General features: G+C 56.6%; 45 protein-coding genes and 1 tRNA gene (2 of these 46 cut by a window edge). 24 read left to right on the forward strand and 22 right to left on the reverse strand.

Going from position 1 to position 57671, the window contains the following annotated elements:
- The 3 genes in view from O146_RS0101185 to O146_RS10645 are tightly spaced (at most 60 nt apart) and all read right to left on the reverse strand, a layout consistent with a single transcriptional unit that may run on beyond the window.
- Window positions 1-457, reverse strand: partial view of an alpha/beta fold hydrolase gene (locus tag O146_RS0101185; RefSeq protein WP_027017455.1) — the 5' end (the start) only. 509 nt of this gene lie to the left of the window's left edge; only the first 457 of its 966 coding nucleotides appear in the window; the start codon lies at window positions 455-457; the stop codon falls past the left edge of the window.
- A 60-nt stretch (window positions 458-517) separates the two neighbouring features.
- Window positions 518-1021: a phage holin family protein gene (locus O146_RS0101190; protein WP_021353547.1), complete on the reverse strand. Its 504-nt coding sequence runs from the start codon at window positions 1019-1021 to the stop codon at window positions 518-520.
- The gene (locus O146_RS10645; protein ID WP_021353548.1) at window positions 1018-2001 is read right to left on the reverse strand and encodes an HAD family hydrolase; all 984 of its coding nucleotides are present in this window, start codon (window positions 1999-2001) and stop codon (window positions 1018-1020) included. The genes O146_RS0101190 and O146_RS10645 overlap by 4 nt, the downstream gene beginning before the upstream one ends.
- Before the next feature lie 270 nt (window positions 2002-2271).
- Between O146_RS10645 and O146_RS0101200 the strand changes: the two genes are divergently transcribed.
- The 7 genes from O146_RS0101200 (at window position 2272) to O146_RS0101230 (ending at window position 7237) form a co-directional block, all read left to right on the forward strand.
- A complete protein-coding gene (locus tag O146_RS0101200; RefSeq protein ID WP_027017456.1) occupies window positions 2272-3486 on the forward strand; it encodes a CpaE-like family protein in 1215 nt (404 codons plus the stop codon).
- 97 nt (window positions 3487-3583) lie between these two features.
- Window positions 3584-4798 carry a TadA family conjugal transfer-associated ATPase gene (locus O146_RS10650; RefSeq protein ID WP_081820528.1) on the forward strand — a complete coding sequence of 405 codons (1215 nt, stop codon included), beginning with the start codon at window positions 3584-3586 and terminating at the stop codon, window positions 4796-4798.
- Window positions 4795-5595: a type II secretion system F family protein gene (locus O146_RS10655; protein ID WP_023018852.1), complete on the forward strand. Its 801-nt coding sequence runs from the start codon at window positions 4795-4797 to the stop codon at window positions 5593-5595. The genes O146_RS10650 and O146_RS10655 overlap by 4 nt, the downstream gene beginning before the upstream one ends.
- 140 nt (window positions 5596-5735) lie before the next feature.
- Window positions 5736-6176 carry a type II secretion system F family protein gene (locus O146_RS0101215; RefSeq protein ID WP_021353552.1) on the forward strand — a complete coding sequence of 147 codons (441 nt, stop codon included), beginning with the start codon at window positions 5736-5738 and terminating at the stop codon, window positions 6174-6176.
- A gap of 197 nt (window positions 6177-6373) precedes the next feature.
- Window positions 6374-6535 (forward strand): DUF4244 domain-containing protein, encoded by a 162-nt coding sequence (locus O146_RS12320; RefSeq protein WP_024272867.1) that lies wholly within the window; start codon window positions 6374-6376, stop codon window positions 6533-6535.
- Complete coding sequence (locus tag O146_RS0101225) at window positions 6510-6866, forward strand: hypothetical protein (RefSeq protein ID WP_244266782.1); 357 nt, start codon at window positions 6510-6512, stop codon at window positions 6864-6866. The genes O146_RS12320 and O146_RS0101225 overlap by 26 nt, the downstream gene beginning before the upstream one ends.
- Entirely contained in the window at window positions 6863-7237 is a 375-nt protein-coding gene (locus O146_RS0101230; protein ID WP_021353555.1) for an Rv3654c family TadE-like protein, read from the forward strand. The genes O146_RS0101225 and O146_RS0101230 overlap by 4 nt, the downstream gene beginning before the upstream one ends.
- A gap of 33 nt (window positions 7238-7270) precedes the next feature.
- On the opposite strand, the gene O146_RS0101235 is transcribed toward O146_RS0101230, so the two are convergent.
- On the reverse strand, window positions 7271-9655 hold the full coding sequence (locus O146_RS0101235) for a DEAD/DEAH box helicase (RefSeq protein ID WP_027017460.1): 2385 nt from the start codon (window positions 9653-9655) through the stop codon (window positions 7271-7273).
- A 186-nt stretch (window positions 9656-9841) separates the two neighbouring features.
- Here O146_RS0101235 and cspE point away from each other — a divergent pair, with 186 nt between their 5' ends.
- Entirely contained in the window at window positions 9842-10045 is a 204-nt protein-coding gene (gene cspE, locus O146_RS0101240) for a transcription antiterminator/RNA stability regulator CspE (RefSeq protein WP_021352804.1), read from the forward strand.
- A gap of 226 nt (window positions 10046-10271) precedes the next feature.
- Window positions 10272-13256 carry a type I DNA topoisomerase gene (topA, locus tag O146_RS0101245; protein WP_027017461.1) on the forward strand — a complete coding sequence of 995 codons (2985 nt, stop codon included), beginning with the start codon at window positions 10272-10274 and terminating at the stop codon, window positions 13254-13256.
- Between the two features lie 3 nt (window positions 13257-13259).
- On the opposite strand, the gene O146_RS0101250 is transcribed toward topA, so the two are convergent.
- The gene (locus O146_RS0101250) at window positions 13260-14609 is read right to left on the reverse strand and encodes a DUF418 domain-containing protein (RefSeq protein WP_051619183.1); all 1350 of its coding nucleotides are present in this window, start codon (window positions 14607-14609) and stop codon (window positions 13260-13262) included.
- 100 nt (window positions 14610-14709) lie between these two features.
- Window positions 14710-16236 (reverse strand): adenylate/guanylate cyclase domain-containing protein, encoded by a 1527-nt coding sequence (locus O146_RS0101255; RefSeq protein ID WP_027017463.1) that lies wholly within the window; start codon window positions 16234-16236, stop codon window positions 14710-14712.
- 43 nt (window positions 16237-16279) lie between these two features.
- On the opposite strand from O146_RS0101255, the gene O146_RS0101260 reads away from it, so the two are divergent.
- Window positions 16280-17659: a DNA polymerase III subunit delta' gene (locus O146_RS0101260; protein WP_244266783.1), complete on the forward strand. Its 1380-nt coding sequence runs from the start codon at window positions 16280-16282 to the stop codon at window positions 17657-17659.
- A gap of 141 nt (window positions 17660-17800) precedes the next feature.
- A tRNA-Thr gene (locus O146_RS0101265) sits at window positions 17801-17876 on the forward strand.
- A gap of 799 nt (window positions 17877-18675) precedes the next feature.
- Here the strand turns inward: O146_RS0101265 and O146_RS12050 are convergent.
- The 3 genes from O146_RS12050 to O146_RS0101285 form a co-directional block, all read right to left on the reverse strand.
- Window positions 18676-19266 carry an ATP-binding protein gene (locus O146_RS12050; RefSeq protein ID WP_027017466.1) on the reverse strand — a complete coding sequence of 197 codons (591 nt, stop codon included), beginning with the start codon at window positions 19264-19266 and terminating at the stop codon, window positions 18676-18678.
- Window positions 19267-19370: 104 nt separating this feature from the next.
- Complete coding sequence (locus O146_RS12540) at window positions 19371-19637, reverse strand: hypothetical protein (protein ID WP_126849742.1); 267 nt, start codon at window positions 19635-19637, stop codon at window positions 19371-19373.
- Window positions 19638-20305: 668 nt separating this feature from the next.
- Window positions 20306-21949: an AMP-binding protein gene (locus tag O146_RS0101285; protein ID WP_051619184.1), complete on the reverse strand. Its 1644-nt coding sequence runs from the start codon at window positions 21947-21949 to the stop codon at window positions 20306-20308.
- Between the two features lie 264 nt (window positions 21950-22213).
- On the opposite strand from O146_RS0101285, the gene O146_RS0101290 reads away from it, so the two are divergent.
- Both O146_RS0101290 and O146_RS0101295 read left to right on the forward strand, forming a co-directional pair.
- On the forward strand, window positions 22214-23365 hold the full coding sequence (locus O146_RS0101290) for an S-(hydroxymethyl)mycothiol dehydrogenase (RefSeq protein WP_238632386.1): 1152 nt from the start codon (window positions 22214-22216) through the stop codon (window positions 23363-23365).
- Between the two features lie 5 nt (window positions 23366-23370).
- On the forward strand, window positions 23371-23988 hold the full coding sequence (locus O146_RS0101295; RefSeq protein ID WP_027017470.1) for an MBL fold metallo-hydrolase: 618 nt from the start codon (window positions 23371-23373) through the stop codon (window positions 23986-23988).
- 114 nt (window positions 23989-24102) lie between these two features.
- Here O146_RS0101295 and O146_RS0101300 read toward each other — a convergent pair whose 3' ends face one another.
- The 6 genes from O146_RS0101300 to O146_RS0101325 form a co-directional block, all read right to left on the reverse strand.
- On the reverse strand, window positions 24103-24963 hold the full coding sequence (locus tag O146_RS0101300) for a cytochrome c biogenesis CcdA family protein (protein WP_027017471.1): 861 nt from the start codon (window positions 24961-24963) through the stop codon (window positions 24103-24105).
- Between the two features lie 17 nt (window positions 24964-24980).
- Entirely contained in the window at window positions 24981-25922 is a 942-nt protein-coding gene (locus O146_RS10665) for a DsbA family protein (protein WP_035000464.1), read from the reverse strand.
- A 51-nt stretch (window positions 25923-25973) separates the two neighbouring features.
- A complete protein-coding gene (rfbA, locus tag O146_RS0101310; protein ID WP_027017472.1) occupies window positions 25974-26840 on the reverse strand; it encodes a glucose-1-phosphate thymidylyltransferase RfbA in 867 nt (288 codons plus the stop codon).
- A gap of 6 nt (window positions 26841-26846) precedes the next feature.
- Window positions 26847-28211 (reverse strand): dTDP-4-dehydrorhamnose reductase, encoded by a 1365-nt coding sequence (gene rfbD, locus O146_RS0101315; protein ID WP_027017473.1) that lies wholly within the window; start codon window positions 28209-28211, stop codon window positions 26847-26849.
- A gap of 15 nt (window positions 28212-28226) precedes the next feature.
- Window positions 28227-29213 carry a dTDP-glucose 4,6-dehydratase gene (gene rfbB, locus O146_RS0101320; RefSeq protein WP_023018869.1) on the reverse strand — a complete coding sequence of 329 codons (987 nt, stop codon included), beginning with the start codon at window positions 29211-29213 and terminating at the stop codon, window positions 28227-28229.
- Between the two features lie 201 nt (window positions 29214-29414).
- Window positions 29415-30539 carry an alpha/beta hydrolase gene (locus tag O146_RS0101325; RefSeq protein ID WP_021352819.1) on the reverse strand — a complete coding sequence of 375 codons (1125 nt, stop codon included), beginning with the start codon at window positions 30537-30539 and terminating at the stop codon, window positions 29415-29417.
- An 808-nt stretch (window positions 30540-31347) separates the two neighbouring features.
- On the opposite strand from O146_RS0101325, the gene lpdA reads away from it, so the two are divergent.
- From lpdA to O146_RS12060, 9 genes are all read left to right on the forward strand, one after another.
- A complete protein-coding gene (gene lpdA / locus O146_RS0101335; RefSeq protein WP_021352821.1) occupies window positions 31348-32775 on the forward strand; it encodes a dihydrolipoyl dehydrogenase in 1428 nt (475 codons plus the stop codon).
- A gap of 354 nt (window positions 32776-33129) precedes the next feature.
- Entirely contained in the window at window positions 33130-33885 is a 756-nt protein-coding gene (locus O146_RS0101340; protein ID WP_021352822.1) for a succinate dehydrogenase cytochrome b subunit, read from the forward strand.
- A 66-nt stretch (window positions 33886-33951) separates the two neighbouring features.
- Window positions 33952-35961, forward strand: a complete 2010-nt coding sequence (locus tag O146_RS0101345; protein ID WP_021352823.1) for a fumarate reductase/succinate dehydrogenase flavoprotein subunit — start codon at window positions 33952-33954, stop codon at window positions 35959-35961.
- Entirely contained in the window at window positions 35961-36710 is a 750-nt protein-coding gene (locus tag O146_RS0101350) for a succinate dehydrogenase/fumarate reductase iron-sulfur subunit (RefSeq protein ID WP_021352824.1), read from the forward strand. Before O146_RS0101345 ends, O146_RS0101350 begins: the two co-directional genes overlap by 1 nt.
- A 138-nt stretch (window positions 36711-36848) precedes the next feature.
- Window positions 36849-37217: a hypothetical protein gene (locus tag O146_RS0101355; RefSeq protein ID WP_021352825.1), complete on the forward strand. Its 369-nt coding sequence runs from the start codon at window positions 36849-36851 to the stop codon at window positions 37215-37217.
- 120 nt (window positions 37218-37337) lie between these two features.
- Entirely contained in the window at window positions 37338-38726 is a 1389-nt protein-coding gene (locus tag O146_RS0101360) for a DUF445 domain-containing protein (RefSeq protein WP_244266784.1), read from the forward strand.
- A gap of 94 nt (window positions 38727-38820) precedes the next feature.
- Window positions 38821-39258 (forward strand): hypothetical protein, encoded by a 438-nt coding sequence (locus tag O146_RS0101365; protein WP_027017475.1) that lies wholly within the window; start codon window positions 38821-38823, stop codon window positions 39256-39258.
- Window positions 39259-39371: 113 nt separating this feature from the next.
- Window positions 39372-39761, forward strand: coding sequence for a DUF2516 family protein (locus tag O146_RS0101370; RefSeq protein WP_023018872.1), 390 nt, complete (start codon window positions 39372-39374; stop codon window positions 39759-39761).
- A 46-nt stretch (window positions 39762-39807) separates the two neighbouring features.
- Complete coding sequence (locus O146_RS12060; protein ID WP_051619185.1) at window positions 39808-40683, forward strand: hypothetical protein; 876 nt, start codon at window positions 39808-39810, stop codon at window positions 40681-40683.
- A gap of 31 nt (window positions 40684-40714) precedes the next feature.
- On the opposite strand, the gene O146_RS10675 is transcribed toward O146_RS12060, so the two are convergent.
- Entirely contained in the window at window positions 40715-41605 is an 891-nt protein-coding gene (locus tag O146_RS10675) for an LmeA family phospholipid-binding protein (RefSeq protein ID WP_051619186.1), read from the reverse strand.
- Window positions 41606-41634: 29 nt separating this feature from the next.
- Window positions 41635-42126, reverse strand: coding sequence for a DUF2505 domain-containing protein (locus O146_RS0101385; protein ID WP_024272748.1), 492 nt, complete (start codon window positions 42124-42126; stop codon window positions 41635-41637).
- 26 nt (window positions 42127-42152) lie between these two features.
- Between O146_RS0101385 and O146_RS0101390 the strand changes: the two genes are divergently transcribed.
- Window positions 42153-43415: a UDP-N-acetylmuramate dehydrogenase gene (locus tag O146_RS0101390; RefSeq protein WP_027017477.1), complete on the forward strand. Its 1263-nt coding sequence runs from the start codon at window positions 42153-42155 to the stop codon at window positions 43413-43415.
- Between the two features lie 34 nt (window positions 43416-43449).
- On the opposite strand, the gene O146_RS0101395 is transcribed toward O146_RS0101390, so the two are convergent.
- Entirely contained in the window at window positions 43450-43965 is a 516-nt protein-coding gene (locus O146_RS0101395; protein WP_027017478.1) for a hypothetical protein, read from the reverse strand.
- Window positions 43966-44010: 45 nt separating this feature from the next.
- On the reverse strand, window positions 44011-45249 hold the full coding sequence (locus tag O146_RS0101400; protein WP_027017479.1) for an alpha/beta hydrolase: 1239 nt from the start codon (window positions 45247-45249) through the stop codon (window positions 44011-44013).
- Between the two features lie 181 nt (window positions 45250-45430).
- Here O146_RS0101400 and O146_RS0101405 point away from each other — a divergent pair, with 181 nt between their 5' ends.
- Window positions 45431-45886 (forward strand): hypothetical protein, encoded by a 456-nt coding sequence (locus O146_RS0101405; protein WP_027017480.1) that lies wholly within the window; start codon window positions 45431-45433, stop codon window positions 45884-45886.
- 2 nt (window positions 45887-45888) lie between these two features.
- Here the strand turns inward: O146_RS0101405 and O146_RS0101410 are convergent, their stop codons facing one another.
- From O146_RS0101410 to O146_RS10680, 3 genes are all read right to left on the reverse strand, one after another.
- The gene (locus O146_RS0101410) at window positions 45889-46854 is read right to left on the reverse strand and encodes a polysaccharide deacetylase family protein (protein WP_051619187.1); all 966 of its coding nucleotides are present in this window, start codon (window positions 46852-46854) and stop codon (window positions 45889-45891) included.
- A 218-nt stretch (window positions 46855-47072) separates the two neighbouring features.
- Window positions 47073-56393 (reverse strand): type I polyketide synthase, encoded by a 9321-nt coding sequence (locus O146_RS0101415; protein WP_027017482.1) that lies wholly within the window; start codon window positions 56391-56393, stop codon window positions 47073-47075.
- A 249-nt stretch (window positions 56394-56642) separates the two neighbouring features.
- Window positions 56643-57671 carry the 3' portion of a long-chain-fatty-acid--CoA ligase gene (locus O146_RS10680; RefSeq protein WP_051619188.1) on the reverse strand. It continues 759 nt past the right edge of the window, so 1029 of the gene's 1788 nt are visible here — the last part of the coding sequence; its start codon lies off the right edge, out of view; it ends in the stop codon at window positions 56643-56645.

Genomic DNA, 57671 nt, shown 5'->3' on the forward strand with positions numbered 1-57671 from the left:
CGGTTTTTCGAAGATCGACCGGGTGCGGGCTGGCGATGGCGATGAGACCACGGACCTGGTCTGGATATTTGCTAGCAAGCGCCCAGCTTAGAGCACCGCCAACGTCGTAGCCTATGAGATAAGCGGAATCGTATCCCAGAGCCGAAATGATGCCAGAAATTTGCCCGGAATCGCTGCGAATATCTTGGCCTGCGGAAACCGGTGGATGGTCCGACATGCCGTAGCCACGTAAATCCACAGCGACGACGTGGAAGCCGGCGTCGGCAAGTTCTGCGATGATGTGGCGGTATTCAAACCAACCACTAAAGGCCCCGTGTAACAACATAATCAGCGGATCAGTAGTGGAACCAGCGCTGACGGTGTGCAAACGGAGGCCATGAGTATGAACGTGTCCGTGCTGGAATGGACCGTCTAATTCAACGATGGACGGCGAAAGCTTAGCGGAACGTTTGGGCATGCCCACACTGTACCCCAGGCACCTAAGCCTGGGGTGGTGGCATAGCTGGGGTTTATGAGATTAGGTGTACATTCCCGATGGGCCTTCCAGCGATTTGCTGGCCGAACCCGGACGAAGCTTCTTCAGCTCGCCTACTGATTCAATGGTTGCTTTTGGCGCTTGGATCTTCTTTACCTTCTTTACACCAATCAGCGCGACGACGGCTGCAATAACCAACATCACCAGGAAGACGATGAGAAATGCTGCCCAGCGCTGCAGCCACAGGTGGGCCAGCAGTTCTGCGAGGAAGAAGAACAAGAAAAACGAGCTATACAAGGCGACGGTGCCTGCTACGGCAAACATGCCACCGCCGATGGCGCCCTTTTTTGCTTCACCGGCAAGCTCCGTTTTGGCAAGCTCAATCTCTGCGCGTACCAGGCTAGAGATTTGGGTAGTGGCATTAGAAACTAAATCGCCGATAGAAGTTTCCCCTGGTTTGGCGGTATCAGCATCACTTAAAGGGATTGAATCCACTTTTGGGTTAAAATCATCGGTGCCATCGGTGAAAAGTCCTTGCTTGCTCACGCTATACCTTCCCTTGCTTTTCGCAGAATATTCGCAGAAATCGTGTGTTGGTTAATAATTGTACGTCGTATGGCTCTAGCTGTGGAGTTTAGGTATCTCCCGGTGTTTTCTGTGAGTGCTTGCGCTGTCTCCAGGACAGATGCTTCCTGCTTGTTTGGTGCATAACACTTGCTAAGCAGGGTCCCTGCGGTGATTAATGCGATGACTCCAGCGAGCAGGCCAGCGCCGATGCCGATTTCTTTTGCTCCGGGCATTTGGAACAGTGGTGCCGGATCTTTGAAACTGCGGATTTCCCAGCCACGTTCTAGGGCAAGCTTTTTTAGTGGGCGGTCCGGGTTAACTGCAACCGGGTTACCCACTAGTTCCAGCATGGGCGCATCCGTCACAGAGTCGGAATAAGCAAAGCTTTGTTGCAGTTCATAGCCGTGTTTGCCGACAAGCGTCGTGATCGCTTCGGCTTTTGCCGTGCCTTTGCAATAAAACTCGACTACCCCGGTGAACGTGCCGTCAACAATTTCCAGTTCGGTGCTGATGACTTCGGTGATGCCAAGCTCTTCCGCGATCGGTTCCACGAGCTGCCGGGCCGATGCTGAAATGATAATGACCTCGTGGCCTGCTTTTTTGTGGGCTTGGATCAGTTCCCGGGCTTCGCTATAAATCGCTGGGGTCAGCACGTTGTGCATGGTCTCGCGTACGATTTCGCGGACTTGTTTTTCTGACCAACCGGTGATCATGGAGGTCAGTTGGTCGCGGGTGGAGTCCATTTGCGTGCTGGATTGCCCAGCGAGCATATAGCTGGCTTTTGCTAAAGATAGGCTCAGTGCATCCTGCGGGGTGATCAGTCCGTTGTGCAGGAATTCGCGGCCGTAAGCAAACGCAGAAGAGGTGGCAATAATCGTTTTGTCCAGGTCAAAAAACGCTGCCACTTGACCGGGCTGCGCCTCGGTGTCGCTGGCGGCGGTGCTGTGAGAATTGTCCATGAAGACCTGCCGTAAAACGTATGTGATTGTTGGGGTAAAAGTTAACGATTGTTGCCTGCTGTTACAAGAACTATCTTAGTTGGCTTATCTCTGCAATGTTTGGGCTTGTTACAGATTGGATGGTGGGGTGAAGGATTTTAGGGGGAAGCAGCAGGGTTTTTGAGGGTTATTCACAGTTATCTAGTTGATAAGGCCACAAATTCGGCGGGTTGTCCACAGAATCACCCCAGGTCATTGAGCTTCTATTCCATTCCGGCTTGGCTAGAGACCATGAGCGCACAAGATTCATCCATCGTCATCGCCATTGCAGATCCCACTCTGCGTACTGAGGCGATTCATATTGCGGCAGCCACCGGTCATCGGGCGGTCACAGCCACTGATGAACGCGATATCTACCGGCTTGGTGCACGGGCCGAAGCAATCATTCTTGATGCTGATTACGCCGATCTTTTGACGGAATCTGCGGCACGCCGCGACCAGCAGAGCAGCCCTATTTATCTGGTGTGTTTAGATCCGGGGCCGGTCGACGAACAACTAGTCCGTGATTGTGGCGCGGAAGTCGGGTACGTGATTCCTTCACAAAACAAAGAATTTCTCATTACTTTAGGAGAACAATCGCGCCCCGCAGAGGCACAGACACCCGCACCCCGCCCCAGGGCAGCTACGGCATTGCCCAATTCCGCACGTTTGCAGCGACCCTTGTCCAACCGCATTTCTGAGCAACGCTATCCAGCACAGTTTGCGCCGCCGCAGTCTGCATCACGACGCCACCCACACTTGACCATCGCGGTGCTCTCATCCGGCGGCGGAGCTGGAGCTTCGACGGTGGCAGCAGCGATTTCCCGGGTGGCTGCACATGAAAACGTTGGTGCAGTAACGCTGATTGATGCAATTGATCATTCTGGCGGTTTGGACCTGCTGTTGGGGATTGAAAAACATGATGGATTGCGGTGGCCAGATTTGAACTTGGGTGACGGCCGCGTCAATGCCAGCGACCTCCGTGCCTGTTTGCCTACTACCGATGACGGTATCGCCGTGTTGACCGAACGACGCACTAATGACGGAACAGCAAGTTTTGGCGACCGGGAAGAAATTGAAACTGTGCTTTCCACGCTGCACAGCGAACCCGGGCTTTCCGTTATCGATGCTAATCCCTGGCACATTCCGCGTTCGATTGATGCGGCAGTGTTGATCTGCCCGGCAGAGCTACGCTGCGCGGCCCGAGCAGCACATTTAAGCACGCAGCTGTCTGGAACGCATACCCCACACAGCCTGGTGGTCCGGCACCGCCAGTGGTCAGCACTCAGTATCGAGGAAATGGAAAACCTTGTACGAAGCCAGGTCATTGCAGAAATCGGCACCCTCAAACGTCTGACAAAAAGCACTGAGAGCGGTGGGCTGCCAGACAGAATTCCGAAACCACTGTCGATCGTCGCTCACGCTGTACTCGCGGAATACGGGTGGAATACCGCCGAGACCCACTAACCCCACATCTCATCTATTAGATGCGCAGACATCAGCCGTCGGCTGCAGGCGTGAGTGTTCTCGAAGACCAAAACCTCTATGAACTGAAAGTGAAATTATGTCCGTTGCACCGCACATAGTCGAGACAATCCAGCGTCGGGTTGCTACCGAACCCAGTCTTGTCGACGACCCTGCCCAGCTAGCCCGCTTGATCCGTAAAGAATCGGGAGTGATAAGCGATTTCGACGTATTAGAAATTCTCCGGAAACTGAAAAATGACACCGTCGGCATCGGAGTTTTGGAACCTTTATTATCGCTAGCTGGAGTGACCGACATTGTTGTGAATGGTCCCGAATCCGTATTTTTTGATCGAGGCGACGGTCTAGAAAAAGCCGAAATTGAGTTTTGCGATGATGAAGAAGTCCGAAGACTAGCAGTACGATTGGCTAGCTTATGTGGTCGGCGATTGGATGATGCCCAACCGTGTGTGGATGGCAGGATTCGTCGGGAAGAAGGTATCGCGCTGCGATTTCATGCAGTGCTGAGCCCACCAGCGCAACAAGGCACTTGTATTAGTTTGCGAGTTTTGCGTTCGCATTCTGCAAGCTTGGACTCGTTATTTCAGCACGGCAGCTTGGATGAATATTCCAGACAGTATCTGCGTGAGGTTATTGCACAGCGTCGTTCTTTTCTTATCGTTGGTGGAACCGGTAGCGGGAAAACTACCTTGCTTTCTGCTTTGCTCAGCGAAATTGCCCCGCAACAGCGTCTGGTTTGCATTGAAGATACCCCAGAACTGACTCCCAACCATCCGCACGTGGTCAACCTGACTGCACGAGGTGCTAATAGCGAAGGGGGTGGTGCGATCAGCATTTCTGACCTGTTGAAACAGGCTCTGCGTATGCGGCCAGATCGAATTATCGTTGGCGAAATTCGTGGGGCTGAGGTCGTAGATTTGTTGGCTGCGCTGAATACTGGCCACGACGGTGGCGGTGGAACTTTACACGCTAACCGGCTCACAGAAGTGCCTGCACGACTGGAAGCACTGGGCGCTCTTGGTGGGTTAGAACGTATGGCTTTGCATTCGCAGCTCACTGCTGCCGTGGAAGTGGTGCTGGTGATGCAGCGCCGCCCTGATGGAACCCGCCGGCTAGCGCAGATTGGTCAATTGCAGGCAGATCCTTTACGGATCGAGACTATCTGGGAATACGGCGACAACGATTCGAACAGCAACGATTCGGATAACGATGATAAGCACGATGATCATCTGCAGGACGCCGATCCGTGTGGCGTGGATACTCATGACAGTATTTCTGCTGAGGTGCCAGCATGAGCGCAGCAATAATAGTGCTCGCAGTAGCGGTGGCCTTGCATCCTGGTTCGGCAAGTGCGCGCATCGGTACGACATCCACAGCGCTGGTTTCGAAAGAATTTTTGCTAATGATCGCTGTGGTTTTCCTGGTAGTGACCGTGCTTATGGCAGTTGGCACCATAGCATTGGCGCTTGCCGGTGCGATGGCAGCGGCAACGGTGATCATCACTATGCGACAGCACATGCGTCGACGCCGGATTATCGCTGATACCAAGTCATTGGGGGCCTATATTGGCCAATTGGCAGCAGATATTGATTCTGGAGCACACCACTTTCACGCAGTGGAAACCGCAGCGTCCCAGCTACCGGAAGATGCCTCCCCACGAGTACGCACGGTGGCAGAATCTGCAGCCGCGCAAGCCAGATTTGGCCACAGCCCGGCGCATGCTTTCGCCCAGCACAGTTCTTCTGAATTACCGCAATTACAGAGGTTATCGGTGTTGTGGCACGCGGCAGGACGTCACGGCATCGCACTGTCCGGGTTATTAGATTCTGTGCATCGAAGTATCGATGGTGCCAACCGGCATCGCAGCGCTACTGAGGCGAGTCTGCAAGGACCACAGGCGACAGCGGTAATTCTCACGTGCTTGCCACTGGCAGGAATCCTCATGGGAATCGCCATGGGTGCAGCCCCACTAAGGTTCTTGCTTACGACGAACTTAGGCGGTATTGCCCTGGTTACTGGTGTCGGATTGGCTTGCACAGGATTCGTTTGGTCTCGGAAAATTACCGCGAAAGCGGTGGGGGAGACGTCATGACGGAGCCCGTAATCCTCGCTACAGCGCTCGTCATTCTGGCTACAGCCTTGTGCATTCCCGCTGCGCCTGTCACCGGCAGAGTGGGATGTGGGACAAGCACAACGAAAAACCCGCGAGAGCCACCGAAAAAACTGCACCCTATGCACATCGCTGCTGATATCGAACTGTTTGCGGCCTGCGTGGAATCCGGGTTAGCGCTGCATATTGCTACCAGTGTGGTAGCAGAAGCTGCAGCCAATGATACTGCGCCGGTATGGCAGGCAGTCAGCCAGCTGGAAGCCGTGGGCATTGCTGACCGCGAAGCTTTTCGTGGGATGCGTGCGCATGAGGGGTTCGCAGATCTGGCGGCGATTATTGAATCAGCTCGGCATTCCGGGGCGCGTATCGCGCCACGTTGTCGTGAATTAGCTGCCAACTTGCGTGCGGATGCCACAGATCATGCCCGGGCAGCTGCAGAACGTGCAGGGGTGTTAATTGCTTTGCCTCTCGCGGTGTGCTTTTTGCCCGCGTTCATTGTCCTTGGCCTGGCCCCAGTCGTTATCAGCTTGGCAACAGACCTGCTCGCCACCACACCGGGGTGAAGCAAAAGACCATTTCAGAAGACCATTTCATCTGACTCAAAGGAGACAAAATGACTACACCATTTCGGACTTCCCACACGAAACAACCAGATAACATTCTCGATGCCACACCGCAGCCTAACCAAGGCGCTCAGTGTGCTGGAAACGACGATCTCGCAGCACACACGACGACACGGAAAACGAAGGGCGGAGTGCGAATGCTCGTCGACGATTCCGGCATGAGCACGATTGAATACGCCATGGGATCGTTAGCTGCTGCCGCACTGGCTGCGGCACTGTACCTTGTGGTCAGCAGTGGGGGAGTGACTGATGCAATCGAATCGATTATTACTGATGCGCTGTCTGATACCCCGTCCTAATCCGAGACAACGCGCAGGCTGGCCGCAGGCAGGGCCTTTCGGCAATGACCGTGGTTCGGTCACCATCGAAGCCGCGTTTGCATTGGCCACGCTGGTGATTGTGACAGCACTAATCATTGGAGCGATTGCAACGGTCAGTGCACACATCTCGGCACTGGATACAGCAAGCGCGGCTGCTCGTGCGCACGCGATTGGGGTGGATTACCAACCGTCAGGAAATGCACAGATCAGTGTGCAGGAATCAGCCGGGTTGGTGACAGTAACTGCGGAGGTTCCCGCGGTATTCGGAACTCGCAGCGCTAGCGCAATATACCCTGTGGAGACGCGATGACGATGCACAACCACGGTGACAGCAGCCTTTATCGCCGGTTCCGGCATGCTCGCGATGATGATGGTTATGCGACCGTAGCAGCCATCGGAATCATTCTGGCCATTGCGGCCGTGGCCTTGGCACTGGTTGGCGTGGCAAGCCATGTCGTCGCACGGCACCAAGCCCAATTGGCGGCGGATATGGCGGCGGTTGCTGCAGCCGAAGGTTTGTCACGAGGTGATCTGCCGTGCCCTGTTGCACAACGCATCGCAGGGCTAAACCATGCCAGTGTGGTTTCTTGTCGGACAGATAACCGCGATGTGCTCTTAGAAGTTACCGCAGGCGTATCCGTCACGAGTGCGCATGCGAAAGCGCGTGCCGGGCCTGTCTAATATCGGGTAATGCAGTGCAAATTGCGAGTTAAGTTAACTGGCTGCACTGGCATCCAGGGAAATGAGCAGTGCATCCAGCACCTTGATAGCACCGGCTTTGTTGAGCGGCTCATTACCGTTACCGCATTTCGGTGATTGCACGCAGGAGGGACAGCCGTGGGCACAAGTGCACGCGGATACCGCTTGCAAGGTAGCGGCAATCCAGTTGCGGAAGCGGCGAAACCCCTCCTCGGCAAAGCCCGCTCCGCCTGGATAGCCGTCGTAGACGAACACCGTTGGTAACTGGGTATCAACATGCAATGCAGTGGAAACACCGCCAATATCCCAGCGGTCGCACGTGGCCAGCAGCGGTAACAAACCAATAGCGGCATGCTCGGCAGCATGCAAGCTACCAGGAATATCGGCTTCTTCCACCCCGGCGGCAGCCAAAGCTCGTGGGCTAATGGTGTAAGCCGCTGCCTGCGTAAATAGGCGTTGTCGCGGCAAATCTAAAGGTACTTGTTCTGCGATGGAACCATCAGGAAGCCGCACCATAAAGCCGGTGACTTGGTCAATGACCTCCACATCCACCAATGCGACTGAAACATCAGGAGACAATTGTCGTACATGATCATTGGGCGGACTGGAGACAATACGGATTTGGGTATCGGAGAGTGCTTGCGTGGAATAATCAGGTTGCTCTGGACGGGCAACAGCGATGTAATCGTCGAAATCCAAATCGTCGATAAGAAAACTTTCCCCTTGGTGCAAATACACCGCGCCGGGATGCAGCTGGCTGGCAGCGCGTGCGGAATCCACTGTGCCCAACAACCGTCCGTCAGACGAATCCACAATCATGACTTGTTGGCCGGAACCACCTCTGATATCGACAGCCGAGTGTGCAGTATCAGGGCGCAATCGGCCTTCCGGAAGCGGCGCGGCAAACCAACCTTGTGCCCGCGCTCGCAAAAAACCGCTGTCCGTTAAACGCCGTACGACATCATGGGCTTGCCACTGTTCAATATCGAAGGCGGAAAGAGGCTTTTCCACGGCCGCGCAATAAACGTGACCTTCCAGGACATAGGGATTTGTTGGATTAAATACGCTGGCCTCAATTGGACGTTCCAAAAGTGCTGCTGGGTGATGAACCAGATAGGTATCCATCGGGTCATCGCGGGCAACGAGCACAACTAAGGAACCTTGCCCCCGGCGCCCAGCCCGGCCTGCCTGCTGCCAGAAAGAGGCCACAGTGCCGGGAAAACCAGCCCCAATTACCGCATCAAGCCCGCCTACATCAATGCCTAGTTCGAGAGCAGATGTTGTAGCCACGCCCAACAACTGGCCGTTGTCTAAATCGTGTTCCAATTTTCGCCGATCCTCGGCTAAATAACCGGCGCGATAAGAAGCGATTCGGGCGGCGAAGTCCATGCGACCACGTGCACTGAGTTCTTCAGCACAACGCAAAGCGGTGGTTTCTGCTTGTCTTCGAGAACGCACAAACGTCAATGTGCGGGCACCCGCGGCGACCAAATGCGCCATGATCGCCGCGGCCTCCGTCGAAGCGGCGCGCCGGACCGGTGCGCCATTCTGGCCCGAGATATCGTCGCGGAAACCCGGTTCCCATAAAGCCACTGTGCGCGTTCCCTGCGGGGAACCGTCGTCCGTAACCCCCTGCATAGCCCGCCCGGTGAGACGCTGAGCCTGGGCGACTGGATCTGCTGAGGTTGCGGAAGCACAGATAATCGTCGGTTCTGAACCGTAGTGGGCGCATAACCGCAGAAGTCGGCGAAGCACCAAGGCGACGTGGGAGCCAAACACTCCGCGATAGGTATGGCATTCGTCAATGATGATGAATTCTAAATGTCGTAACACCCGCGCCCAGCGTTGGTGAGCACCCAACAAGGAAGCATGCACCATATCCGGATTGGAAAAGATAAAACGCGAAGACTCACGGATTCCCGCCCTGGATTCCGTGGGGGTGTCGCCGTCATACGGCGCTGGGGTGATTGTCGATAAATACGGCAAGCCCTCCGCCGCTGCACGAAGTAAACGTTGGATCGACAACAGCTGATCTGACCCCAGCGCCTTTGTTGGGGTCAGATACAGTGCGCATGCTGTGCGGTCGGTGCCTAAACGAGAAAGCACCGGAAGCTGGTAACCGAGTGATTTTCCCGAGGACGTGCCCGTGGCAATCACTGTATTTTGCTTGGAGTGAATGGCCTCAGCGGCTTCCGCCTGGTGGCTAAATAATCGCGTAACACCCTGATCCTCGAGTGCCGTGCGCAATGCCGGGCTGACCCAATCCGGCCATTCCGCATAGCGGGCAGTTCGCGCCGGGATCACACGCTGGTGGGTCAGGGTGGAATTGGGGAATACGGATACGAGTTCGTCGAGAAGCTCTCGACCAAAAGTTGTATCCGGCTGCTCAAAAGCGCCCATTTCTACCCCCTTGTGGGTGTGCTTGACGGGGTTTTCTTGAATATATTTCTTAAGAGTATCTTCTGCGCCGAATTCGTGCGAGACTAATTCCTGAACGCGGTTTCTAGGTTAGTTCGAGAAGTGCTCGCAGCAAGGTTAGATTCGCGGACACTTTGCAGATCCGTCGCCAAAAGAAAAGGTTTTAACATGGCAAAAGGAACCGTTAAATGGTTTAACGCTGAAAAAGGTTTCGGCTTCATCGCTCCGGAAGATGGCTCGAAGGATGTCTTCGTGCACTACTCCGAGATTCAGGGCAACGGATTCCGTAGCCTGGAAGAAAACCAGCAGGTTGAATTTGAAGTCGGCGAAGGCGCTAAGGGCCCACAGGCTCAGCAGGTTGTAGCCCTCTAATTTGGGTGGCCTGTAAGGTCACGCAAACACCGGGAAAATAACGTCGGGATTCTCCGGCATGTAGCCTCGGTAAATCTTGCCGAATAAGCAAGAAAAACATCACCCAGCATTGCCATAAGGCATGCTGGGTTTTTGCTTTAGTGTAGAAGCACCATATATTACTGTGTAAACGAAGTAGCGCACTAGTACTCCGCACGCTAATTAAGCACGAAAGAGACGTGATCCCGTGGCAGGCAAGACGCTCGTTATCGTCGAGTCACAAACCAAAGCAAAAAAGATCCAACCCTACTTAGGTAACGACTACCTGGTCGAAGCCTCCGTGGGGCACATTCGTGATCTGCCACGCGGAGCCGCTGATGTTCCCGCGAAATACAAGAAAGAGCCGTGGGCGCGTTTGGGTGTCGACACGGACAATGGCTTTGGTGCGTTGTACGTGGTCAGTCCGGATAAGAAGAAAAAAGTTACGGACTTAAGAGCTAAGCTCAAGGATTGCTCCGAGCTTTATCTGGCAACGGACCCGGACCGTGAAGGTGAAGCTATCGCGTGGCATCTGTTAGAAGTGCTGAAGCCAAAAGTGCCGGTACGCCGGATGGTCTTCAACGAGATCACCAAATCCGCCATCCTGGAGGCCGCGAGCAATACCCGCGAGCTTGACGAAGACCTCATCGATGCACAAGAAACCCGCCGTATCCTGGACCGCCTGTACGGCTACGAAGTTTCGCCGGTGCTGTGGAAAAAGGTCATGCCGCGGCTGTCGGCAGGCCGTGTGCAATCCGTGGCCACACGCGTGATCGTTGAGCGCGAGCGCGAGCGCATGGCGTTTGTTTCTGCTGATTATTGGGACCTCTCGGCTACCCTGAACACAGGTGCGGCAGACTCTGCGGAAAATCCGGCGTCCTTCCCGGCACGCTTGGCTACCGTCGACGGGCTACGAGTGGCGCAGGGGCGCGATTTCGATGATCGTGGACGGCTGAAAGGTTCGGCCACCATCGTCGACAAGCAACAGGCCAACCGGCTTGCCGACGGCCTGCAGCAAGCAAAACTCACCGTCACCGCCGTTGAACACAAGCCGTATACTCGCCGTCCGTATGCGCCGTTTATGACCTCCACGTTGCAGCAAGAAGCCGGCCGCAAGCTGCACTACAGCTCTGAGCGCACCATGCGTATCGCGCAGCGGCTCTACGAAAACGGCCACATCACGTATATGCGTACCGACTCGACTTCGCTGTCACAGCAGGGGCTGTTCGCCGCCCGCAATCAGGCGACCGAGTTGTACGGCAGTGATTTCGTTTCTGAGGCACCACGCCGTTACGACCGGAAGGTGAAAAATTCGCAGGAGGCCCACGAGGCGATTCGTCCAGCAGGCGAGTCATTCGCGACTCCGGGTGCGTTGCACAATCAACTGGATACCGAAGAATTTAAGCTTTATGAGTTGATCTGGAAACGCACGATTGCCTCACAGATGGCCGACGCCAAAGGGACGTCGATGAAAGTCACCATGGCTGGATCTGCCAGCACCGGTGAACAGACCGAATTCCAGGCCAACGGGCGCACCATCACCTTCCCAGGGTTCCTGCGGGCCTACGACGATGATTCTGCTGACAGCAGCGAAAAACGCTTGCCGCAGCTGGACAAGGGCGACGAGCTGTCCGTCGATAAGGTCAGCGCAGAAGGCCACTCTACGAACCCACCGGCACGCTACACAGAAGCCTCGCTGGTGAAAAAGATGGAAGAACAAGGCATTGGCCGTCCGTCAACGTATGCCTCGATCATCAAAACCATCAAAGACCGTGGCTACGTGCACGCCCGCGGTAATGCGCTGGTGCCGTCGTGGGTGGCATTCGCAGTGGTTGGTTTGCTGGAAAACAACTTCGCTCCGCTGGTGGACTACGATTTCACTTCTTCGATGGAAGACGAACTCGACCAGATCGCTACCGGTGAGCAAGACCGCACCGAGTGGCTGACCGGCTTCTATTTCGGAAATGAGGTTAATAGCGAAGACGACAATAACACTGCGGAATCGATTGCTCGACATGGTGGCTTGAAATCACTGATCGACGTCAACCTGGAAAAGATTGATGCGCGTGAAGTTAACTCGTTGCATCTTTTCGACGACGAGGACGGCCGTGCAGTCGTCGTACGTGTGGGGCGGTATGGCCCGTATCTGGAACGCCGTATCGGAACGGATGCCGATGGTGAGCCGGAATATCAGCGTGCGAATTTGTCTGAATCAACGACCCCGGACGAGCTGAACCTGCAGATGGCAGAAAAGCTATTCGCCACCCCACAGGGCGGCCGTGAGCTGGGTGAAAACCCGGACAATGGCCGGATGATTGTGGCTAAGGAAGGCCGGTTTGGCCCGTATGTCACCGAGCAAGTGCGTGACGACGAGCAAGAAAAGGCTGCCGCTGAGGCAGAAGAGATCATTCGTGAAGAACGTGCTGCTGAGGACGCCCAACGCAAAGAAGAGGGCAAACGTGCGAAAAACTGGGACACCAAGACTGCAGAGAAACAAAAAGAAAAGCGCATTACCGAGTTGGTCGAAGCCAAGCTGAAACCAGCCACGGCCTCATTGTTCCAGTCGATGGAGCCGGCATCGGTGACTTTGGAAGAAGCGCTGCGCTTGTTGTCGCTGCCGCGCGAAGTGGGCGTGGATCCAGCTGATGGCGAGATGATTACTGCGCAAAACGGCCGTTATGGCCCTTACCTGAAGAAGGGCTCGGATTCGCGCTCGTTGGCTGATGAAGAACAGATTTTCTCTATTGATTTGGATGAGGCGCGCCGAATCTATGCTGAGCCAAAACGTCGCGGGCGTGCTGCTGCGCAACCACCGTTGAAGAAGCTTGGCGATAACGACGTTTCCGGAAAACCAATGACGGTGAAAGACGGCCGTTTTGGTCCGTACGTCACTGATGGCGAGACCAATGCCTCGCTACGGAAGGGCGATAAGCCTGAAGCGATGACAGATGCGCGGGCAAATGAGCTGCTTTCTGAGCGCCGCGCCAAAGAAGCCGCTGGCGAGGTGGGCAAGAAGACCACCAAGAAGGCTGCGAAAAAGACTACAGCCAAGAAAACGACGGTAAAGAAAACCACCAAGAAAGCTGTGAAAAAGACGGCGAAAAAGACCGTCAAGAAAACGGCTAAAAAGACCGCGAAAAAGCCTTCACCAGGAACGAAAAATGTGGTGAAGGCGGGTTCGCGGCGGAGCTAAGCGCTACGGGCTCGGAGTTTCAGCTGCTAAGCGTGCGCGCTTTTGCCGTTGAGACTCCAAGCGCGGGCGTGAACCAGGGCCGTAGCCGAGACGGCGGTGGATAGTTTCTAGCGGGCCATTCCACCCGAATGCTTCCCACAGCCACGCCCACAATAGCGTGGCCAACCACACCAAGAATGCAAGAACTGTCAGCCCAGTTACCGTTTGGCCTTCTGCCAAGTTCAGTGTGAACGGCAACACCAGGATCACGAAAAATACTGACTGGGCGACATAGCCCGACATGGAACGCTTCCCCAGCGCGATAAATGGCCGTAACAAGAATGGCACGCGCTGGGTTTCTGCATACTGTTTTTGCACACCATTACAGCCCAACGCGATAGCAGCAAGGATGCCTGGGCCGGTAAAAATCCCCAGAAAAACGTTTGCTGTCATCAGTGGATTGGCCAGCTCATGGTTAATGATCCCTAGTTCCGCCAGGCCCCACGGCAAGCCGATTCCGAGGCATATCAGAGCAGCGATAATGGCCCAGATTACGAGTTCTTTTCGGTGTGCATCTACGTCGGCAAGCACACCACGGCGCGCCCATATGAAGCCCAACAAAATCACTGGCAGTAGCGTGAAGGCGACAAAAAAGGCTTCTAAGGGGGCAAAGACAGCTAGAAAAAAGTTCCCGAATATGTATTCCAAGTAGTTACTGGTCGGCTCTGAGGCCTCCCCGACTGCAAAATTGGAAGGGCCTGCTACGTTGACCAGCGTAGACCCCATGCTGGCCAGCGCAATACCGATACCAGTCAAGGCATTGAGCGCAAAGAGAACCACAATAATCCAGCCCAGGGTCTTATTACGCAATGACAGCATGGTGGCGACGATCATCCCCATGACGCCGTAGGAGAACATGATGTCGCCGAAAAACAAGAAAATGATGTGCAGCAAGCCGAAGACGGCTAGGAAAAAGTAGCGGCGAGCGATGACCTGGCGGGCTCGAGAAAGTGGGAAGGATTTGTTCCACAGACTGATGGTGATCAAACCGATGCCGAATCCGAGCAGTGTGGAAAACATTGGTAGGCCGCGCACGTGCACGAACATTGCAGAAAAAAGCGTGAAGACGGTATCGAGTAGTGAACCGTCGGCATAGCCGCCGAAATAGGAAGACTCGATGTTCTCCGCGTGTGAGCTCGAGGTCTCTAGCGTCCACGCAGTCTGTATGTTTGCCAGCGCGATGCCTAGCAGTGCGATACCACGGGCGAAATCGGGGGCGATCATGCGTGGGGCAGGCGATGGTGGGTTCTGCGGTGCCGGGTTTTCCGGCGGTGGGGTGCTTGTTTGCGGGTGTGGTGCAGGCTGATTCTGCATAAAGGCTCCCAGTGTGGGTACTTCAGAGTTGAGTGTTTCGGCGCCATCCAAGCGCTAAAGGCAGGTTAGCAAAACCACAACACCGGCAAGTGCGATGCCGCTAGGAACGATCCGCCAACGTCGCCCGTACAGGACGAGCCAGTTGCGTCATCTCGCCTCGCCCGCGCAGCTCGATGGATTTCAAGAATGTCCAGCGGGATTGTTCTACTTCGTTGGCTCCGCGCAGGGTGACGGCGTTGGTCAGGATTTGCCCGGGGGTGTCTTTAGCGAGTTCGGTCAGGCGCGCAGCCTGGTTTACGGCGTCGCCGATGACGGTATATTCGAAGCGATCTGATCCTCCGATATGACCAGCGACGACGTGCCCGGTGGCCACGCCGATCCCAGCGTGCAGTGCCAGGCCTTTCAGCTCTTCTCGTAGCTCGCGCGCCGCCTGCAGTGCGAGTGAATTTGCATCAGTGAGCTGGAGCGGTGCACCGAATACAGCGAGTGCAGCATCGCCCTGGAATTTGTTGATGATACCCCGGTTACGATGGACACATTCGACAACGCGCTCGAAAAATTGGTTGAGCTCATCGACGACTTCTTCCGGAGTGTGAGTGACGGCAAACGTCGTCGAGCCAATCACGTCGACGAACAGGACTGCAACCTCGCGATCTTCGCCACCCAACTCGGGGCGTTCCTCTAAGGCTTTGGTTGCGACTTCCGTGCCCACATAGCGGCCAAATATGTCCCGCACACGTTCACGTTCTCGCAGGCCCTTCATCATTTCGTTAAAACCGGCCTGCAGAACGCCCATTTCGGAGCCGTCGTAAATATCGACGGCCACGTTGGATTCACCGCGGCGTACACGGTTGATGGCCTCCTGGAGCTCCTTAATCGGGTCAATTACGCTCATCATCGCAAACATGGTCCCGGTCAGGCCTGTGACGATGCCGGTGACTGCCATGAGCAGTACCGGAGGAATCAAATCAGCGGCGTTATCGGTGAAATAATTAGCTTGGTGTGCGAATAAGAGCAGCACGATGCCTAGGATTGGCACGCCGGTGGTCATGACCCAAGTGGTCAATAGCCGCACCTTAATGGGTGGTTCCAGAGTGGAGTCTTCAAAGCGCCTAGCCAGAGCTTCGGCCGCAACTGGGCGCACCAGCCGCTCTGCTTGCAGGTAGGTGATCAGGATGGTGATCATGCCCGTTAGGGAGGTTGCAACTGCGACGACGAGCCCTAGGCGGGCAGCGTAGTTTCCGGTCAGGATCGTGGCGACTAAGATGCCGATGATCCAGACGAACGCCGCCACCCCGGCTTGGTAAACCGGTATGCGCATAACGAGGTACCGCACCATGTTTCGGTCATGTTCCTCGGGGTTGCGTTGCCAGTCCAGAACCGGACGGAACAATAGGTAGGTGGCGCCCATGCCGACGAATACCGCGAAGACGAGGTAGGCTACGCCGACTGAGAGTAAATTGGGCACTTCGTCGGTGAAGTCCATGATTTCCGGCATTGGCAGGAAGAACCGCACGAATAGCATGATCGCGACGGCGCCGGTGATGTTTGCCCCTAGAACTGCGGTAGCAAACAGTGGCCATGAGGTGCCCCACAGCCATTTGATGCCACGCAGAAATCTGTTCATAACTTACTACAATAACTGTCGACTGCCCGGCTAGACTAGTGGCGTGAGTTATACGCGAGCTGCCACGGCAACCGACGACACACCTGCAACCGCAACACCAGCACCATCTGCCACAACTGGCGCCGATTCTGCACCTTCGGTCACTATCGCGGACCGCTTGCGGGACCACCCCCGGGTGCAAGAGACCATCATGGCTGCCGCTCGGGCAGCAGCACGGACACGGTCGCGGTCAGGTGTCGACAGTGGCGCAGTGCTTGCCGACGGGGCTGCAGCTGGTGCGTCAACTCAACCCCAAACCCAGATCGAGACCCGAGCTCAAGCACATGCGATGTCACATGCCTGGTTGTTCACTGGTCCGCCGGGGGCGGGCCGTTCCACCACGGCGTTGAACTTTGCCGCGGCTCTGCTCTGCGAAACCCCGGGAGCATATGGTTGTGGGGAATGCCAGGCGTGCCGGACCGCAATGACTGGCAAACATACGGATGTTGTGCATGTCGTGCCGCAAGAGTTGTCGATCGGAGTGGATTTCGTCCGCGAAAAAGTCGTGGCTTCTGCTGCTAAGCGGCCCACGGTTGGTGCCTGGCGTGTGGTGATTTTCGAAGACGCGGACCGGTTGACCGACGGCGCGGCGAATGCATTGTTGAAAACCATCGAGGAACCGCCTGCGCACACCGTGATCATTCTGTGTGCGCCGTCGACCGACCCGGAGGATTTCCCGCAGACGCTCCGGTCCCGTTGCCGACACTTGTACGTGCCTGCACTTCCAGTGGAGACAATTGTGCAGATGCTTGTCGACGAAGGCGCGAGCGAAAATCATGCCCGATTGGCGGCGCATACTTCGTTGCGCCATGTTGGCCGCGCCCGCAAGTTGGTCAACACCCCGGCGATCCAGCAGCGGCGTGCACAAGCCATCAACCTCGCGGAAGCTATCTTTCACGAATCCGGGGGCTTCCAGGCTGTCGGACAGCTGGTCAAAGCTGTAGAAAAAGAAGCGAAAGAAAGCTATGCCGAGGCGGATGAGGCGGAAAAAGAACGCCTGCGCAACGCCTTAGGTATGGGGGCGAAAGGCAAGGGTACGCAGAAATCTGTTTCTGGTGGTGCTGGTGACTTGCGCGAGTTGGAAAAGCAGCAGAAAAAGAGGCAGACCAGGCGTTTACGGGATGTATTGGATCTGGCCTTGGTTGATCTGGCTGGGATCTACCGGGACGCGCTGATGGTGAAACTGGGCGCAGAAGTTGATCTGACGCACCCGGATTTTCAGCCGCTGGCCTCGGAACTGGCTGAGCATTTGGATGAAGCGGGGTTGGTGGAATGCCAGGATGCTATTAGTCATTATCGTGAGCTTTTAGGCTTTAACGTCTCGCCACAGATTGCTTTTGATGGTCTGGTGGGGCGTTTGCGCTGCGCATACCGGGTGCACTAACTGTTACAGCCTCGCTGGTGTGGCGGTGTTAGTCCTGTCGTTTTTCATTGACGGCGACTATCGGCTAGAATGCCAGTGTTGCTGTGATTGTGCAGGAAGCCCGCTATGCGGGAATCTTTCACGACACCGCACAAGCAACGTGCCATCTTAGCTCAGTCGGTAGAGCAGCTCCCTCGTAAAGAGCAGGTCAAGGGTTCGATTCCCTTAGATGGCTCCACTACTCAAACTCTTATTCCTTTGCTATCCTTTGTGATTTTGTTGCTGCATGTGCCATAGGGGGTTGGCGCAGCGACATGAGTTTTCCACCTTTCAGCCGAAGCGCGGCCATTGACGACAAGGTGAAGGCTGTAATAAAAGCTGAAACATTTTATGTGAGCTTGTTAACAGCTGTGATACCGTGGCGTTGGGAATGAGGAGGAGATGATGCAGATGCAGAAAGTACTCGATTTTTTTGGGTTCACTTCACGTGCAGAAGGCTCAAATGAACAGCGAAGAAAATACGTCTTTGACGACCTGAGACCATCTCTCAGAGCTCTGGCCATAGTAGGAGCGCTGGGTCTTGCACTCCTTGTGGGATATATATCCCATCTTATTAATGCCAGTGTGGGTGGCTATAAGCTTATTCCTTTCTGGCTATTTCTACTTTCTTTTGCGGTTCTCATGAGACTAGGAATTCGATTTTGCTGGTTTCTTGAACAGAGAAGAAAGGAAGAATGAAAATTTCAAGCAGGCTGCTTCCCATAATGCACTTTATGTGGGTGCAGCTTGGTTATCCTTTGATGGATCGATTTATACGATAACGCGTAGAGCGCTGCCCTTGTCGTCCTTCCATCACCACGATTCCGGTTGTTTGCAGTTGTTTGAGTGCATACCGAATTTGGCCAGGACTGAGTCCTGGTATTGCCTCTACCAGCTCGGGAAACCTCATGGGTGCCTGGTTTAGCTGAGCGATGATAGCTGCGGTATTGCTTCCGTGCACTGATGAAAAATCTGACGTTCTACGCTGCTTCGTACCTTTATCCCGTGGTGTCTCGTGCGAAGTATCCCGCGGACGAAGTACCCCCGTCTTGGTAATAAGCTAGCTTGAGTGAGCTTAGTTCTGTGAGCAGATCATCTGCTTCGGACTGCCCGAGTGGGGCAAATTGCTTCCGTATTTGTCCTATTGACCAAGTCGCACCTTGCTCTAATGAAAGCAGTACCTCCATTTGAATAAGTGAGAGTTCTTGGTTGTGCGCGAGTTTTTGCGCGTGCTGGCGTTGTTCCGCGGATAATCGAGACTGTCTACGGAAAATTACTTTGAATTGTGCGCCGTTATCAAAAAATTGTGGACGAGTGAGATTGCTATCTCGGCAAGCTCGCAAGATTTCGGCGATGCCACCACCTTCGCCTTCGATCACCGAGCTGCCGTCTGAAGTCTTGACTTGTCGCATGAGGTCATACAAACGCTGGTTGACGGCAGATTTTGCCAGGTCTGAGCCCGTTAATTGTTCGATGCTGAGGCCATGAAGCCCGCCTGGGTTGGTGACGATGAGACGTTCACGAGTTAATCGAATTTCTACGCTTTTACCACCACCTAACGAGGCAGCGCTGAGATCGCGGTGAACCAACGCATTGGCTATCGTTTCTCTTATTGCGCGCAGTGGAAATTCGCTCCGTTTTTCATATGTCCACTGGTTTGATATTCGTCGATGGTGTCTGCATTGCGCGCTACTCACGCAACTGCATCTTCCAAAAGATCTGGAACAGCACCCTCAAAAGTTTCGATATTACGGTTTCGTGGTCCACCAAATCCTTCTGGCATTCGCACTGCGGCTGTAACTCGTAAAGCCGGCTCAGCCGCTTGTGGGAAAAATCCGAGCCCATACAGGCCAGAAACACTTAAAGTACCGTCGGGAAGAATAACTTTCAGGGTACGTAGCAAATCCGTATCATTAACTACCTGGGATAAACGCCGAGAATACTGGCGAACTTCTGCCATATATCGCGCAGTTAATTCACTATTCAAATCAGCGCGAGTAGTGCCAGGTACCGATTCAGAATCTGTTTCGTGGCTTCTTGCTGCTATGAGTGATGCATTCCGGATAAGCTGCAAATCGTTCGCGTTCGTTTCATAATCGCCATCGCTTTGCCTCAAATATGCTTTGCCACGGCCTTGATTATTGTTGCTGGTTCATTTATTCCAGTGACACTGAAGTTTGAGCCTTCATCGACACCGAGCAGCACCGTCCCATTTCACACTGTAAAGGGTGCAGTCACAGTGTAAAAGTGTCTAGTGGTCTCGGGTGCTTTTGCACTGTGATGTGCACCGTTGTTTCAGTGCTGGTGCCGGGATGATAACTTGGTATTCTGACCAGTGTTTTTGTGACTGCAGGCCTGTTCGGTGAAAGTGAATGTTCCGGTTTGTGAGTGACAATAATGTCATTGATAGACCCTCAAATCAGGTCACAGTGTAAAATGCACACTGTAAATCACAGTCTGAAGGTTGCAGACTGAAAACTGCACTGTGAATCCGCAGTGTGGGCTAGGTACGGGCCGCGGCCGTGATGGCAGGGCCCGCTTATAGCAAGCAGAAACCTCTAGCCAATAGAGTTAGCTAGCAAACCCCATCATCACCGGCGGCGCCGCGTCACTAGCAGTGCGCGGGTTTTAAGCCGACAGCTGGCGGGGGATTACCTTGCCGGTCGCGTTACGTGGCAATTCATCGACGAAGTGCACGTCGCGCGGTACAGAATGCTCCGCTAAACGGGTGCGCACCCATTCGCGGACATCGTCGGCAGAAATTTCCGGCCCGTCTGGATCTTTCACGATCCAGGCTGCGATGCGGCTAAATGTATCGTCGTCGTCCACGCCCTTGGCGTAGTGATCGGCAATACCCGGCATCGTGTCCAGTACGTTATCCACCGATGAGGGGTAGACGTTTTCGCCACCAACGATGATCATTTCGTCGGCACGACCCAGAACGTGCAGCATGCCGTTGCTGTCGATATAGCCGAGGTCTCCGATGGACTGCAGCATGCCGACGCGATCGAGTCTGTGTTTCGGGTTGGTATAACCCACCATTGTGGTCGCGTTGCGCAGATAGACTTTGCCGACTTTTCCGCGCGGAACTTCCTTGCCGTTGTCATCCAAGATTTTCAACAGAGTGCCGTTGGCGATGGATCCACCGATCGTGGGATTTTCTGCGACTTGTTGCGCGGTTGCAGCACTGGCCAAGGTGAGTTCGGTGGAGCCGTATATATTGGCCAAGATGGGGCCGAATCGTTCGATGGTATCCGTTGCCACCTGGGGAGTTAGCGCGTGGCCGGAGGAAGCGATGACCTTGAGCGAAGAAGCGTCATAATCCCAGGTGTTGTCGAGAGCAACCATCGATTTATAAAACACGGGTGAGGAAATCAGCACTTCACAGCGGTGTTCCTGGATGTCGCGCAAACAAGCCTCAGGGTCGAAAACCCGGCGAGTAACGACTGTAGAACGCAGCGCAAAGGCGATATTGAGCATCGCCCAGCCCCAGGTGTGGAAGATCGAAGCAGTCATTTGCACGTTTTGGCCGGCTTCCCACGGTATGGCGTCCAGGATCGTCGTCAAGACTGTGGGGAGTTTTGGTTCTGGGCGGGCAATGCCCTTAGGTACTCCGGTGGTGCCTGACGACATCAATACGATATTGCCGTGCTTCGGAAAGCGTGGCAGTTTGACATCGGTGCGGCGGTGAACGATCTCAGATAATACTGGGTGCTTGCCGGTCTCCTCACCACCTTCGTGGGCGATGACGACGTGTAGGCCGTCTGCGGCAGTGGAACCAGCTGCTGGCAGACGGTCAGCGAATTCACTGTCGATGACAAGCACGTTGATGTCATTTTCTTCGATGCACCCGGCAAGCTGTTCTGGCGAGGAACCGATATTGAGCAAAAATAGCGTCGCGCCCGCGTATCCCTTGGAGATCAATGGGGTGACGATACCGCGACCATTGCGGGCCATGATGCCCAAGCGGATCTCCTTGACAGGCAACTGGTGCAGGTACCGAGCGAAATTTTTGCTCTGTGTTTGCAGGTCACGGTAGCTAAGGGCGCCGTCGTCGTCGATAAGAGCGGTGCGGTCCGGTGACACTAGGGCTGCTTGCTCGATCTCACGGGCGGTGGTTAGCCAATAACGGGCGAGAATGCCAGGGCTGTGCACAAGCGCGGATATACCCTGTTGTGGTGCGATGATGCCGGACTTCCACAGAGCGGGAACGAGCTTTGCTAGCCCTTTGCCGTTGGTGGCAAGGTATTCCAGCCGGTCGCGCAAAGACACAAAATCACACCTTTAATAATCAGCTTGTCGGGATTAATACATATCCATGGCGCACGCCGAGACGCTGCGAGTACCAGGTGGTTACCGGGGACCCAACTAATGGCCAGGATAATAGTTTCTGCTTGGAAAATTACACTACAACTATCGCCACATTAGCGATAATTCGTTACAGATTTCAGGTCAGAGGGATTCGGTACGACTCCGGGCGGATGTGGCGCATTCACGATTAGTGACGGGACAACAAACACAGGTAAGATTGTTGGCATGACACATAGTGAAGCTCTTATAGAAGACCAGAAAAACACCTCTGCTGGCCAATCCCAGCAAACCGTTAAAGGCGTCATCGCGCGCTCGAAAGGTGCAGAAGTCGAGACCGTCGACATTGTCATCCCGGCTCCTGGCGCACATGACGTCGTTGTTGCCGTGAAAACTTGTGGTATCTGCCATACCGATCTGGCTTACCGCGATGGCGACATTGAAGATGCCTACCCATTCCTGTTGGGCCATGAAGCTACTGCAGTCGTCGAATCCGTCGGCAGCGAAGTTTCCCACGTCAAAGTTGGCGACACCGTCGTATTGAACTGGCGCGCTGTGTGCGGCGAATGCCGGGCCTGCAAGAAGGGCCAGCCACGTTACTGCTTCGATACCCACAATGCTTCTAAGCCAATGACGCTTGCCGACGGCACCGAGCTCACCGCAGCGTTGGGCATCGGCGCTTTGGCAGAAAAGACACTGGTACACGAAGGGCAGTGCACCGTGATTGATTCGGAGGCCGACGCGGCTGCTTCTGGCTTGCTGGGCTGCGGCGTTATGGCCGGCCTCGGAGCGGCTGTGAATACCGGTGAAGTTACTCGTGGTGAATCCGTGGCTGTGTTCGGCGTCGGTGGCGTCGGCATGGCAGCTATTGCCGGTGCCAGCTTGGTGGGCGCACGCAAAATCATTGCGGTGGACCTGGATGCGCAGAAGCTCGAGCGTGCCCGCGAAGAATTCGGTGCGACCCATACGGTGGATGCCAGTGGCAAGTCGGAAGAAGAAGTTATCGAAGCAGTCCGTGAGCTCACCGATGGCTTTGGTCCTGATGTCACCATCGACGGTGTCGGTATTCCAGCTACTACCCGACAAGCTTTCTACTCCCGTGATCTTGCCGGACGCATGGTCATGGTGGGTGTTCCTGGGCCAGATGCGAAATTCGAGGTTCCAGCTATTGACTTCTTCTCTCGCGGCGGCGCGTTGAAGCCATCCTGGTACGGCGATTGCCTGCCAGAGCGTGACTTCCCGTTGTACGCTGATTTGGCTAAGCAGGGACGCTTCCCACTGGACAAATTCGTTGACGAACGCATTACCCTGAATGATGTAGAGAAAGCATTCGCAACCATGAAGGCAGGCAAAGTCCTGCGCAGCGTAGTAGAGGTGTAACACACATGCGTATTGACCATCTAGTGACTTCTGGAAAGTTCAAACTCGACGGCAATGAATGGGACGTCGACAACAATGTCTTCATCGTCGGCGACCAGGATTGCTGGATCATCGACCCTTCGCATGAATTCGATACCATCGTCGGCGCCGTGGAAAACCGTAACGTCAAAGGCATTATTTTGACGCATGGCCACAGCGATCACGTCGATATTGCCCCGCAGGTCGCGGATCATTTCGGGGTGGAAATGTATATGCACCCAGATGACGAGATGCTGTGGGAAGAAGCCAACGGCGATCGTTCATTCGCCCGTCTTGCCGACGGCGACACCTTCGACGTAGAAGGCAGCACGCTGAAGGTTCTACACACCCCGGGACACTCGCCAGGTTCCTGTGTGTTGTACTGCGAAGATGAAGCAAAGATCTTTGCCGGCGATACCCTGTTTTCTGGTGGGCCGGGTGCAACCGACAAGAAGTACTCGGATTTCGGGACCATCATTGAGTCGCTGAAATCCAAGGTATTCACCCTGCCGGACGAAACTAAGGTCTTGCCCGGCCACGGTGATTTCACAACCGTCGGTGAAGAATTCTCGCGCCTCGACGAATACATCGAGCGCGGCTATTAAGCACTCTCGTGCCTCGATGAATGATCGAGCGCGGCTATTAAGCACTCTCTGAGCGCTGGAAGCACTACGCTCAGCGCTCAGAGTTCTGCGGTTATTGGACGCACAGTCCGATGACTATTGTGAGACGTCAGCAGCTGAAGTTTTTGTGCTGCTGGCGTCTTTATCTTTATCGTCTTTTTTCCGCAGCCCCATAATCAGCACAATGATGATCAACGCTACGAGCACGATGATCGCTAATGTGAGGTCGGACAAGTGTGCAAACTGCATGACCCATTCCTGAATACGTGCTTGCGCGTCGGTGCTTAGCGGCCCGCCCCAGGCCGAGGTGCCGTGGCTGAAGATGAACAAGAAGCCGATGGCAATAAATAACGCACCGGAGATCATGGAAACCAGGTGGGTGGTGAATGGGCCGATTTTGATTGGCTTTGGGCGCATTTTGGTGCCCAAGTCCATCTTTTCCCACAATAAGGCGAGAACGAACAGTGGGATGGCCATGCCGACGGCATACGCTGCCATGATCGCCGCGCCGTACCAGACAGATGCGGAAACCGCAGCGGTGGTCAGCACCGCACCCAGCAATGGACCGGCGCAGAAACCAGCAAAACCATAAACCGCACCTAGAAAGAAGACCGAGCCAGGGCCGGAACCCTTGGCCTTCGACGAGAGGTTAGAAAAGGGCAGGCTGAATCCTCCACCAAAGAAAGTGTAGATGCCGAGTGCAATGATGATGATTCCGCCAATCAGGATGATCGTGGACCGGTGATCAACCATGAACGCACCAATGCTGCCTACACCCGCCCCGATAGGCACCAGAACGGTGATGAGACCAGCCAAAAAGACCAAAGTCTTGAATACCAAATGGCGGAGTGAATCGAAGGCATAAGCGAAAAATGCTGGTAGCAGTAATGCTGAGCACGGGCTGATCAGCGAGAGCACTCCCGCGAGCAAGGCACCAAAAAGACCAACTTCAATCATCTATCAGCCCAACCTTTCTACTTGGATTTAGGGTGAGGCACGGTGCCGTCGGCAACCTTGGCTAGCTGGCGGTAAACCTCATCTTCGAAAACTTCATAGGGTTGTGCGCCAGAAATGAAGCGATCACCAAGAATAAATGCTGGGGTACCGCGCATGCCGATGGACGATGCGTAGTGCAGAGCCTGGCGCACCACATCGCGGTATTCCTCGTTTTCGATTTCTGTGCGGAATTTCTCCAGATCTTCTATGCCAGCCTCTTTGGCAAAACGCACATAGTCAGCAACGTCATAGCCAGGGTGGCCGCCGGTCTGGTTGTCGTAGGTGTTGTTGTAGAGCACATCATGAAATTCATAGAACTTACCCTGGTTACCAGCGGCGCGGCCTGCCTGTGCGCCAGTTTCCGCATGTGGGCCATTAACCGGCAAGTCATTCCATTCGATGCGCAGTAGACCAGTGTCTACGAATTTTTCTTTCAACTTCGGAGCGGTCTCAACCGCGAATCGGGTGCAGAAAGGGCACTCAAAATCGGAAAATTCTGACAGCACCACCGGTGCATCGAGAGCACCCATCGCAAAAGGATCTTCGGCATTACGACGATGCACGTTCAAAATGTCGTCATTCGACGTGATCTCGGCACCAGGGCCGATGACGGTTGGATCCGGGGAATTTGGTCGTGAGAAATCTGTGCCGGGTTCTACCTGTTTGGCGAGCTCGCGGGCTTGTTCTGGGGAGTATTCACCACCCGGCATAGGAGTCGACTGCGAATCCGAGTTACCAGACTGTGCGGAGCTTGGGGCCTGTGGACCGTGCATCGCATCTTGGCCACCGGCGCTCGTGGATTCATCGCCGCCGGAGCGTACCACGGCGACGACAATGAGCACGGCCAGCGCCACTACCAGGGCGATTAACGTCCAGAGAAGCGCGGGCTTGCGCTGGAAAGCGTTACGTGAAGAGGACATTTCAACCTTCGTCTATCGGGAACTGACAGGCGGGTTGGGCCTGCGAGCACATTAATCTTCCCTGGCTGCGCGCTCTAAATAAGAGCCATAGCCGGACTTGATTAATGGTTGCGCTAAGTCCAACAATTCCCGGGCGCTAATAAATCCCTCTCGGTAGGCAGAAACTTCCGGGGATCCGATGATAACTCCGGTGCGTTTTTGTAAAACCTCCACGTACGCTGCAGCTTCGGACATCGAGTCCACGGTTCCTGTGTCTAACCACACATCTCCGCGTTGCATTCGTTGGACAGATAATTGCCCCCGGTTGAGGTATTCCTCGTTGATCGCTGTGATCTCAAGTTCGCCGCGCGCCGAAGGCTTGATCGATTTGGCGATCTCTACAACTGAGTTGTCGTAAAAATACAAGCCGACCACAGCATAGGGTGACGTTGGGTTGGCCGGTTTTTCTTCGATGGACAGCGCACGGCCTGCTGGAGAGAACTCGACGACGCCGTAACGCTGCGGGTCAGCAACTTCATAGGCGAAAATAATTCCCCCTTGGGGGTCATGGCATTGTGGTAGCGCCCCAGAAAATCCATGACCATCAAAAATATTATCCCCCAGCACCAAAGCAACGTCGTCATCGCCAATGAAGTCTTCGCCGATCAAAAATGCTTGCGCAAGCCCCTCTGGACGCGGTTGAATCTCATAATCCAACAGCAGCCCCCACTGCGAGCCGTCGCCAAGCAAACGCTGAAAAGCAGGCGCATCCTCTGGGGTGGTGATGATCAGAATTTCCCGAATCCCGGCCTGGATTAGCGTGGACAGCGGGTAGTAGACCATCGGCTTGTCGTAGATCGGCATGAGCTGCTTAGAAATCCCCTGCGTAATCGGGTACAGCCGCGTGCCGGAGCCGCCTGCCAGGATGATGCCTTTCATAGCCACCTATGTTGCCAGATACAGCGCGAGGCTGGCGCGCCAATTGCTGGGCTGAAAACCAGTGGCTTTGATTTTGCTTAGGTCCAGGGTAGATTCTGCAGGTCGGGCGGCCTGGTCCTGGCCGTATTCTGCACTGCTAACCGGGGTGACATCAGCAGGGTCGCCACCGCAGCCAATAAAAACGGCCATGGCGATCTCATCCCGTGAAGCCGTATCGCCATCCGAGCTCAAGTTGTACACGCCATAAGGAGCACCGGTATCTAACAAATGTATGATGCCCCGTGCCAGATCCCGGGCGTCCGTTGGCCGACCGCGCTGGTCACAAACCACCTTGGGCTTCTTTCCGGCACGGGCGAGAGCAGCCATGGTGGCAATGAAATTTCCGCCATCGCCAAAAACCCAAGAGGTACGCACCACGTAATGCCGCGGGGTTGTCTGCGCTGCGGTATCTCCGGCGGCTTTGCTAGCACCATAAGCAGACAGCGGGGAAGCGATTTCATCTTCTCCGTGGATCTCGTGCTGGCCGTCGAAAATATAATCCGAGGACACATGCACCAAAGTCAGGTTGTGCTCGTTAGCGATTGTTGCCAGTTTGGCCGGGGCGGCAGCGTTGACGGCCCAGGCCCCAGCCCGGTCGGTTTCGGCGCCGTTGACGTCGTTATAAGCAGCGGTATTAATGATCGCTTGGTACTGTCGCCAGTCTCGAGCCGGAGGAGCAGTGATGTCGAACTCCGTGCGTGAACAAAACTCCACGTGATTATGGTTCCGCAGGGCGTGGCGCAGCGCCTTTCCTAGTTGCCCGTCGGCACCGGTCACCAGAATCTTCCGGGGTGGCATCGGGATAGCGTCGGCAAGCTGCGGATGCTGGCGATCTTTGTCGGAGATTTCGCTCGGCTTCAGCGGCCAATCGATCATATCCAGGTTCACGCTGGTGTAGTTGGCCTCGGGGGAATAGTGGTCATTAACCAGGTAAGTGTAACTGGTGGCGTCGTGCAGAGCTTGAAAACCATTCGCGACACCCCGGGGAACAAAGACCGCAGTATCTGGTTCGATGCGCTGCGTGACGGTTGCGCCGTACGTCGGTGAGTCTGCGCGCAGATCACACCAAGCACCAAACACAGCACCGGTGGCTACAGAAACGAGCTTATCCCACGGTTCAGCGTGTAAACCGCGGGTGACGCCGGCTTTTTCGTTAAACGAAATATTGTTTTGTACTGGTCCGAAATCAGGTAGCCCCGCGGCGACGAAAGCTTGCCGCTGCCAGTTTTCTTTAAACCACCCGCGGGTATCTTTATGCAGCTCGAGATTAATAATCAGCAGGCCATCGATGTCCGTGGTATGTACTTGTGCACCACGATGCTCTGGTGTCATTTTCGCTGTCACTGCTTATTGCCCTCGCTTTGCGTAATTGTTTTCCACTGCTTCTTTAGCGTCCTGCCACCACGTGCGATGGCTGCGGTACCAGTCGATCGTGCTCTCCAAGCCCTCCCGCAAATCAGTGTAGTGTGGCCGCCATCCCAGCTCTTCAGTGATTTTTCTGGGGTCGATAGCATAGCGTTGGTCGTGTCCCGGGCGGTCGGCGACGTGTTCGAAGCCTGTTGCGCCATCGCTGCCCATGAGTTCACAAATGAGCTGGATTACCGAGAGATTGTTGGCTTCGCCGTGAGCGCCAATATTGTAAGTCTCACCAATCTTGCCACGTTCTAGGATTGCGTGCACCGCCCGATTGTGGTCGTCGACATGAATCCAGTCGCGTACTTGTGCACCCGTGCCGTAGAGCTTCGGCGTGCGGCCAGACAGAATATTGGTAATTTGGCGAGGGATGAATTTCTCTATGTGCTGGTAAGCGCCATAGTTATTGGAGCAGTTCGAGATTGTTGCGCGGATGCCGAAGGAACGCACCCAAGCACGGACCAGGTGGTCGGAACCGGCTTTGGTTGCAGAATAAGGGCTGGAAGGCCGGTATGCGGTGGACTCGGTGAATTGTTCGCCGGAATCGAGTGCGAGATCACCGAAAACCTCGTCGGTAGAGATGTGGTGAAAACGCTTATCGTACTTCCGCACCGCCTCGAGCAGGCAATACGTGCCGACGATGTTGGTCTGCACGAACGGTGATGGGTCGCGCAGAGAATTGTCATTGTGGGATTCGGCGGCAAAATGCACCACGGTGTCCGCACGTTGCACTAGCTTGTCGACGAGCCCCGCATCAGCGATATCGCCAACTACAAGTTCGCAGTCAATTCCATTCAGGTTGGCGCGGTTGCCGGAATAAGTCAGTTTATCCAGCACGATTACGTGGATTTCGGGATACAGTTTGCGGGTTAGGCGCACGAAATTGGTGCCGATGAACCCGGCTCCGCCGGTGACAAGCATGGTGGACATGCCACTAGTTTAAGGCAGGTCCGATAGCTGGCAAGGGATAGTAGAAAGTTCGGCAAGGCCTGGTAGAGCCTGGCATGACAAAAAATCACTACCCGTGCAATACACAAAGACCACAATCACCGGGTGCCTGGCGATTGTGGTCTGCTGAATCAGCGATGCTATTTGATGCTGTTCCTAGCGCTGGTTCTGGTCTTATTGCTCGATGCCGAATGCGTTTGCAAAGGTTGGCCAGGAGGTGCGCAGGTCATCCTGCCAGTAGGACCAAGTGTGGGTGCCAACTGCTGGCTTGTGGTGATGCACCGGAATGCCCAAGTGGTTCAGCTTGGCCACGAAGCGGTGGGTGCAGGCGTTGGTGACAGCTTCGATACCGCCGCCGGCGATAGCGAGGTTGGCCTGGTTGGCCGACAGAGCTTGTTCTGGGATGCCCTGTGCGCGCAGACCTTCTGCAGTCTCGCGTTCACCAATCAAACCGGTGGCGTTAGAAACGTAGATCGCGGTGCCACGCAGGAACTCAGCCTGTAGCAGGGCGTCGTTTTCCAGTGCGCGTTGTGAACCCATTGGGCCCCAGACCTGATCTGGGTGTGCGCCGCCGCGGTTGACGGTCAGCCCAACAGAAGCACGTCCAATAGGGGAGTTGGTTTCAGCACAACCCGAGAACGAGCCGGTGGCGTCGAACATGCCTGGGTTGTGAGCGGCCAGCAAAAGCGAGCTGGTGGCAGACATCGACATGCCAGCAATGCCACGCTTACCGTTTGCGCCCAAGTAATTCTCGATTGGTCCAGGAAGCTCGTTGATCAGGAAGGTCTCCCACTTCTGTGGGCCTTGCAGGTATTTGCTACCGGTAGGGGTTTCGTTCCAGTCTGTGTAGTAAGAAAACGCACCGCGCATAGGAATGACGACGTTGATGTTCTTTTCCAGGTAGAAATCAACCACATCGGTTTGTGCGATCCAGTTGGCGGACTGCTCGCCACCACCGGCACCATTAAGCAGGTACAGGGTTGGGCGTGGGCCAGCTGATTCATCAGCCTTGATTGTTACGACCGGGATCTTCCGGTCCATGGAAGGCGAGTAGACCGTGACTTCCTGTACGCGGTTGCCCTTCTCCGCAATGACTTGACGCCAAGATTCGTCGTCGAATTCTGCTGGCAGGATTTCCTCGCTGACAGTGCCAGCCGGAATGGTGTTCTCGGCGGCTGGTTGCTGAACAGCACCTTGGGCGATGCCAGCTTGTGGGGCCGGTTGGGCAATGCCAGATACCGGGGTCAGCGCCAATGTGCTGATTGCAGCGGCGGCAACGGCGACGTTGCGAAGTTTCATGCGTGATCCTTACACAGTGTGAAGACTTAAACGGTGAAGACTTAAACGTGGAAACGTAAAACTCAATAACAGTTGGATAGTAGCTTAGCGTATGGCGAGTATTAGGGACATGTCTTCCGCTAATCGCGTGCGCTATTGAATATGTCGTCCTAAGCGGGCTCTTTGTTACTTCGGTGTTTTGTTACTGAACTGTTCTGGTACTGCACTGTTATGTTGCTGCACTGTTTTATTACTCCGCTGTTAAGATTTTGTCAGACAAAAGGGCATGACCAAAAAAACGTTTCGAGCAAAAATCTTGCAGTTGGGGTGGGCCTGGAATAGGCTAAATTCTGCTTCACCCAGAGGGTGCCGTTTTCTGAACTTCTGCAGACTTTCGTATTTTCCCGGCAGATCCGTAGAAAATTAGTTCCGTAGCCAACGCGGGCATGACGTTGCCGATGGTGCACAGGATGCAGAAAATTCGTAGACCTGAATCAGACCTGACCCAGACCTGAAAGAGTATTGACAATGCAGCTAGATAACCTGATCGTGATGTCCAACAACTTCTTCGGCCCAGCTATCCACGAGTTCTTTGCTGGTTTTGCAAAATTGAGTGCAGTACTACATCTGATCTAGTTTTTGCAGCTCGCCGTCAGCGGATTCTGGTTGTTGCAGCAACGACGCGGATTAACAACCGCCAAGATTAGCAACGACCACTATTAGCGAGGGCGAAGACTTACGGCGAACGTAATTAGGCACCTGCGGTAGCTCCGGTAGACTCTCGGAATTTCTTCCCGCGGGTGCTTTCACATGTCTGCAGGGATTACGTATGCTGGAGACCGTGACTAAAGAACATTATGATCTCGTTGTACTCGGCGCCGGACCAGGTGGATACGTTGCCGCCATCCGCGCTGCCCAGCTAGGCAAGAAAGTTGCTGTCGTCGAAAAGCAATACTGGGGCGGAGTCTGCCTCAATGTTGGTTGTATCCCTTCGAAGGCGCTGCTGAAAAACGCTGAGGTTGCCCACACTTTCAACCATGAGGCCAAAGACTTCGGCATCTCCGGTGACGTTTCTTTCGACTTCCCGACTGCGCACAAGCGTTCGCGCAAAGTCTCGAAAAAGATCGTCGGTGGCATCCACTATTTGATGAAGAAAAACAAGATTCAGGAAATCAATGGCCTGGGTCATTTCAAAGATGCCAAGACCATCGAAGTGAAAGAAGGCGACGACGAGGGTAAAACCCTGACCTTCGACGACTGCATCATCGCGACTGGTTCCGTCGTTAAGACTCTTCCTGGCATTGAGCTGGGTGGAAATATTGTCTCTTATGAAGAGCAAATCCTGGATGAAAATGCGCCAGAATCCATCGTAATTGTGGGTGCTGGTGCCATCGGCATGGAATTTGCTTATGTTTTGGCAAACTACGGCGTGGACGTCACCGTCGTTGAATTTATGGACCGGGTACTTCCAAACGAAGATGCGGATGTATCCAAGGAAATTGCTAAACAGTACAAGAAGCTTGGCGTGAAGCTGCTGACCAGCTATAAGACCACCTCTGTGAAAGACAACGGCGATAACGTCACCGTTGAGGTGGAGTCTAAGGATGGCAAGAAGCAAGACACGCTGACCGTTGATCGCTGCCTGGTTGCGGTTGGTTTTGCCCCACGGGTGGAGGGCTATGGCCTGGAAAACACCGGTGTGGAACTGACCGAGCGAGGCGCTATTGCAATCGACGAGCGTATGCGTACCAACGTGGACGGTATTTACGCCATTGGCGATGTTACTGCGAAGCTGCAGTTGGCTCACGTTGCTGAAGCGCAGGGTGTAGTTGCTGCCGAGACCATCGGCGGAGTGGAAACCCAGGAATTGGGCGATTACCAGATGATGCCACGTGCAACTTTCTGTAACCCACAGGTCGCTTCCTTCGGTTACACCGAAGAAGCAGCGAAGGAGAAGTGGCCGGATCGCGACATTAAGGTTGCCACCTTCCCGTTCTCTGCAAACGGTAAAGCGCTTGGCCTAAATGAGTCTGCAGGTTTCACTAAGCTCATCGCTGACGGCGAATTTGGCGAGCTTCTCGGCGCCCACTTGGTTGGTTCCAATGTTTCCGAGCTGCTGCCACAATTGACTCTTGCGCAGCGCTTCGACCTGACCGCGGGCGAAATTGCGCGCAACGTGCACACGCACCCAACGTTGTCCGAAGGTATGAAAGAAACCGCGCACGGCGTTGCTGATGGCCACATGATTAACCTCTAAGGGCCTGTCGCTTAAAGAAAGTTTCACGGCCGCTCTACCGTTTTTGTTGACGGTAGGGTGGTCGTTTTCTTATGGGGTACTGTCCGAAAGTTTGACGCAGTATGGGTGAATGCTGGCTAGCTAAAAAAATGCTGTGCGTAAAGTCACATATCTTGCGGTTGAGTGATGGGCTCAGGTTGGCTTGCAGCTAAGGGTCGTGGCAGTAGCGATATTGTTGTTGTCGTTTAAGCCAAGCCTCACATAAAGCACCCCCGGAAACGTGACCGAAGTAGGCTAAAAACGCACCCAGCACGGTATTTTGGTTCGCGTCAACACCCCCGATCACCGTATGGTTAAAGCGACAATGGAGGTGCCATGACAATAAAGAATCCTGATCGTGAGGCAATCGCTCACGGAAAAATCTCGAACGAAAAAATTCGTGAATCGCCAGCAGTGCCAACTTGGGCCATCAAGCTGATTATGGCGATCACTGGCCTGTTGTTTGTGCTGTTCACGCTCGGACATATGGCTGGAAACTTGAAGCTCTACGCTCCAGCACATGATGGTGTACCGGCGCTAGATGAATACGGTGAGTTCCTTCGTAGCCTTGGTTCGCCATTGCTGCCGGAAGAAGCTTTCCTGTGGGGCTTCCGTCTCGTCTTGTTGGCTGCGCTGATTCTGCACGTTTGGGGTGCTTTTGCCCTGATCAGCCGCGCAAAGCAATCCCGCGGTAAGTTCAACCGTACCAACCTGATGGGCGGCGTAGATTCCTTCGCTACCCGCACCATGCTGGTTACTGGCCTGTTCCTTCTGCTGTTCGTCTGCTTCCACTTGCTGGACCTGACTTTGGGAGTTGCACCAGCGGCGACCGAACAGTTCGTGCACGGTGAAGTTCACGCCAACATGGTGGCTACCTTCAGCCGTTGGCCAGTCACCATCTTCTACGTGGTTGCCATGTGCTTGCTGTTCCTGCACATGTCTCACGGTATTCGCTTGGCCGTCTCGGACTTGGGCATCACTGGCCATAAGTGGCGTCAGACTTTCGTCGTGATTGCTTATGTCATCCCAGCAGTGGTTGTCATCGGCAACATCGTCATGCCTTTGTCCGTCCTGTTTGGTTGGGTGAGCTAGAACCTCACCAAGCGCTGACATAGTTCACGCGCCGCTAAAGTTCTAGCCAGATCGGAAAGATAGATTATGAGCAACACAGATACTTCGACTCGTAAAGAGTTCCGCCAGCCAGACTCTATTGTCGATGGGGTCACTCCGGGCGACATCCTGGAAAACGCGGAACCAAAAGGCGTTCCCATGCGGGACATGTGGAATTACCACAAAGACCACATGAACTTGGTTTCTCCACTGAACCGCCGCAAATTCACAGTCATCATCGTCGGCACCGGCCTATCCGGTGGTGCAGCTGCCGCAGCTCTCGGTGAGCTGGGCTATGACGTGAAGGTTTTCTCTTACCACGATTCACCTCGTCGTGCGCACTCCATTGCAGCACAGGGTGGTGTGAACTCTGCTCGTGGTAAGAAGGTCGACAATGACTCCGCTTACCGGCACGTGAAAGACACGGTTAAGGGCGGCGACTACCGTTGCCGTGAATCTGACTGTTGGCGCTTGGCGCTGGAGTCCGGTCGCGTTATCGACCACATGAACGCCATCGGTGCGCCGTTTGCCCGTGAATATGGCGGAACCCTGGCCACCCGTTCCTTCGGTGGTGTGCAGGTTTCCCGAACCTACTACACCCGTGGACAAACTGGTCAGCAGCTGCAGCTGTCGACCACCTCGGCTCTGTACCGGCAGATCGGCCTGGGCAACGTCGAAATGTTTGCACACCATGACATGCAGGACATCATCGTCCGCGAAGTTGATGGTGTGAAACACTGCGATGGCATCGTCACCCGCAACCTGATTGACGGTGAGATTAAGGCCTTTACCGGTCACGCGACCGTCATCGCAACCGGTGGTTACGGCAACGTCTACCACATGTCGACGCTGGCTAAGAACTCAAACGCAGGCGCCATGATGCGTGCGTATGAGCGTGGCGCTTACTTGGCATCACCTGCTTATATTCAATTCCACCCAACTGGCCTGCCGGTCAACTCCACCTGGCAGTCGAAGACGACACTGATGTCGGAATCGTTGCGTAACGACGGTCGTATTTGGTCGCCAAAGAAAGAAGGCGACGACCGCGACCCGAACTCTATTCCAGAGGACGAGCGCGACTACTTCTTGGAGCGTCGTTACCCAGCCTTCGGCAACTTGGTTCCGCGTGACGTGGCTTCCCGTGCACTGTCGCAGCAGATCAACGCCGGCCTAGGAGTAGGTCCTATGCAGAACTCCTGCTACCTGGATTTCCGAGATGCTATTGAGCGTCTGGGTAAGGAAACCGTGCGTTCGCGCTACTCCAACCTCTTCCAGATGTACGAAGAGTCGATTGGTGAGGACCCATACGAGACTCCGATGCGCATTGCACCGACTTGCCACTTCACCATGGGCGGTTTGTGGACCGACTTCAATGAAATGACTTCGATCGACGGGTTGTTCGCTGCGGGCGAAGCTTCGTGGACCTACCACGGCGCTAACCGTCTGGGAGCGAACTCGCTGTTGTCGGCATCGGTTGACGGCTGGTTTACCTTGCCGTTCACGATTCCGAACTATTTGGCTGAGCACCTTGGCGAAGAGAAGCTGGCAGAGGATTCTGCAGAGGCTCAGGAAGTCGTCGAAGAGGTCAAGGATCGCTTAAACCGCCTGATGAATATTCGAGGCGAAAATCCACACGGTGCGGAGCACTACCACCGCCAGCTCGGCGAGATTCTGTACTGGGGTTGTGGCGTTTCGCGTAACGTCGACGACCTCAAGACCTCCATCGAAAAGATCCGTGAAATCCGTCGCGATTTCTGGGCGAATGTTCGTGTGACTGGCCAGTTGCACGACATGAACCAGGATCTCGAATACGCACAGCGTGTAGCCGACTACCTTGACCTCGGTGAGCTGATGTGCGTCGACGCATTGGATCGCAACGAGTCCGCTGGAGCTCACTACCGCGACGACCACCTTTCCGAAGACGGTGAGGCAGAGCGTGACGACGAAAACTGGTGCTTCGTATCCGCATGGCAGCCAAATGGCCCAGAGAAGTTCATCCGCCACGCTGACCCGCTGTACTTCGACTCGATCCCGCTGATGACAAGGAACTACAAGTAATGAAATTGACACTTGAAGTCTGGCGTCAGGCCGGACCTACGCAAGAAGGCAGCTTCGAGACCGTCCAGGTCGACGATGCCGTCGAGCAGATGTCCATCCTGGAGCTGTTGGACCACGTCAACACCGGACGTATCGAAGACAACAAAGAACCATTTGCGTTCGCATCGGACTGCCGTGAAGGTATCTGTGGAACCTGTGGTTTGCTAATCAACGGTCGCCCACACGGGCCAGGCCAGAACACCCCGGCATGCCAGCAGCGTTTGTTCCAATTCAATGACGGCGACACCTTGCGCTTGGAGCCGCTTCGCTCCGCAGCCTTCCCCGTCATCAAGGACATGGTTGTAGACCGTTCCGCTCTGGACGACATCATGCACCAGGGCGGCTACGTTTCCATGGATGCCGGTACCGCACCAGATGCCGATACGCTGCTGCAAAACTCCCAGGACAACGAATTGGCACTGGATCATGCAGCCTGCATCGGCTGTGGTGCTTGTGTGGCCGCTTGCCCGAATGGTGCTGCACACTTGTTCACCGGCGCCAAGCTGGTGCACCTGTCAATGTCGCCACTCGGAGCTAAGGAACGTGGTAAGCGCGCCCGTAACATGGTGGACGAGCTGGAGCGGAACTTCGGTGGTTGTTCGCTATACGGCGAATGTGCCGACGTTTGCCCAGCTGGTATCCCGCTGACCGCGGTTTCCGCAGTTACCCGTGAGCGTGCCCGTGCGGCGTTCCGCTCGAAGGACGACTAAGACGAATTAAAAGTGCCGACGCAGCGTGTTATGCGCAGCTATTTTGCTTGTGCACACACGGTTCGGCACCACTTTTGCTGGCAGCAAATCTAGACTAGAGTTGTCACTAGTGATACAGAAGAAAGGCTTTGGCACCCCATGAGCACCAATGAACAAGTAGCGGACTTCGCTGCGGAGACCTACCCAAGCTATTCGCAGGAACTGCACCACAGCTACATCGAGGGCTACAACCCAGTTTCCTTGGGCGCGCCGCACTCGTCGCTGTTGCGTAATTCGACTTGGATTGGCATGGGCCTTCTTCTCGGATTCTTCCCATTCGCTGGCACCCTGATTTGGGGTATCAGCACGGGTATTTGGGATGCCGGTACCGCAGCTAATTACTCCACTATTTTGACCATCATTGGCGCCATTGGTGTTGTTGTTACTTTGGTCGGTGGTTTTGGTTCGATCCACTTTGGTCGCCGGTATTACCGTCAATATGTGAAGGAAACCGGCCGCACCTCCTAACGCGCCTTTCCTGCCAGCCTCGCCCCGTACCTGCTAGATGCCTACCGCGTCTAGGCAGGGCGGGGCTTTTCGTAGTTCGAGACAACGCCCTCAAGAATCCGAGCGGAGACCACGCAGAATATGAATCCCCCGAAACACAGTATCGCCGCTAAACGTACGGCCGCGAAAAGCACGACTGCGGAAAGCACTGCTGGCAAAAACGCTTATGCAAACAGCTCTTCGGTAAGCCACGCAGCTGCTAACAATGCTGCACCCACAGACCAGCAACGTGCTCTTGAACTACGCAAGCACAAGATATTCGTTACCAGCCTATTGGTGCTGGCTGCTGCGATATTTCTGGGCTGTTCCTGGTGGCAAAGCCAGCCGGGCGATACCCCAGGGTGGGTTGGTTATGTGCGCGCCGCCGCAGAGGCCGGCATGGTCGGTGGCTTGGCGGACTGGTTTGCAGTGACTGCTTTGTTCCGGCACCCGATGGGCCTACCGATCCCGCACACGGCATTGATTCGCAAAAAGAAGGACCAGTTAGGTGATTCGCTGTCGCAATTTGTTGGCGATAATTTTCTCAATGCTGAATTAATCACTTCCAAGGTGCGTGCAGCCAAATTGCCGGAATGGTTGGGGGCGTGGCTAAGCGAACGCGAAAACGCTGAGAAAGTCTCCCGGGAAGTGGGCAAGCTGACCACGAATATTGTGCGAGCTATAGACGCGCAAGAGGCAGAAGAACTTATCCAGCGGCACTTGATTGATAAGGCTGCCGAACCGATATGGGGCCCGCCACTAGGACGTACGCTCGACGCCTTGATCGATGAAGGCAAGTTAGAACCAGTTGTTGACGAAGTTGTGACCTGGGCGAAGAGCAAGATTGACGATTCGGAGGAGTCGATTGTCACCTTGATCAACGATCGCATGCCGACTTGGGCTCCGCGTTTTGCTCGGCAATTGGTGGGAGAGAAAGTTTTCCGCGAGATGGCGTCGTTTATCAGGGAAGTGGAGGCCGACCCGCAACATCCTGCACGGAAATCCATTCGCAAAGGGCTACGCCAACTGTCGTATGACCTACAGTTTGATGCCACGATGATTAGCCGGGTAGAAGAATGGAAGGCAGAGATCCGCGGTTCACGCGCGGTGAAGGCATTACCGGAAATGTTGTGGGATAAGGCTGCAACAGGTTTGCTGAGCGCTGCCGAAGATCCAGAGTCCACGCTGCGCCAGAAGATCGTGGAACTGTGCGTGCGCTGGGGAGAAAATATCCGTGCCGATGCTGAACTGCGTGGTTCGTTGGACCGGAGAATCAACTCTGCAGTGGAGTTTTTGGCGAATAACTATTCTTCGGAAGTCACAGGACTCATTTCTGAGACAATCGCGCGCTGGGATGCTGATGAAGCCAGCGAGAAAATTGAGCTTATGGTGGGTAAAGATCTGCAGTTTATTCGGCTTAACGGCACCGTTGTTGGTGCGCTGGCTGGCTTGGTTATCTACACTGTCAATCAGCTACTGTTTGGCGCTTAAACAAAAAAACACAACCGGGGTGAGCGCCCACCATGTCAACCCCACCATGTCAACCCGCTAGGCACGACCCCCAGAGGACAGATGGAGTACCACTATGACTGATAAGCGCAAGCGATTTTCGGCGGACGACATTGTTGATTCGCTCAAGCAGACTGGTTCCTCTTTGCGTTCTGTAGCTGGCGAATTTGCGGAAAATGCCGCTCAGAATTATCACGATCGTGATGCCATTGGCACAGCGAAAAACGCAGCGCGCCAAACCGCGCAGGATTTCCGCGGCATTGATAGTTTCGACGATTTGAAAGAAACCGGTTCGAAGCTGTGGAAGCGTGGTAAATACTTGGGCAGCGAATTCGGTTCTGAGTTACGCGATGCCGTCGCGAAAACTCGTGATAGTGAGGCAGTAAGCGAGGCCAAAGCCAGACTGCGGAAGTTTCCTGGGCGGGGGAAAGATGCTGATGCTGCGGCGAAAAACAGGCAGCCACATATTATTGAGGGCGAAGTTGTTGATATCGACGGCCACAAGCCGGACTAAACCGGCTCCCCGGCGCCGGCTGATGGCGCCCGCCAGTATCTCGCGCGAATGCGCGTGCGTGTGATAATTTTCGCTAGTTAGACTAATCGTATTCCGAGGGACCCCGACACCACATGATTGTTGACGTATTATCGCAAGCCAATTTCGCTGCTGAACAGACCCAGCACTTGGCACAACTGCCACCTAGTGGGCCTTCGTTAGAGCCTTGGCAGTCTAATCTCTTGTACGGCTTGTTTTGGCTGCAACAGGGGCTTTATTCTCTGGTGGCCATCGCCGGTTTGGCTGGCGCTATTTCGGCGGCTATGACCCGTGACGACGCCTTTGATGCGGATTCCCGCCAATCAAAGATGGTGTGGGTTGCGATGTTGGCTGCCTCCGCATTTATCGTGCCGATGCCGATTCCGATTTTGCCGTGGGTCGGCATGGTGGTTATCGGTATTTACTGGTTTGACGTTCGCCCTTCGCTCAAAGCCTTGATCAACGGCGAATATCGCTGGGATTAGGCCTGTACGCTTCGCCCTATAGCAGCAGATGATGTGGAACTAAAAGATGGAAGAAAACTGGTTACATCAGTTTCTTGCGTGGGATTTTCGCGCCCCGCACGTCGGCTTAGCTGAAGTGCGCAATGGTGTGGCCGCCGCTATTGCTGCAGGGGTTGGGGCGGTTGTTGTGAGCCCGAATCACGTAGCGACAGCAGCAAAAACGCTGGACAGATACGTGCGGCAACACGGTGGAGATCATTACGACGACGATGCGGATGAATCCTCCGTGTTAACGATCATCACGGCAGTTGGTTTCCCGACGGGGCGCCACCATATTTTGGTAAAAGCATCTGAGGCGCGGCTGGCGGTTTCGCAAGGAGCGCATCGTGTCTGGGCTTGCGTAGACACGAGTAATACTGACGCTAATGCCCTTCTCAGCGACATGATTAGTCTTCGGGAAGCTGTACCCGCCCCGGCACAACTCGGCGTGGTGGTGCCGGATTATTCCGCGGTGGGCAAGCAGTCTGCATCAGCGCCAGAGCAGCAGTCTGCATCAGCAGCGGGACAGCAGTCGGGGCAGCTGTTAGAGCAGCTGGCAGGGGAGGAAACGTGGAAGCCGGAAACCCGACGTGGCGAATTGGTATCTACTTGTGATTTCGCGAAGGTGGACCAACTCGTAGTAACTTCCCAAACGAAGTACCCGGCATCGTGGGCAACGGCGCAGCAGTTGCCTGATCGCATTCCAATAGTTTTGGACATGGGAGCGGGTACAAAGTTAGCTGAATCCCCGGCTGCTGATTCTTCATTAGTGGAGTGGCTGGTTGCGGAATCCGCGGACCTTGCAGCCAACAAAAAGGCCTTGGAAAAAACAGAAACCGCCAAGCAAATCTTGGCGGTAATTCCTGTACCCGTTGGGGCTACTCGTAGAAATAAAAACTCTTAGCTAGCCAAAGCTAGGTTAACAGTGCATCTACCTAACTTTTACGGACTGGTGCCGTCGAATTTGCTCCGGCATCCTGTTCAGCGTCCTTGCCCGAACCACCAGGATTGGCCCCCGGCGTTGCGTTAAGCTCTTTGCTCATATCCGAAGGATTCACGTTGCGACCCTCCAGGGTGATTACCAAACCGTGGTCATTGAATTCAATTGCAGTGATATCCAACTGCCCACCGGTAGCCTCACGCAGGTTTTGGTTCAAGGAATTCGCGATACCGTCAGCGGCGCCTTCTGGGAGTGAAAAGCCCAGGATTTTTGCTTCAGAAGCATCGAAAGAGACATTTCCGTTGTCCCCCACCAGTGGGCGCAGCGTCAGATTCGCAGCGCCGGACAGAAACTTCACGGTGATGGTACCGGCTTCGTGATCCGTTGAGATATCTGAGACCACGAGCTCACCCAAAAATGCGGCGCCACCGAGTTGTTCCCGCAGTCCCTCTTGGATGGTGTGAGTGAGGTACTCGTCGGGAAGCTCCGAGCGGGTGCGCAAAAACTCCGCCTCCCCAGATTCAAGCGCCATGGATTCCATGTGCACGTGTGAGGCGGGCATACCTTTGTAGTTGCCCTCGGCATCCTGCTGCAGTGTCGATGGGGTATCGATGTTGACTTCGCTGAGCTTCCCACCGACCAGGCCGAACAACACTGGGCTGGAACCGAAGGAGACTTCTGGGTCTTCGGTCATCTCAATGCCTTGGGCCTCGATGTCTTCACGGAAGCTCGCGCGCAGTTGTTGACCAATGAAATAACGCGCGCCAAATTCCGCCAACAGCACCAGGATCAGCACCGCCACCAAGACGGCGACGATGATTTTCCAGGCAGTTGCGGCGGATGATTGTGCTTTAGAGCTGACTGGGGCTTGAGAGCTAGAAGGCATAGGCACAGTCTAGCGTGAGACGGCCGGGATTAGAGGTTTTCGTTAATCCACTTTTCGGTCAGCTGGCCTTCGTTGTCGAAGAGCTCTTCTAGTGCTTCGCCAACCTTTGGCTCGATAGCGGCACCCATCATTGGGATGTTGACGGAAACGTCGTTGGTGTAGCTCAGGGTGGTGGTTTCACCTTGGCCTGTCAGCTGAACGGTGCCTTTGAAATCAACCGGGGTGCCCTTGACATCGGCGTTGTAGGAAAGCTCCGCTTTGTCGTCGGCAAGCGCGCCAACTTTGACGGTGCGCTTAACCTTCAGCGACTGCGAGACCATAGCGCGTACGGCCTCCGGCAGGATGGTGACGGGAAGCAGCTCGAACAGGGTGGCTTCGTTGTTGGAGAACTCGTTGAGCTCGCCTGGTTCTGGCGAAAGGTTTTCGGCGATATAAGCCCAGTACTTCTCGTTGGTCAACGCCTGGTGGACTTTTTCGGCGGAGTGATTGATGGTCACTGTGTTTTCGCTACGGGTAGACATGCCCTACAGACTACCCTGTGATAGTGATGAATGATTTTATGACTCAAGCAAATACGGCCTTGGATACCCCGGAGTTGCGCACGCTTGCCGACGCCGGGGCGCTCGAACGCGTCGATGGCGTGGAATTTTCTCAGTTGACGACGTTTCACCTGGGTGGTGCCCCGCGGGCTGCCGTGCGAGCCGCGACTGGTGAGGCCGCCGCGGCGGTGGTTCGCGCCCTGGATGCTGCCGGGGTGGAGCTGCTGATTGTCGGTGGTGGATCCAATTTGCTGGTGACCGACGAGCCGCTGGATGTGGTCGCGGTGCTTATGGGCGATGACCACCTGGAGATCGACGCCAGCACCGGTGTGTTGCGCGCGGGCGCGGGTGCCATCTGGGATGAGGTCGTCGCTGCCAGCATCGATGCGGGGCTTGGTGGCTTGGAGTGTTTATCGGGCATTCCGGGTTCTGTCGGTGCCACCCCGGTGCAAAACGTCGGTGCTTATGGTGCGGAGATCGCGGATGTACTCACTCGTGTGCAGTTGTTAGATCGTGCGACCGGTACCGTCGAATGGGTGCCTGCCAGCGCGCTGGATTTGGCGTATCGCTATTCCAATTTGAAATTCACCGCACGTGGGGTGGTGCTTGCCGTAGAGTTCCAGCTGCGCACTGATGGTTTGTCAGCTCCGCTGCGTTTTGGCCAGCTGGCTGGTGAGCCGGGGCAGCGCCGCGATCCGGCGGAGGTGCGCGAGGAGGTACTGGGCCTGCGTCGCTCCAAGGGAATGGTGCATGATCCAGCAGATCATGACACGTGGTCGGCGGGTTCGTTTTTTACCAACCCAGTAGTGCCGGAGACGCTTGCCGACGAGATCACCCAGGTCGTTGCCGCAGAGCTGGGTGCCGACGAAGCAGCGGGCATGCCGCGTTTCCCGGTGGCTGCAGGCAGCATGGCCACTGAGGGGTCTGATACTGGGGGTTCTGGCACTGAGGTTTCCGACACTGAGGGGTCTGGCACTGAGGTTTCCGGTGGTGCCGCAAGGGCTTCCGGTGGGGCTGGAAATGGAGCCGCAGAAGCACTGGTGAAGCTGTCTGCCGCCTGGCTGATTGATCGTGCAGGTTTTGCCAAAGGCTACCCGGGTGCGGATGCCCCAGCGCGCTTGTCGACGAAGCACACCCTGGCCCTGACCAACCGGGGCGCGGCGCGGGCTGCGGACGTCGTCAAGTTAGCCCGTGATGTGCGCGCCGGGGTACAGGAAAAATTTGGGGTACAGCTTGAGCCCGAACCGCTGTGGATTGGGCTGGAAATCTAGCCACCATCCGTGGCGAAAGACTGCGCGAAACGGGCTAGCGCGGGACTTCGATGGTGACGGTTTTGCCTCCGTAGCCATGTTCTTGGTCGTGGCCTTCGACGGTGACCTCGTTGACGTTGTCCGGGATCTCGAAGGGGCCGCGGGAACGAGTAAAAGGCTGCTCGTTGGCGTGGTCGTGGCCGAGTCCGTGTTCGGCTAACACGGTGCCGTCTTCGTCGAGCACGCGCCAGCCGTCGGCGTAGCGCTCCGGGGAATCATAGGGCGAGGACACCGTCACGGAGATGCGGTATTCGCCATCGGAACCGGATAATTCGGCTTCCAGAATGTCAGGGTATTTCTGGTCGGCTGTGTCCGAAGCAGCATCTTTTGCATCGTCTTTCGCCTTGTCGGCCACGCTGCCTGCGGCGTCAGTAGCGGATTTAACCGCGCTCGAGGCCTGCTCGGTAGCGCTATTAACAGTCTCATCGGCGCTGTCCGCGGCATTAGAGCATGCTGCCAAGATAAGCATGGAGGTCGCGGCCAGGGCAGTGAAAGTACGTGAAAGTTTCATGCTCGCCTAGTATAACTGCAGCTCACGCGTCTAGCAGGGTTGTTACTATTCTCCCGGGGTCGGGTAGGTGTATTTGCCTTGGGTTACGCTGGCCCAGGCCACGGGGAGCTGTTGCTTGTAATACGGCCAGTCGTGGATGCCGGTTGGTGCGTGGTCGAACTCAATGCGCTCGTGCATCAGGCCCTTTTCCTGCAATGAGTGCTCCAATTCCGCGGTGCATTGGTTCGTGAGTTTTTCCAGTGTGATATTGCCGAAGAACGTCGGAATGCCCTCGGGGCGGGCCAGCTCAATATCATGTTCAGTAGCGTAGCCATTGGCGGAATAAATATAGACCGGCATGCTGGCGATACCCTTTGGGTCCGAGACGACGTCGTTACGCAGGCGCTCTGGGGCGTTGCCCGGGCCCCACATCAGCTCTGGGTTGCCACCCATGACAAGCGCTGCCAGGTCGAAATAAGCACGGCCAGCAGTGCTGATCGACGAATAGCACCCCGAAACCGAGAAAGTACCGGAATACAGCTGTGGGTACAGATTGGCCAGACGGACGGCAGCCGAACCGCCCATGGACAAGCCGCCGATATAGCGCTCACCGTTAAAAGGGATGCCGGTTTGTTGTTCCATCACGCCAGGTAGTTCCTGAGTCAGGAAAGTTTCCCACTTTGCGCGGCCCAAATATGGGTCGGTGCTGTTCCAGTCTGTGTAGTTGGTGCCACCAGCCTCGACGGGCATGATCGTGGTGACGTGTTCATTCGCCATGGTTCCTTGCACGTCGCCTTTTCGCAGCCATCCGGACTGACGCGGGGCTGACACGCCGTCGAGAAGATACAGCATCGGTGCGGCTGTGTCGCGGTCCTTCGGGTACTGCACTTGCACCTGGACGACGCGACGCATTGCCGGGGACTCCACGTAGAGACGTTCGACGTCGAAACGCTCGTCTGCTTCGCGGTGGATCAGGCGCGGCTGTGCAAAATCCTGCTCCTTGTCGATGGTGTAGGGGGTTTGCTCACCCCATAGGTTCCACATGGGCAGTTGATGCCAGGGGGTGTGGTTCTGGAAAAATTGAAGAACATTTAGCACATGTCCCTGCACAGCTGGGTCTTTGGACCATTCCGCCATTGGCTCGGAAGAGCCATCGAAAGCGATCCGGGAGCTGGTTTCGCTGGAAAACTGTTGCGCGTGTGCTTGTGGGGTGGCCACGGCAGATGAGACAGCAGCGGCTGCAGGCAGGCTGAATGCCGCAGTCAGAGCAAGGGCAGCTGCGCGCTGGAATAACGAGGATGACATGGGCTGGCTCCAAAAGGATAAGTCGAGTGGGGAGATCTCGCGGCTACGTGGCGTGCGAGCCGATGAGCTTTGGAGACATCATAAATGGGGGCGCCGAGAAATGTAGAATCCCAAAAGCTTTCGCGAGTATCTGGGTACTCTAGGTTTATGTGACGCTTTAACCCCGGAGGTGTAATCCCCTATGGCGAATCAACAATCTCGTCTACATTCACAAGTTTTTGGATACAATGCTGCTCGCTGGGCTTGGATCGCAGTGACAGTAGTTATCACCATCTGGTTTTTGCTCATGATGAGTTGGGCGGCGTTTCTCTTGGTCATCGTGCCGGCAATCGTCGTGTTGTTTCACATCGATACTCAGTTGGACCAGGAGCAGCAGACGCTAAAAATCAAAGTCCTGTGGGTCCCTGTAAAAACCTGCAATCTTGCAGATATCAAGGAAGCTGCCATCCCACGGGACCCTTTGCCATTGGAACGTAATACCTTCGGCGTGCACTTCATCGGAGGTGCATTGTCTATGCACGCGGGCGCGGCCAACTTGGCGCTGGAGATGAAAGATGGCAAAACCTACCGCGTGACGGTGGACCGGCCACAGCAGTTTGTGAAGCGGTTGAATAACGCGGCTCAACGCGATGCGTAGCCCTAGCGGGTACCGTAGACCCTGCCAGGTTCCGGCGAGCCGTGCAGGCGATCCAAAGTCACTGGTTCTAGGCCTTTGGCGCGCAGCCCGTCGATGATGCACGTGGTCGCGTCTGCGGTGGTGTTGTGGATGTCGTGCAGCAGCACGACCTCACTGCCGTCGGCTTGGTTGACCGTGCGTTCGCAGACTGTGTTGGCGTCGCGATCGCGCCAGTCGAAAACGATGACATCCCACAGTGCAACCCCCATACCGTGTGCGCGGGCTGCCTGTACGACGTTGTCATTGTGAGCGCCGTACGGCGGACGTAGCCAGCGTGGTGTCGCACCCGTGACCGCCTGCACGGCCTTGGTGTTTTGAGAAATCTCAGTATGCACACGAGTTGGGCTGCTCAGCGCGAAATTCACGTGCGTTGTGCCGTGATTGCCGATGGTGTGGCCTGAATTGACGATGCGACGCGCCGTATCCGGCAAGGCATGCACCATCGGGGTCTGCACGAAAAACGTAGCTTTTGCGTGTTTGGCGTCGAGCGTATCCAGAATTCGGTTGGTCGGCGGCTGCGGGCCGTCGTCGAAAGTTAAAGCTACGCAATTCGAGCAATCACCGGCTGGAGTAACAGGAGCTGGTGGTTGATAACCAGGCTGCAAGTTTGGTGGGGTCGGTTTGCTGCGTGGTTGCGGTGTGGAAGAAAGCTGCTGGACTTCCTTAGGCAAGGAAGCGAAAAACGCACGGTAGGCCTCGTCGGTGGAGTTATGGAAAAACTCCAGGATCTGTGACCCTAACTGGAACTGATCCCAGCGTGGCCCAATCGAACTACCGGGAAGAGCAGGTGCGGAAGAAGCAAGATTCACTACGGCACCAGAGCGCGCCGAATCGCTGGAACTCGCGGGATTAGCGTGTGCCTCGATCGGCGATGAAAACAAGCTCGCAATGATGGTGCACGAGCCGAAAATTACGGCGAGTTTCTTCACGTCTGGTGCCTTCCGGAAATTAAGGGAGTGGTTGGTGAACTGACTATAACAAGTTACGGAAGTTGTAGAAGTGAAAGAAACCCACTAGTGGTGCAAATAAAACTGAAGGGTCCGCCCTGATGGCCCGCAGCGCGGAAAATCAGGACGAACCCTTGTCAGTTAATAAACATGCCGGTGTCGGTTGCCGGCGCTGATTTTTAGGACGAGAACCCTAAAACCTAATCCCTCCTGCCAGATTCACCAGCCTCACCCGGCAGTGGGTAGGTCCCGTCAGCGCCCAAGCGAGCATCCTCGTCCAGCAGCAATGCGATCTCCGCTTCCTTCGAACCCCGCTCCGGCAAGCGACGGCCCTCAATCACACTGAACAACGCACGGCGGCCAATCATGCCAGCCTCGCGGTGCGCGGCACCAGCAGCCAGACGAGCATTCGCCTGCTCGCGCCAGGCACCGGCAGCGTCCTCACCGAACTGCGCGGCCACCGCAGCTTCGAAGACACCCGGGTGGCCGTAGACCACCACGGCACCAACGTGACCGAAGCCGAGCGAGGTCAACACAGCCGCTTTCACCGGGCGCCCGGCGTCGGCAAGCGAAACGCCGTCGCGCAGCCACACCAGGTTCTTCGCCTTCGGCTCGATCAGCGGATCCACGCAATCCAATGCCGCGTTGTGCGGCACGCGGCCGGTGCGGAAGACATCGATCAAACCGCCGGTCTGGAACAGTGCAGCACCAGCCTTCGAGTGGCCCGTCAGCGACTTCTGCGAAATCACAAACAGCGGAGCATCGGCATCACGGCCGACAGCAGGCCACAGCATGGAGTGCAGCTCGGACTCGTTCGGGTCGTTGGCGTTGGTGGAGGTGTCGTGCTTGGACAACACGGTCACGTCGTTCGGGTGCAAGCCCAGACCACGCAGCGACTTTGCCAGGCGCGAGTTCTCACGGCCCCGGCCAGCGCCCAAAGCACCCAGGCCCGGTGCAGGGATCGAGGTGTGCGCACCATCGGCATAGGACGCCGCGTGTGCAACCACCGCATAGACCGGCAAGCCCAGCTCGCGGGCCAAGGAACCGCGCACCAGCAGGACGGTTCCGCCACCTTCGGCCTCCAGGAAGCCCCCACGACGGCGGTCGTTGGCACGGGAAATGAAACGCTCGTCGATGCCCTGGTCGGTCATCTTCTTCGTCTCCGCGGTCGCATTCATATCACCGAAGCCGGCCAGCGATTCCACCTGCACGTCGTCGATACCACCGGCCACCACCACATCGGCCTTGCCCAGTGCGATCTTGTCGCAGCCTTCCTCGATGGAGACCGCAGAGGTCGCACACGCACCGATCGGGTGAATCATAGAACCGTAGCCGCCCACCAGCGATTGCATGGTGTGCGCAGCAATCACGTTCGGCAGAGCTTCCTGCAGGATGTCCGACGGGCGCTCCTCGTCCAAGAAGCGCGAGACGAAGACCTTATGCAGCGATTCCATGCCACCGATACCGGTGCCTTGGGTGGAAGCAATATCGCCCGGGTGGATCGATTGCAGCAGTTCCGCGGGGCTGAACCCGGCGCTGATGAACGCGTCGACGGCGGTGACCAGGTTCCACACAGCCATGCGGTCCAGGGCGTCGACCATGTGCTCCGGAATACCCCAGCGCGTGGGGTCGAAGTTATCCGGCATCTGGCCCGCCACCGTGCGTGTCAGCGTCGCCTTGCGCGGCACCTTCGCGGTAGCGCCCTGCAAGCGAGTGACCTGCCACTCGCCGTCGGCCTCGGCCACGCGAGTAAAGGATGGGTCAGCAGCTTCGATATCGTGGGCCTGGGCCTCGGAAGGCACGGTGAAGGTGATGTCGCGGTCCAAGAAGACCGTCGCCAAGTCAATCGAACCCTGATCCTGCAGGTGATACTTATCCGACAAGGTGCGCACGCCAGCGCGGGCGACGACCTCATCGCGGAAGCGAGCATAGATTTCCTCTTCGGCGATTTCTGCCCCATTGGCGTCGTACCAGCCCGGGGTTGGGTCTTCGGCCCAGTTGACCAGGCCCGTCATCCACGCCAGTTCCAGAACACCGGCGGCGGTTAGTTCCACCGAGCCGTCGCGCTGAATACCGTATTCTGCCTCGAAACGGGTGCGGCCCGAGCCCCAGGACGAGACCTCACCGACACCAGCGATGACGATCATGTCATCCAGATCTGTGGTGATCTCACCGGTTTCCACACGCTCCGGCTGTGCAGGCACTGCGATATTTGGCAGGGCCGTGATGGTCGCCGGGGCAGCGGGGGCGTTGGCTGCTGCCTCTGCTGCGGCCGCTGCGGCCTTTTCTGCATTCGCTGCCGCCTGCGCAGTCAGCTCAGCCATGTTCAACGTGTCACCCAAACCACCGGTCAGATCCAGGTGCAGCGGAGCCTTGGCAGCCTGCGCGCGGGATTCGGCAGAAGCCAAGCCCATCAGCTCGTGGGAAATCTCTGCTGGGTTCCAGACCCGGATACCCGCAGCCTCCACAGCCGGAACCAGTCCGTCGTTGCCGGCCATCAGGTGCGTACCGGCCACCCAACCGATCAGAACCTGCGCCAGGGTGACGCCGTCAGACCAGCCAGCCTCAACCTTCCACTTGTTCATAATCGCATCCAGCGCGGCCTTGACCTCGCCATAAGCGCCGTCGCCACCGAATACACCGCGGTTTGGTGAACCCGGAAGCACCACATGGCAGCGCTTGTCGACGCCAGCTTGCGCCAAACCGGCCAACCCCGCGATGGTGCGTTCGACGGACCACAACAGCAAACGCGTTTGGTTTTCTGCCTGCGGGCCGGCGTCGGCCAGCGACCCTGTCACCGGTGGGGCGGCGAATGGGAAGGCCAGGGTTGGGATCAGCGCTGGCTTGAGCAGTTTCACCTCATTGCCGACGGATTCCACCTGCTCAGTGCCGATCCAGTCGATGACCGCATCGACATCGCGGTAGGACGACAAGTTCGCTGGTACCAGCCACAGCGCAGCACCCGGGACGGCGTGCTCGGCATACAGCTTGCGGGCAAACTCCTTACGCGCTTGGCTCACGCGCGAAGCAGTCATGATGACGGTCGCGCCACCTTCCAACAGGCGCGCGATCAGCGCAGTGGCAATCGAGCCCGGAGCAGCGCCGGTGACCAGCGCAATATCCTCGGCGTAGGCACCCTGCAGCTCAGATTCTGCCAGTTGTGCGATCTCTTCCAGCTCGCCCTGCCCACCGTTGGCTGCCCACCAGCGGGCTTGCTTGGCGACGGTCGTGCCGGTGCCGCGGAAACGCTCCAGGGCGATATCTGCCTGCCCCAGCGCGTAGCGGGCGAGATCTTCCCGGGCGCTGGCCCAGCGGTCGTCGAAAAGCACGGCCTTGCGGGCATCGAAGACCGGGGTGACGGTCTTGACCCAGCCGGAACCCAGCTCTGCCTCGACGGTTTCAAACAGCGTGTTATCGGTTTCTGGGGTCTCTGGTGCAGGCTCGGACAAGCCCAGCTGTGCCAGTACGGTACGTGCGGCAGTAGCCAGCACACCGTTTTCGCCGGTGACCTGCTCGGCGAATTCGTTGAGCGCAGCGGAATCCACGACGGAACCACCACCGGCACCCGAGCCACCGGTTGCTTGCGAGACCGCCACCCCGTGGCGAGCAGCCACTTGCTGCACGGCGGCGTCAACTAGTTCGTTGACTTCTGCCTTGGAGCTGGCCGAAGTTGGGATCGTTGCTAGCGATCCGCCACGCACCGAATCTTCTTCGCGCGAGCCCAGCAGGATTTCGGCTTCCACGTGGGCGATCCAGGATTGTGGGAGTGCCCAGGTGCCGGTTACCCGCTCGCCGATAGCGGCCGGTTTGGCACCGGCGGCACCGGTGAGCTGACGCAGGCGCGCTCCGATGGCTTCGCTGAGCACCGCACCAAACGGGCTGTAGCCCGGAGCTGCGGTGGTGACGCGGCCACGCAGGGTGGCGACATCAGCATCAGCGGCTCCGTCGATGGCTGGAACTCCAAGTTCAGCGGACATATCCATGAGCAGCTGGTTACGACGCGAGGACACACCGTTGGTGAGTTCTTCGACGGTATCGGAATCGTTGATCTGCTCTAGGCGGATCTTATTGGAAAACGCGAACAGCGTCATGATGGCCTCGGCGGCGGTGAAGCTGAGCTCGCCGGCTGGGGCGCCGCCTCCAGTGTTGGCTCCAGCAGCGGTACTAGCGTTGGGGTTAGCGCTGGCGCTTGCCGACGCGTTTGCTGGGGCTGCCTCGGTGGCAGTGTTTGCGGTGGCTGCAGTGTTTGTGGAGTCAGGACCCGCCTCCGACATCGGTGCCGGGTTTTCCGTAGGACGTGCAGCATCGGCGCCGACCTCCGGCGCCTGGCTGGCTTGGTCGGCGGCGGCAGCAGAGTTACTTGCAGTATCTTCGTCATCCACCTCGATTGGCGCCTCGGTGACGTCGGCGAGCATGACCACATCCTGGTCACGCTCGACGTTGTACACCGGCAAGCTGACGCCAGCCACGGCCATGGAACGCTGCGCCAAGTTGGTCAACGTTGGCGACGACGCCAAGCCGACCTCGATGATCTGGTCGACGCGAGCAAACAGCAATTCCTGGGTTTCGATCCAGCGCACCGGTGAAGCAAACTGCCAGGACAACAACTCGATCAGCAACAGGCGGGCCAGCTTTTGCGGCTCCATGGTGGCGGCGTCGATGTTGTCGAGACGGCCAGACGGAGCCAAAGCCGCGGTGGCGTCCACGAAATCCTGGGTGAGTTCGAACGGGCGGGCCACTAGGTTCGGCACATAGCGTCCGACCAAGGCATCCAGGTCCAAGGTCTCCGGTAGCAGCTCGTCGAGTTTGTCCGCGAATGCAGGCACGCCGTCGCGCAGCACGCGGGAGTGGAACGGCACATCGATGCCCGGGACGGTCACGAACGCACGCGGGGCGATGGACTTCGCGCGCTTACCCAATTCCGCCAGGCCAGCCTTGGTGCCAGCGATGGAATACTGCTGGCCGGAGATGTTGTAGTTGACGATCTCCAAGAACTCGCCGGTTTCCTGCGCCACCTGGGCAACATAATCCTGCACATCATCGGCACTGACACCGATCATGTTCGGGCGCAGCGCACCCATGCCGTAATTGGAATTGCCGTGCTCGTCGCGCTCGACCAACGTGCCCATCGCGGAACCACGCGAGTAGACGATGTCGATGACAGCTTCCAAATCGAAGATATTCGCCAGCGAAGCCAGCGCGGTGTATTCACCCAACGAGTGCCCGGCATACATGGCGCCAGTAGCCAGCGCATTGTTTTCGCGCAAACGCTCGGTCTGCCCATAGGCGACAACGGCCAACGCGACCTGGGTGAACTGCGTCAGGTGCAGCACGCCCTGCGGGTGGCGGAAGGTAGTACCGCGCACCTTGAGCTCCGTTGGGTTGTCGTCGATGATCTGCCGGATGGAAAAACCATGCTGGGTGCGGGTGTGGTGATCCGCGCGACGCCAGGCCTCGCGTGCAGCAGGGGATGCGTTGCGATCGCCGCGGCCCATGCCTTCTGCCTGCACACCCTGGCCTGGGTAGACGTAGGCGGTGGCCGGTTGTGCCAACAGCGCCTGGCCGACGGAGACGACTTCACCATCGATGCGGCAGGTGACTTCTAAAGCACTGTGGATTCCGGCGCGTCCGACGCGTTCTGCGGTGATTTCCACCTTGTCGCTGAGTTGCACCATGCCGAACATGGAATATGTCCAGCTGGTGACCGTGCCGTGGGTATTAGCCAAGTGCTGGGCGGTGGCCGAGAGCCACATTCCGTGCACTAGGGCGTTGTCAAGATTGACCAGGCGAGCAGCATTAGTGGAGGTGTGGATCGGGTTATAGTCGCCCGAGACCAGCGCGAATGGGGTCATATCCTGCGGCGCCGTGACGGTTGCGCGGTCGACGAAGGAACGTGAGGTCGGCTCGACCTCAGCAGTTAGGGCAGCACCGCCCCATTCCGGGGCAGGTGCCGGGACGCTGGCACCAGTGGCGCGGCCGCGGATAGCGAAGCGCTGCATCTGGGTGGCCACCAACTCGCCGGATTCGTGATCGCGCAATTCCAGTTCCACGGTGACGATGCGTCCGGCGTTGGACTCATCGATCGCAGAGCACCAGGATTTGACGTCGATGCGGCGCGCATTGCTTTCGCCTTTGTTGCCGCGGGCGAGTTCGTGGAGTGGCACCCGCAGGTCAATAACGTGGTTCAGGTGCACGGCGTTGAGAAGACCCTCGATGACTGGGTAGTCGGTACCAGCAGGCTCGCCGTGCTCCTCGCCAATGCGGCCAGAGCCTAGAGCGGTATAAATCGCAGGCCAGGCTGGGCCCACCAGCACGTCCGGGGTGCCCGGGGCGGTGGTGAGCTTGTCGCCCAAACCAGCGCCGGTGACTGCGGTGTGTGCCTGCAACAGCGTGGTAGGCAAGGTGAAGGAATCTTCGGCATAGCCGAATGGATATTGCTCGTCGACCGAACCTTCCACGATGGTGGGCAGCGCGGTGATCTCATCGCCAGATTCGGAGGTCGAACCCACACCAGCCAGGCCTGCCAACAGCTCAAAGACTGCTTGTGGCAGACGGTCGTGGTCCACAACCGGGCTGGCACCAGTGGCGACGGCGTCGGAAAGATCGACGGGGATGGACACGGACTTCACATAGAACGGGCGCTGCTCTTCTGGCAGGTCATCCCAGTAGGAATCAGTGTTGATGCGAATGGAATACTGCGGGGCAGCCTCGGTGCCGTCGTTGATGATGTCAAAGGCTTCAGTTGGCAGCTCCACGGCTGGGTTGGCGATGGTGTGCCCGTGCCATTCCAAGCTTGGGGCCTGGCGCAAGAATTCTTCTGCAGTGGTGGCGTTGCCCAGGCGCGAGTACTGCTTGGTTGGCTCCACGCCAGCTTGTTGCAAGGCCTCGGTGGTGCCGGTTTCGAACCGGGCCAGCAACTCGGCGACGGGCTCGTCGACCTTGGTAATGCCTGCTACCGAGACCGGGCCCGGGATGATGCGTACGGCATCGGCGTCGTAACGATCCTCCTGCGCCTGCCACAGGGTGTCTTTGGAGAACCACTTTTTCAGGTCACCATCGATGGCCGTGGTCCATGGCATCGGCTTGTTGTGCTTATGGTTCAGCGAAACAAACCAGGCGGCATCGCGCGCTGCGACGGTAGTGGTGGCAGCCTGCGGGAAGGCCTCGAGCAAGGTGCGCAGGTTGGCCGGGGCATCGGCGACGGATTCGAGCGTCGGGAACAGGGTGTCGATCTCGCCGTGATCGGCTGGGTGCAGGCGCGCTTCGATGCGGTGCAACAAGTCAAACCAGCGATCCTGCCAGGTTGGGTCCATGAACGGGAAGGCCAGGTCGACGAAACGCTCCAGCCACTGCTGGTAGGTCATGGTCTCGACGTCACCGAAATACGGCTTGGAGGTCTTGGCCAATGCGGCGATGATCTCTTCGCGGTGGTCCTGGTAATCAGCTGGATCCAGCGAGGTGATCAGGCGAGCCGCAGCGGCGAAAGAGTTGTCGATTTCGTGGAGATCCGCCAGTAGATGCGACTGACCAGAGGCCACACCACCGTTAGCGCGGCCGCGGCCGACCCAACCGCCATTGGTCTCCGGGCTGATACCTGGGGTGTCGACGAGCAGCTGTTTGACCTGCGGGGAGGTAATGGCTTCTTTGGTGGCCATGGCGACCGTGCCGACGAACACGCCGTCGACCGGCATGCGCGGCAGAGAATATTTCTGTGACCACGTACCGGTTAGGTATTCCGCGGCACGTTCTGCTGAGTAGATGCCACCGCCGACGGTGATGGTGACGTTATCGTGCTCGCGGGCAGCGGCGTAAGTGTCGATGAGCATCTCATCCAAATCCAGCCACGAGTGGTGGCCGCCGGCGTGGCCGTCCTCGATCTGCAGAATTAACTGGTGCTCCGGGTTGGCGGCAGCGATGGCTAGGATGTCGCGGATCTGCTTGGTGGTGCCCGGTTTGAAGGAAATATATGGGAAACCGTCGGCACGCAGCTGGGCGAGCAGTTCTGTGGCCTCGTCGGCTTCCGGCACGCCAGCGGAAATGGTGACACCGGTAATTGGGGCGCCGTTCGCGCGGGCCTTCGGGACGATGCGCGCTTGGCCAAACTGCAAGTTCCACATGAAGCGATCGAAGAACATGGTGTTAAACGCCACGGTGCGTCCAGGCTGCAGCTGGCGGATCAGCGAATTCTTCAGTTCGGTAAACAGTTCTTCGGAATACATTCCGCCGCCGGCCATCTCCGTCCAGAAACCAGCGTTGGCGGCAGCGGCCACGATGGCTGGGTCGACGGTGGTTGGCGTCATGCCGCCGAGCATGATCGGGGACAAGCCGGTCAGTGCAGAGAACTTCGTCTGCGTGTACGTCTTGCCATCCGGCAGTGTGACCAGCCGTGGGGCGAACTCAGACCAGTCGCGCGCAGTAGGCAATTGCGCGCCGGGGGTAGCGAGGTTATCGCGTTGCGACGCCGTCCAAGCCGGAACGACGGACAGGCCGGTGCCCGCCACGAGCGGGGTGGTGAGTTTGGCCAGGCCGTCGTCAAGCACCAGAGCGTGGCTGATGTGCTGGTCGACCATTTGGGCAGTCTGTGCGGTCCAGTCGAACGGGCGGATCAGGATGTCGCGGACGACGGTGGCGATATCGGTGTCGCCGAGATCCAGCTGGCAGGCCTGGGCCCACTCGATGGTCAACTCTGCGGCTTCGGTGAGGCTGTCGTGGTGGAAAGGCAGCGCGACCGGTAAGTAGGTGAAGTTTGGAGTGAGTTCTGAGCCGCCGAATTCGCGTGCCTCCAGGGCGTCGTTATAGGCGCTGGCGTGGGCGGCGACGTTATTTTCTACCGCTGCGAGTTCATCCGGGGTGCCCGAGACAACGAAAGCGCGGGTGCCATTGACCACGGAGATGGCGGCTGAGCCAGTGGTGGTCCCATTCAGGGACTGCTCGACGACATCGCGCGGGAGGTCGCGGATTAACAGCATGTGCGAGCGGGAATCGGTGGAACCGTGGGCGACGCTTGCTGCTGTGCCCATCAGGATGGCCAGGGCCAGTGCGTGTACTGGATGTTTGATGGCGGCGATGCCGAGGCTGCCCTGGGAGTGGCCGAAGGCGGTGGTTGGGTTGTTCTGTGTTGAGCCCTGTTCTAGGTCGCAACCTGCAAGGTTCATCCCCAGGTCACGCAATTGATCAATGGCAGCCAGCTGGCTGAGCACGATGCCCGGGATGCTGACGGCGGGGAATACGTCATTGGAACTAGTGGAATTGTTCGGGCTGGTGGTGTGGTTGGATGCGCCGGTGTCTTGGGAGTCCGCGTGCACGAGCGTTTCCAAGCGCTCCATGGCTCCTGGGATAGTGGAAGCAATGGTGCGGGCGTAAGGGCTGACCAGGCTACGGGCTTGGGTCAGGTAATTGTCCAGGCGGCCGACGGCGTGGTGGCTGGCAGCGGCGTTGCGCAGCTGCTTTTCCCATTCCGAGGCTTGACCAGCAAAGATGATGGCGGGGGCGCGCATGGAATCAAGCGGTGTCAAAGACATGCAGTGGCATCCTTTACAGAAAATATGAGGAAACGTTCATGTTGTCTTTGCTCACCGTAGTGCATGCGAGTTATCTCACGTGGATAACTCGCGGCAAATGTGAGTAAATTCTCATGATTTTGTTTCAGAAACCATGTTTTGAGTGCGTATGTTCGGCATAGTTGCACAATAAAACGCCCTGGCTGGCCACTATCATGGGCGAACCAGGGCGTGAAATACTCCGGGGAAGTGGATCTTATTCAGCGCAAGCTACTTATCCGTAGCGGCGCCGTCTTGCGTACCGCCGTCTTCCGGCTGGGCGGCAGCAGCCTCGTCCTTTTCCTTCGGCACCAGGCCCAGCATATCCAGCAAATCGGCCTGAACTTCGCGGCGGCGTAGCTTACCAATCTGGTCAGTGGCAAGCTCTTCGAAGTGGTAGAAGGTGCGCGGAACCTTGTAGGCAGTCAGGCGCTCGCGGCAGTAATCCTTCAGCCCATCCGGATCCAGTGCAGCGCCTGCCCGCAGAACCACGCAGGCCACGACATCCTCCGAGCCATCCTTGCGTGGGCGGCCGACGACAGCGCACTCTTCCACATCAGGGTGCTGCCCCAGGCAGTCCTCGACCTCACCAGGGTAGACGTTGAATCCGCCGGTGATGATCATTTCCTTAATGCGGGACACGATGCGCACGAAGCCGTCTTCGTCCATCACAGCCATGTCACCGGTGCGGAACCAACCGTCGTGGAAAGCGTTTTCCGTGGCTTCCTCATTGTGCAGGTAGCCTTTGAATACCTGTGGGCCGCGGCCGAGCAGCTCGCCTTCCTCGCCATCCGGCATGGTTTCGTCCAGATTGTCTGGGTTAGCGATGCGCACCTGGGTATCGGGGAACGGGATGCCAATATAACCCGGGCGACGGTTTTCTGAGTGCGGGTTACAACACAACACCGGCGAGGTCTCGGTCAAGCCGTAGCCTTCCACCAGCAGGCCGCCGGTGCGTTGTTCCCACTTCTCGACGGTGGCCTCCGGCAACGGGGCGGCACCGGAAATGGAATTGGTGATGCCTTTCAGGTCGATGTCCTGCTTCTCGGCGGCCTCCATGACCTTGGAGTACAGCGTCGGCACGCCCGGCATCCAGGATGGCTTGCGGTTTTTGATCACGTCCATCAGCAACGGGATTTCTGGCTTCGGCACCAGCACCATCTCGCCACCCAGTGATACGGCAAGCCCGGCGATCAGCGTAAGGCCGTACACGTGGAACATTGGCAGAGCACCCAGCACGCGCTCGTCCGGGTTGCGGCC

This window comes from Corynebacterium pseudodiphtheriticum DSM 44287 (genome assembly GCF_000688415.1).
Lineage (GTDB): Bacteria > Actinomycetota > Actinomycetes > Mycobacteriales > Mycobacteriaceae > Corynebacterium > Corynebacterium pseudodiphtheriticum.

Excerpts from the sequence above, each read along its gene's own strand:
- O146_RS10645 (WP_021353548.1), bottom strand. The coding sequence starts at position 2,001 with ATGGACAATTCTCACAGCACCGCCGCCAGCGACACCGAGGCGCAGCCC.
- O146_RS0101200 (WP_027017456.1), top strand. The coding sequence starts at position 2,272 with ATGAGCGCACAAGATTCATCCATCGTCATCGCCATTGCAGATCCCACT.
- O146_RS10650 (WP_081820528.1), top strand. The coding sequence starts at position 3,584 with ATGTCCGTTGCACCGCACATAGTCGAGACAATCCAGCGTCGGGTTGCT.
- O146_RS10655 (WP_023018852.1), top strand. The coding sequence starts at position 4,795 with ATGAGCGCAGCAATAATAGTGCTCGCAGTAGCGGTGGCCTTGCATCCT.
- O146_RS0101215 (WP_021353552.1), top strand. The coding sequence starts at position 5,736 with ATGCACATCGCTGCTGATATCGAACTGTTTGCGGCCTGCGTGGAATCC.
- O146_RS12320 (WP_024272867.1), top strand. The coding sequence starts at position 6,374 with ATGCTCGTCGACGATTCCGGCATGAGCACGATTGAATACGCCATGGGA.
- O146_RS0101225 (WP_244266782.1), top strand. The coding sequence starts at position 6,510 with ATGCGCTGTCTGATACCCCGTCCTAATCCGAGACAACGCGCAGGCTGG.
- O146_RS0101230 (WP_021353555.1), top strand. The coding sequence starts at position 6,863 with ATGACGATGCACAACCACGGTGACAGCAGCCTTTATCGCCGGTTCCGG.
- O146_RS0101235 (WP_027017460.1), bottom strand. The coding sequence starts at position 9,655 with ATGGGCGCTTTTGAGCAGCCGGATACAACTTTTGGTCGAGAGCTTCTC.
- cspE (WP_021352804.1), top strand. The coding sequence starts at position 9,842 with ATGGCAAAAGGAACCGTTAAATGGTTTAACGCTGAAAAAGGTTTCGGC.
- O146_RS0101250 (WP_051619183.1), bottom strand. The coding sequence starts at position 14,609 with ATGCAGAATCAGCCTGCACCACACCCGCAAACAAGCACCCCACCGCCG.
- O146_RS0101255 (WP_027017463.1), bottom strand. The coding sequence starts at position 16,236 with ATGAACAGATTTCTGCGTGGCATCAAATGGCTGTGGGGCACCTCATGG.
- O146_RS12540 (WP_126849742.1), bottom strand. The coding sequence starts at position 19,637 with ATGGCAGAAGTTCGCCAGTATTCTCGGCGTTTATCCCAGGTAGTTAAT.
- O146_RS0101290 (WP_238632386.1), top strand. The coding sequence starts at position 22,214 with ATGACACATAGTGAAGCTCTTATAGAAGACCAGAAAAACACCTCTGCT.
- O146_RS0101295 (WP_027017470.1), top strand. The coding sequence starts at position 23,371 with ATGCGTATTGACCATCTAGTGACTTCTGGAAAGTTCAAACTCGACGGC.
- O146_RS0101300 (WP_027017471.1), bottom strand. The coding sequence starts at position 24,963 with ATGATTGAAGTTGGTCTTTTTGGTGCCTTGCTCGCGGGAGTGCTCTCG.
- O146_RS10665 (WP_035000464.1), bottom strand. The coding sequence starts at position 25,922 with ATGTCCTCTTCACGTAACGCTTTCCAGCGCAAGCCCGCGCTTCTCTGG.
- rfbA (WP_027017472.1), bottom strand. The coding sequence starts at position 26,840 with ATGAAAGGCATCATCCTGGCAGGCGGCTCCGGCACGCGGCTGTACCCG.
- rfbD (WP_027017473.1), bottom strand. The coding sequence starts at position 28,211 with ATGACACCAGAGCATCGTGGTGCACAAGTACATACCACGGACATCGAT.
- rfbB (WP_023018869.1), bottom strand. The coding sequence starts at position 29,213 with ATGCTTGTCACCGGCGGAGCCGGGTTCATCGGCACCAATTTCGTGCGC.
- O146_RS0101325 (WP_021352819.1), bottom strand. The coding sequence starts at position 30,539 with ATGAAACTTCGCAACGTCGCCGTTGCCGCCGCTGCAATCAGCACATTG.
- lpdA (WP_021352821.1), top strand. The coding sequence starts at position 31,348 with ATGCTGGAGACCGTGACTAAAGAACATTATGATCTCGTTGTACTCGGC.
- O146_RS0101340 (WP_021352822.1), top strand. The coding sequence starts at position 33,130 with ATGACAATAAAGAATCCTGATCGTGAGGCAATCGCTCACGGAAAAATC.
- O146_RS0101345 (WP_021352823.1), top strand. The coding sequence starts at position 33,952 with ATGAGCAACACAGATACTTCGACTCGTAAAGAGTTCCGCCAGCCAGAC.
- O146_RS0101350 (WP_021352824.1), top strand. The coding sequence starts at position 35,961 with ATGAAATTGACACTTGAAGTCTGGCGTCAGGCCGGACCTACGCAAGAA.
- O146_RS0101355 (WP_021352825.1), top strand. The coding sequence starts at position 36,849 with ATGAGCACCAATGAACAAGTAGCGGACTTCGCTGCGGAGACCTACCCA.
- O146_RS0101360 (WP_244266784.1), top strand. The coding sequence starts at position 37,338 with ATGAATCCCCCGAAACACAGTATCGCCGCTAAACGTACGGCCGCGAAA.
- O146_RS0101365 (WP_027017475.1), top strand. The coding sequence starts at position 38,821 with ATGACTGATAAGCGCAAGCGATTTTCGGCGGACGACATTGTTGATTCG.
- O146_RS0101370 (WP_023018872.1), top strand. The coding sequence starts at position 39,372 with ATGATTGTTGACGTATTATCGCAAGCCAATTTCGCTGCTGAACAGACC.
- O146_RS12060 (WP_051619185.1), top strand. The coding sequence starts at position 39,808 with ATGGAAGAAAACTGGTTACATCAGTTTCTTGCGTGGGATTTTCGCGCC.
- O146_RS10675 (WP_051619186.1), bottom strand. The coding sequence starts at position 41,605 with ATGCCTTCTAGCTCTCAAGCCCCAGTCAGCTCTAAAGCACAATCATCC.
- O146_RS0101385 (WP_024272748.1), bottom strand. The coding sequence starts at position 42,126 with ATGTCTACCCGTAGCGAAAACACAGTGACCATCAATCACTCCGCCGAA.
- O146_RS0101390 (WP_027017477.1), top strand. The coding sequence starts at position 42,153 with ATGAATGATTTTATGACTCAAGCAAATACGGCCTTGGATACCCCGGAG.
- O146_RS0101395 (WP_027017478.1), bottom strand. The coding sequence starts at position 43,965 with ATGAAACTTTCACGTACTTTCACTGCCCTGGCCGCGACCTCCATGCTT.
- O146_RS0101400 (WP_027017479.1), bottom strand. The coding sequence starts at position 45,249 with ATGTCATCCTCGTTATTCCAGCGCGCAGCTGCCCTTGCTCTGACTGCG.
- O146_RS0101405 (WP_027017480.1), top strand. The coding sequence starts at position 45,431 with ATGGCGAATCAACAATCTCGTCTACATTCACAAGTTTTTGGATACAAT.
- O146_RS0101415 (WP_027017482.1), bottom strand. The coding sequence starts at position 56,393 with ATGTCTTTGACACCGCTTGATTCCATGCGCGCCCCCGCCATCATCTTT.